Genomic DNA, 56,581 nt, shown 5'->3' with positions numbered 1-56,581 from the left:
GCAATTCGATACCAGCCTGCATAAATGCACCATCGTCGTCGATCGCGCGCTCACGCCGGGGCTTGCCATGAACGCCGCGAGCGTACTGGGGGTTTGTCTTGGAAGACAGGTGGAAGGGCTGGTCGGGCCCGATCTGTTAAGCCTGGACGGCGTCACTTATCCGGGCGTGATCCGCGCGCCGCTGCCGGTACTGCTCGGCGAGGGCAACACGCTGTTAAGCCTGTTTAGCGCCGCGCAGAACGATCCGCAGATTCTGGTATTGCCCTTCAGCGCGCTGGCCCAGTCGTGTAAAACCTGGGAGGAGTATGAGCTGCGCCTGGCGGGCGCCAGTAGCGCGGAGACCGAACTGGCGGCGCTGGGGCTTGTCGGCCCGAAAAAACAGATAGCCCGTCTGACAGGCAATCTGCCGCTTTACCGTTAGCGCAAACTGGCGAGGAATTGATCTCAACAGATGACATCTGCCGCAAGGACGCCCATTATAAAACCAGTAGCTTTTATAAGGGTAACGGCAAATGGAGCAACTGCGTGCGGAACTCAGTCATCTGTTAGGTGAAAAACTCAGTCGGCTTGAATGCATCAGTGAAAAACCGGACACGGCGCTTTGGTCGCTCTACGACAGTCACGGCAATCCGATGCCGTTGCTGGCGCGGAGTTTCACCTCGCCAGGGCTTGCACAGCAGCAGGCCGGAAAAATGTCGATACTGGCGCGTTACGGCACGGTGCGACTGCCGGTGGTGTATGGCGTCATGACCCACGAGGAGCATCCGGGGCCGGATGTACTGCTGATGGAGCGCCTGCGGGGCGTGCCGGTAGAAGCGCCCGCCCGCACGCCGCAGCGCTGGGAGCAGCTTCAGGATCAGATAATCGAAGCGTTGCTGAGCTGGCATCGCGTTGACAGCCACGGCTGCGTGGGCAGCGTCGACAGTACTCAGGAAAACCTCTGGCCGCACTGGTATCGTCAGCGTGTCGAAGTGCTCTGGAGCACGCTCAATCAGTATCAGAATACCGGCCTGACGATGCAGGACAAACGGATGCTGTTTCGCACCCGTGAATGTCTGGAAGAGATGTTCGCCGGGTTTAACGACAACTGCGTGCTGATCCACGGCAACTTTAACCTGCGCAGTATGCTGAAAGATGCGCGCAGCGATCAGCTGCTGGCGATGGTCAATCCGGGGATTGTGCTGTGGGCGCCGCGCGAGTATGAGCTTTTCCGCCTGTTTGATACGCCGCTTGCCGAAAGCCTCTTCTGGCGGTATATCCAGCGTGCGCCGGTGGCGGAATCGTTCCTCTGGCGCCGCTGGCTCTACGTACTGTGGGATGAAGTGGCGCAACTTTTACAAACCGGGAAAATGAACCGCGCCGCGTTTACCACGGCGTCGGACTCACTTCTGCCCTGGGTCGCCTGAGCCCACGCCCTTAACCCACTGCCAGGCGCGACCGAGCAGTTCATAGCCAGCGCGTTCGCTGTGCATCAGCCAGAGCGAGGACGGATATACGCGCTCCCACGGATTCAGCGGCGAGTCGATCGCCATCTGGTTGGCGGGCGCCGGGATGGGGTTCAGCCCCTGGCGTTTAAAGAAAATCATCGCGCGCGGCAGATGCGACGCCGACGTCACCAGTAAAAACGGCTCTTTGCCGAGCGCGCCGGCGACGGCTGTGGCTTCTTCCTCCGTATCTTTCGGCGTATCGAGCGTGATGATATCGCTGCGCGGCACGCCTAAGCTTTCCGCCACGCGGGCGCCCGCCTCCGCGGTGCTGACTGGGTTCGTGGTGGCGCGCGCGCCGGTAAAGACCAGCTTTGCGCCAGGGTTCGCCAGCCACAGACGCACGCCTTCGGTCACGCGCGGCAGGCTGTTATTGACCAGATTTGAGCTCGGCGCCCATTTGTCATTCCACGTATAACCGCCGCCCAGCACCACGATGTAATCCGCTTTCTGACCGTTCCAGGTCGGGTAGTCATCTTCTACTGGTTTTAGCAGACCATCGGCCACCGGTTGCAGGCTTAACAGCAGCAATACCAGCCAGCTGGCAGTCATTAAAACCTTGCCGCTTTTCTTAAATCGCGTGAACCACAGCAGCGCAAGCGCGATGCCCATCATCAGCAGCAGAAACGGCAGCGGCAGCAGCAGCGCGCCGATGAGTTTTTTCAGAATAAAAAGCATCGGTTATGGGTCCTTTTTTAACCATACGGCAGGTAAACGCAGCCTATCTTACGTGAGATGGGTTCATTCTCCCTCCGGCTGTGACAAAATAGCGGTTTTGCCGGATGCGCTTATCACCTGGAGAGTGTGCCCATGCGGGATCGCAATTTTGACGACATCGCCGAAAAGTTTGCGCGCAACATTTACGGTACAACAAAAGGCCAGTTGCGTCAGGCCATCCTCTGGCAGGATCTCGACGCGTTGTTAAGCCGGTTGCCTGACCGCCCGCTGCGCGTGCTGGATGCGGGCGGCGGGGAAGGCCAAACCGCGTGCCGCATCGCGGAGCGGGGTCATCAGGTGATGCTGTGCGATCTCTCCGCGGAAATGATAGCCCGCGCCAGTAAAGCGGCGCAGGAGAAAGGTGTGAGCGGCAACATGCATTTTGTACAATGCGCCGCGCAGGAGGCAGGTCAGCATTTGGAAAGCCCGGTTGATCTGATATTGTTTCACGCTGTGCTGGAATGGGTGGCCGATCCGCAGGCGGCGCTGCGCCATTTATGGCAATGTCTGGCGCCGGGCGGCGCGCTCTCGCTGATGTTCTACAACGCCAATGGCCTTCTGATGCACAACATGGTGGCGGGCAATTTCGCCTATGTGCAACAGGGGATGCCCAAAAAGAAAAAACGCACCCTTTCGCCGGACTACCCGCGCGAGCCGCAGCAGGTCTACCGCTGGCTTGAAGAGATGGGCTGGCAGATCCACAGCAAAACCGGCGTGCGGGTGTTTCATGACTATCTGCGTGAAAAACATCAGCAGCGCGACGAGTATGAGACGCTGCTTGAGCTTGAAACGCGTTATTGCCGACAGGAGCCCTGGGTGAGCCTGGGCCGATATATCCATGTCACTGCGTTTAAGCCGAAGATCCAAGGATAAACTATGAGTACTTTTTCCCAGACAGTCCCTGAACTGGTTGCCTGGGCCAGGAAAAACGATTTTTCGATCCAGCTTTCGGTAGACAGGCTGGCTTTTTTGCTGGCTATCGCCACGCTAAACGGCGAAAGGCTGGATGGCGAAATGAGCGAAGGGGAGCTGGTGGACGCGTTTCGCCACGTCAGCGACGCCTTCGAACAATCCACTGAAACCGTCGCCCAGCGCGCCAACAACGCCATCAACGATATGGTGCGCCAGCGTCTGATTAACCGTTTTACCAGCGAACAGGCGGAAGGCAACGCGATTTACCGCCTGACGCCGCTGGGTATCGGCATCACCGATTACTATATCCGTCAGCGCGAGTTCTCCACGCTGCGCCTGTCGATGCAGTTGTCCATCGTGGCAAGCGAGCTTAAGCGCGCCGCGGATGCCGCGCAGGAAGGGGGCGACGAATTCCACTGGCACCGCAACGTTTACGCGCCGCTGAAATACTCTGTTGCGGAAATTTTCGACAGCATCGATCTCACCCAGCGCATCATGGACGAGCAGCAACAGCTGGTGAAAGACGATATCGCTCAGTTGCTGAATAAAGACTGGCGCGCGGCGATCTCCAGCTGCGAACTGTTGCTTTCAGAGACCTCCGGCACGCTGCGTGAGCTCCAGGATACGCTGGAGGCGGCGGGCGATAAGCTGCAGGCCAACCTGCTGCAAATTCAGGAAGCGACGCTGGGCCGCGACGATCTCCATTTCGTCGACCGCCTGACGTATGACCTGCAAAGCAAGCTGGACCGTATTATCAGCTGGGGCCAGCAGGCGATTGACCTGTGGATTGGCTACGACCGCCACGTCCATAAATTTATCCGTACCGCTATCGATATGGATAAAAACCGCGTCTTCGCCCAGCGTCTGCGCCAGTCGGTGCAGAACTATTTCGATGCGCCCTGGGCGCTCACCTACGCCAGCGCCGATCGCCTGCTCGATATGCGCGATGAAGAGATGACGCTGCGCGATGAAGAAGTGACCGGCGAACTGCCGCCGGATCTGGAGTTTGAAGAGTTTAACGAGATCCGCGAACAACTGGCGGCGATGATTGAGGCCCAACTCAACGTCTACCGGGAGCGTCAGCAGCCGCTCGACCTGAGCGTCGTGATGCGCGATTACCTGGCCCAGTTCCCGCGAGCCCGCCACTTTGACGTGGCGCGCATCGTGGTAGACCAGGCGGTGCGTCTGGGCGTCGCTGAAGCGGACTTTACCGGCCTGCCAGCTAAATGGCAGCCCATTAATGATCATGGAGCCAAGGTACAGGCGAATGTCATCGACAAATATTGAACACGTGATGCCCGTCAAGCTGGCGCTGGCGCTCGCGAATCCGCTGTTTCCGGCGCTCGACAGCCAGCTGCGCGCCGGGCGTCACATTGGCCTGGACGAGCTGGATAATCACGCTTTTCTGATGGATTACCAGGGCGAACTGGAAGAGTTTTACAGCCGCTATAACGTGGAGCTTATCCGCGCGCCGGAAGGTTTTTTCTATCTGCGCCCACGCTCCACCACGCTTATCCCGCGCTCGGTGCTGTCTGAGCTGGATATGATGGTGGGCAAAATCCTCTGTTATCTCTACCTGAGCCCGGAGCGGCTGGCGAACGAAGGGATCTTCACCCAGCAGGAGCTCTATGACGAGCTGATGGCGCTGGCGGACGAAACCAAACTGCTCAAGCTTGTGAATAACCGCTCAACCGGCTCCGATCTCGATCGTCAGAAGCTGCAGGAAAAAGTGCGCGCTTCGTTAAGCCGCCTGCGCCGTCTGGGCATGGTCTGGTTTATGGGCCATGACAGCAGCAAATTCCGCATCACTGAGTCGGTGTTTCGCTTCGGCGCTGACGTGCGCGCCGGCGACGATCCGCGCGACGCGCAGCTGCGCATGATCCGCGACGGCGAAGCGATGCCGGTGGAAAGCCACCTGCAGCTCAATGATGAGAACGACGATACCCAGCAGGATAATGCGGAGGATGACAATGATTGAACGCGGTAAGTTTCGCTCGCTAACGCTTATCAACTGGAACGGCTTTTTTGCCCGCACGTTTGATCTCGACGAGCTGGTCACCACGCTTTCCGGCGGTAACGGCGCCGGTAAATCGACCACGATGGCGGCGTTCGTCACGGCGCTTATTCCTGACCTGACGCTGCTGCATTTCCGTAACACCACCGAGGCGGGCGCCACCAGCGGCTCGCGTGATAAAGGCCTGCACGGCAAGCTGAAAGCGGGCGTCTGTTATTCGGTGCTGGATGTCGTCAATTCGCGCCATCAGCGCGTGCTGGTGGGCGTACGTCTGCAGCAGGTCGCCGGGCGCGACCGTAAAGTGGACATCAAACCGTTCGCCATTCAGGGCCTGCCAAGCGCGATTCTGCCCACACAACTGCTGACGGAAACCCTGAACGATCGGCAGGCGCGCGTGCTGAGCCTCAACGAGCTGAAAGATAAAATCGACGCGATGGAAGGGGTGCAGCTTAAACAGTTCAACTCCATCACCGATTACCACTCATTAATGTTCGATCTGGGCGTGGTGGCGCGTCGTCTGCGTTCGGCGTCCGATCGCAGCAAATATTATCGCCTGATTGAAGCCTCGCTCTACGGCGGGATCTCCAGCGCCATCACCCGCTCGCTGCGCGACTATCTGCTGCCGGAAAACGGCGGCGTGCGTAAAGCGTTCCAGGATATGGAAGCGGCGCTGCGCGAAAACCGCATGACCCTTGAGGCGATCCGCGTGACCCAGTCGGACCGCGATCTCTTCAAACACCTGATTTCCGAAGCCACCAACTATGTGGCGGCGGATTATATGCGCCACGCCAATGAGCGTCGTATTCATCTCGACCAGGCGCTTGAGCTGCGCCGCGAGCTGTTCAGCAGTCGCAAACAGCTGGCCGCCGAGCAATATAAGCATGTCGATATGGCGCGCGAGCTCTCCGAGCACGTTGGTGCGGAAGGCGATCTCGAAACCGATTATCAGGCGGCGAGCGATCACCTGAATCTGGTCCAGACCGCGCTGCGCCAGCAGGAGAAAATCGAACGTTACGAGGCGGACCTTGAAGAGCTGCAGATTCGCCTTGAAGAACAGAGCGAAGTCGTCGCGGAAGCGGCTGAGCAGCAGGAAGAGAACGAAGCCCGCGCCGAAGCCGCCGAGCTTGAAGTGGACGAGCTGAAAAACCAGCTTGCCGACTATCAGCAGGCGCTCGATGTACAGCAGACTCGCGCCATTCAGTATCAGCAGGCGCTCACCGCGCTGGAGCGCGCCCGCGAGCTGTGCCATCTGCCGGATCTGAGCGCGGAAAGCGCCGACGAATGGCTGGATACCTTCCAGGCGAAAGAGCAGGAAGCCACCGAACGGTTGCTGTCGCTTGAGCAGAAAATGAGCGTCGCGCAGACTGCGCACAGCCAGTTTGAACAGGCTTATCAGCTGGTCGCCAGCATTAACGGCCCGGTGAGCCGCGCAGAGGCGTGGGACGTGGCGCGCGAACTGCTGCGCGACGCCAGCCAGCAGCGCCATCTGGCCGAACAGGTGCAGCCGCTGCGTATGCGTCTGTCTGAGCTGGAACAGCGCCTGCGCGAACAGCAGGACGCCGAACGTTTGCTGGCCGAATTCTGTAAGCGTCAGGGTAAAGAGTACGATCCGGAAGAACTCGAAGCGCTGAACGACGAACTGGAAGCGCGCATCGCGGCGCTCTCCGACAGCGTCTCGCAGGCGGGCGAACAGCGCATGACGCTGCGCCAGGAGCTGGAGCAGATCCAGAGCCGCGTTAAAACACTCACCAGTCATGCGCCAGCCTGGCTTGCGGCGCAAAACAGCCTCAACCAGATTAGCGAGCAGAGCGGCGAGACGTTTGAGTCCGGCCAGCAGGTCACCGAATATCTCCAGCAGTTGCTGGAGCGCGAGCGCGAGGCCATCGTTGAACGTGACGAAGTGGGCGCGCGCAAGCGTACGGTCGATGAAGAGATTGAACGCTTAAGCCAGCCGGGCGGCGCTGAAGATGCGCGCCTGAATGCGCTGGCGGAGCGTTTTGGCGGCGTGCTGCTCTCTGAAATTTATGACGATGTGTCGTTCGACGACGCGCCGTACTTCTCCGCGCTCTACGGCCCGTCGCGTCACGCGATTGTGGTGCCGGATTTGTCCCGCGTGCGCGATCTGCTCGACGGCCTCGAAGAGTGTCCGGAAGATCTCTATCTGATCGAAGGGGATCCGCAGTCCTTCGATGACAGCGTCTTCAGCGTCGAAGAGCTGGAAAAAGCGGTGGTGGTGAAAGTGGCCGAGCGTCAGTGGCGCTACTCCCGCTTCCCGTCGGTGCCGCTGTTTGGCCGCGCCGCGCGCGAAAGCCGCATCGAGAGCCTGCACGCCGAGCGCGAAGCGCTGTCTGAGCGCTACGCGACGCTCTCATTCGACGTACAGAAAACGCAGCGTTTGCATCAGGCGTTCAGCCGCTTTGTCGGCCAGCATCTCGCCGTTGCGTTTGAGGCGGATCCGGAAGCGGAAATCCGTAAGCTCAATACGCGCCGCAGCGAAATCGAACGCGCGATTAGCCAGCACGAAAACGACAACCAGCAGCAGCGCGTGCAGTTTGAACAGGCGAAAGAGGGCGTGGCCCAGCTTAACCGCCTGCTGCCGCGCCTGAGCCTGCTGGCCGATGACAGCCTGGCCGACCGCGTGGATGAGATTCAGGAACGTCTGGCGGAAGCCCAGGACGCCGCGCGTTTCTTCTCCCAGCACGGCAATGCGCTGGCGAAACTTGAGCTGGTGGCATCTGTATTACAGAGCGATCCTGAGCAGTTCGATCAGCTGAAACAGGATTACGAACAGGCGCGCCAGACCCAGCGCGACGCCCGTCAGCAGGCCTTTGCGCTCAGCGAAGTGGTGCAGCGTCGCGCGCACTTCAGCTACAGCGATTCGGCGCAGATGCTTAACGGCAACACCGATCTCAATGAGAAGCTGCGCCAGCGTCTGGAGCAGGCGGAAGGCGAGCGTACCCGCGCCCGCGAAGCGCTGCGCACCCATGCCGCGAAGCTCAGCCAGTATCATCAGGTGCAGGCGTCGCTGAAAAGTTCCTTCGACACCAAGAAAGAGCTGCTGGGCGATCTGCAACGTGAACTGCAGGATATCGGCGTGCGCGCCGATGCCGGGGCCGAAGAGCGCGCGCGTCAGCGTCGCGACGAACTGCATACGCGCCTCAGCAATAACCGTTCGCGCCGCAATCAGCTGGAGAAACAGCTGACGCTGTGCGAAGCGGAGATGGATAACCTGACCCGCAGCCTGAAGCGTCTTGAGCGTAACTATCACGAGATGCGCGAGCAGGTCGTCAGCGCGAAAGCGGGCTGGTGCGCGGTGATGCGTATGGTGAAAGACAACGGCGTGGAGCGCCGTCTGCACCGCCGCGAGCTGGCGTATCATTCCGGCGACGATCTGCGTTCGATGTCGGATAAAGCCCTCGGCGCGCTGCGTCTGGCCGTGGCGGATAACGAGCACCTGCGCGACGTGCTGCGCCTGTCTGAAGATCCGAAACGTCCGGAGCGTAAAATCCAGTTCTTCGTGGCGGTTTATCAGCATCTGCGCGAGCGTATCCGCCAGGATATTATCCGCACCGACGATCCGGTCGAGGCGATTGAACAGATGGAAATTGAGCTTGGCCGTCTGACGGAAGAGCTCACCTCACGCGAACAGAAGCTTGCCATTAGCTCCCGCAGCGTGGCGAACATTATTCGCAAGACGATCCAGCGCGAGCAGAACCGTATCCGTATGCTCAACCAGGGCCTGCAAAGCGTGTCGTTCGGGCAGGTCAACAGCGTGCGCCTCAACGTCAACGTGCGTGAAAGCCATGCGACCCTGCTGGAAGTGCTCGCCGAGCAGCATGAGCAGCATCAGGACTTGTTTAACAGCAACCGCCTGACGTTCTCGGAAGCGCTGGCGAAACTCTGGCAACGCCTGAATCCGCAGATCGACATGGGCCAGCGCACCGCGCAGACCATCGGCGAAGAGCTGCTCGACTACCGTAACTATCTGGAGATGGAAGTTGAGGTCAACCGTGGCTCAGACGGCTGGTTGCGCGCGGAAAGCGGCGCGCTCTCGACCGGTGAGGCGATCGGTACCGGGATGTCGATCCTGGTGATGGTGGTGCAGAGCTGGGAAGATGAGTCGAGCCGTCTGCGCGGTAAAGATATTTCGCCATGCCGTCTGCTGTTCCTCGACGAAGCGGCGCGTCTTGACGCCCGTTCCATCGCCACGCTGTTTGAGCTCTGCGAACGTTTGCAGATGCAGCTCATCATCGCGGCGCCGGAAAACATCAGCCCGGAAAAAGGCACGACCTACAAGCTGGTGCGTAAAGTCTTCCAGAACCATGAGCACGTGCATGTGGTTGGCCTGCGCGGCTTTGCCGCTCCGCCGGTTGAAGCCTTGCCGGGCGCGGCGGAAGTGTCGTAACGTCATCACCTAAAAGAGCGGGCTTCGGCCCGCTTTCTTTTTGGCCGGTAAATCTTTAAACTTCTTTACATTCGGTCAGGCAAATGGTTTTTTCTCTTTATATACTCACAATAAGCCTGAGTGCCGAACTATTCTGAAAAACAGGGGGCAAGGGATGGTGCTTAATATGCATGGTTTTCGACGGTCAGCGCTGAGTTTGTGCCTGGCTCTCAGTATCGCTCCACTGTTTAACGCGTATGCCGACGAACCGGAACTGATCACAACTGACAGCGTCACGACGCTCAGCGCGCAGCCGTTGGCGCTGTCGCCGGGCATGGTGTTCCTCGCAGCGAATGCGGCGCCCGATGCCGCAAGTCGCCTCGCGAGCGCGCGTACGCAGTTACAGGCGGCGCTGCCGGCGGGCTTTACGCCTGTGTATATGAACGCGCTGGTAGGGCTTTACGCCGCGCGCGATCTTAAACCGATGTGGGAGAACCGCGACGCGGTACAGGCGTTCCAGCAGCAGCTGGCGGAAGTGGCGCTGGCCGGTTTCCAGCCGCAGTTTACCGCCTGGGTGGAACAGCTTACTGATCCTGCCGTCACCGGGCTCGCGCGCGATATCGTGCTGAGCGACGCGATGGTTGGGTATCTGCAGTTTATTTCCGGTATTCCAAGCCAGGGCAACCGCTGGCTCTACAGCGAAAAACCGTACAAACCGGAAATGCCCGCGCTGAACGTGCTTAACCAGTGGCAGGTCGCGCTGGATAATGGCTCGGTACCGGCGTTCGTACGTTCGCTTGCGCCTGTGCATCCGCACTATGCCGCGATGCACGCCTCGCTGTTGCAACTGGTGGCGGATACCCGCCCGTGGCCGCAGATGACCGGCAAAGAAAAATTGCGCCCTGGCCAGTGGAGCAGTGACGTTCCGGCCCTGAAAGAGATTTTACAGCGCACCGGGATGCTGGACGGCGGCCCGGATATTGTGCTGCCGGGCGATAACAACGGCGTCGTCAGCCCGTCTGCGGCCTCGCAACCCGCAAGCCAGACCAGCACGCCGAAACCGGCACGCGCTGTCTATGATAAAGACCTCGTCGCGGCGGTGAAACGTTTTCAGAAATGGCAGGGGCTGGGCGCTGATGGCGTGATTGGTCAGTCGACGCGCGACTGGCTGAATGTGACGCCCGCGCAGCGCGCCGCGCTGCTGGCGCTCAATATCCAGCGTCTGCGCCTGCTGCCTGGCAAACTCAGCACCGGCATTATGGTGAATATTCCCGAGTACTCGCTGGTTTATTACCAGAACGGGAGTCCGGTGCTGGCGTCGCGCGTGATTGTCGGCAGGCCGGATCGTAAAACGCCGCTGATGAGCAGCGCGCTCAATAACGTGGTGGTTAACCCGCCGTGGAATGTTCCGCCGACGCTGGCGCGCAAGGATATTCTGCCGAAAGTCTGGAATGACCCGGGGTATCTGGAAAGCCACGGCTATACGGTCCTGAACGGCTGGGGAAGCAACGCTGACGTGGTGGATCCATGGATGGTGGACTGGGCGACGATCACGCCGTCTAACCTGCCTTTCCGTTTCCAGCAGGCGCCTGGCGCGCATAACTCGCTGGGGCGCTATAAGTTCAATATGCCAAGCTCTGACGCTATCTATCTGCACGATACGCCGAACCACAATCTCTTCCAGCGTGATTCCCGGGCGCTCAGCTCCGGCTGCGTGCGTGTGAATAAGGCCTCTGAACTGGCTAATATGCTGCTGCAGGATGCAGGCTGGAACGATTCGCGTATTTCGCAGACGCTGAAAGAGGGGAATACGCGTTATGTGAATATTCCGCAGACCATTCCGGTGAACCTCTATTATCTGACCGCATTTATCGGTGAAGACGGGCGTCCGCAATATCGTACAGATATTTACAATTACGATCACACCGCGCGATCGGGCGCACAAATCCTCCCAAAAGTGGAACAACTCATCCGCTAACAGGTTTAATTCCGCGGACTTAACCTGCTCTATGTGAAGCGAAAACGGGCCAAACGTGAAAAAAGGCCCGTTATTCGCGGCTTTGACCTGTATTGACTCCCCCCCGGCTGGCGGTTAAGGTGCCACTCGTGCGCCAGAAGTGCATAGTTATTGTTCATTTGATTGTAGACCTGAATATCATGGATAAAATTGACGCTCATCGCCGCAAACTGCTGGCGTTCGGCGGCGCCGCTTTAGGCGCTGCGATACTGCCCACGCCTGCATTTGCAACCCTGTCGACGCCACGACCGCGTATTCTTACGCTGAATAATTTACATACTGGCGAATCCATTAAGGCCGAGTTTTTTGATGGCCGGGGCTATATTCAGGATGAATTAGCAAAGCTAAACCATTTCTTTCGTGATTACCGGGCAAATAAGGTAAAAGCGATTGACCCCCGATTATTCGACCAGCTTTTCCGTTTGCAGGGGCTGCTCGGCACCCGTAAACCGGTACAGTTGATTTCCGGCTATCGCTCCGTTGATACCAATAACGAATTGCGATCCAAAAGCCGCGGCGTGGCGAAGCACAGCTACCACACCAAAGGCCAGGCCATGGATTTTCATATCGAAGGCATTTTGTTAAGCAATATTCGCAAAGCGGCGTTATCTCTGCGCGCCGGTGGTGTAGGATACTACCCCAGCAGTAACTTTGTGCATATTGATACCGGGCCGCTAAGGCACTGGTAATTAACGACCCCGGCAGCGTGCCGGGTAAAAGGAGCGGTATGAACTATCATATTATTCCGGTAACGGCGTTCGCCCAGAACTGCTCGTTAATCTGGTGTGAGGAGACGCGACAGGCGGCGCTGGTAGATCCCGGCGGCGATGCGCAGCGTATCAAGGAAGAAGTCGCCCGGATGGGCGTGACGCTGCAGCAGATCCTGTTGACGCATGGTCATCTCGACCACGTCGGCGCGGCGGCGGAGCTTGCGGCGCACTACGGCATCCCCATTATCGGCCCGGAAAAAGAAGATGAGTTCTGGCTGCAGGGCCTGCCTGCGCAAAGCCGCATGTTTGGCCTCGATGAGTGCCAGCCGCTCACGCCTGATCGCTGGCTTAATGAAGGCGATACGGTGAACGTCGGCAATATTTCGCTGGCCGTGCTGCACTGTCCGGGCCATACGCCGGGCCATATCGTCTTTTTCGACGCGCAGTCTCGTCTGCTGGTCTCCGGCGACGTGATATTTAAAGGCGGGGTGGGGCGCAGCGATTTCCCACGCGGCGATCACAGCCAGCTTATCGATGCCATCAAGCGTAAGCTGCTGCCGCTCGGCGATGACGTTACCTTTATTCCCGGCCACGGCCCGATGTCAACGCTCGGTCACGAGCGCCTGCACAATCCTTTCCTGCAGGATGAAATGCCGGTCTGGTAATGTCTTGCCAATAAAAAAGGGCCGCACTGTGCGGCCCTTTTGTTTTTTACACCGTCATTACAGCACAGCGACGATAGCTTCGCACAGCGGCGCCATGTTATCCGGCGTCATGCCCGCCACGTTCACACGTCCGGACGCCACCGCATACACGCCAAACTCTTCACGCAGACGCAGCACCTGCTCTTTGGTCAGGCCGCTGAACGAGAACATGCCGTTCTGTTTGGTGATAAAGCTGAAATCGCGGTTTGCGCCTTTCTCCGCCAGCGTATTCACAAACAGCTGACGCATACGCTGGATGCGCTGGCGCATGTCGGTCAGCTCCTGCTCCCACATGGTACGCAGGGCCTCGTTGCTGAGAATAGTCGCCACGACCGACGCGCCGTGTGCCGGCGGGTTGGAGTAGTTGGCGCGAATGCAGGATTTCATCTGGCTGAATGCGCGGTCTGCGGCGTCGGCTTCTGCCGCCACCAGCGTACAGGCGCCGACGCGCTCGTTGTACAGACCGAAGTTTTTGGAGTAAGAGCTCGCGACGATAAGTTCTTTATGCAGAGCAGCGAACGCACGCAGGCCTTCAGCATCTTCTTCCAGACCGCGGGCAAAGCCCTGGTAGGCGAAGTCAAACAGCGGCAGCCAGCCTTTTTCGACAGACAGCTTCGCCAGCTGTTCCCACTGATCCAGCGTCGGGTCAATGCCGGTCGGGTTGTGGCAGCAGCCGTGGAACAGCACCACGTCACCCGCCTGCGCTTCCTGCAGGCTGCTTAACAGGCCGTCGAAATCGAGCGTATGGTTCGCGGCGTCATAGTAAGCGTATTCACGCACTTCCAGCCCGGCGGAATTGAACACGCCTTTATGGTTCGGCCAGCTCGGGTTAGAGACCCAGACGCGTTTGACGTCGGTATTTTTGGCGAGGAAATCCGCCGCGACACGCAGCGCGCCGGTGCCGCCTGGGGTCTGCGCCGTGCGGGCGCGTTTATCGCTAATAATATGGCTGCCTTTACCGAACAGCAGTTCCTGCGTGCAGCGGCCGAATTCGGGAATACCGTCAATGCCGAGGTAGTTTTTGGTGGTTTCATTTTCCAGCAGATATTGTTCTGCTTTTTTAACGCTGGTCAGAACCGGGGTCTTACCGGTTTCATCCTTGTAAACACCAATGCCTAAGTTAATTTTGGTTGGGCGATCGTCGGCACGAAACAGATCGGCCAGGCCAAGGATCGGGTCGGCTGGGGCGGCGGTAATGTTCTCAAACATGACGAGGTTCCATTGTGATTTCAGAAGGGAAATTCGCTATCAGGTTAACGGGAGATTTACAAAATGCCAACCGTTTGCCCGGAAAAGTTACGTGGATCGCAAAAGTTGGCAGAATTTTCTTTTACGCATAAAAAAACAGGGCCGAAGCCCTGTTTTTTCGCTATCAGACAACAAGGTTGTGCTGATTAGAACTGGTAGGTCGCAGCCAGTGCAACCTGGTCGTCACGACCGTTAACGATACCCACGTTACGAGCGTAAGCGTCGTTATCGATCAGGTTGATCTGGTAGTCAACGTATACGTTGAAGTTTTTGTTGAAGTAGTAGTAAGCACCAACTTCAACATATTTCTGCAGGTCAGCATCGCCGCCATCGAAGGTGCCACGAGCAGTCAGGTTTTTACCTTTAGACTGTACGTAAGACAGGGACGGACGCAGACCGAAATCGAACTGGTACTGAGCGATCGCTTCAAAGTTCTGAGTTTTGTTCGCAAAGGTGTTATCAGCTTCGCGAGTCATGTTGCGAGTCTCAGCATACACGGTCGCCAGGTACAGGTTGTTAGCATCGTACTTGGCACCAACTGCCCATGCTTCAGCGCGATCGCCTTTATCATCCAGTTTCTGCTGAAGAGTACGGTTAGAGTTGCTGTACGCACCAATCAGGCTGAAGCCTTCGCCAAAATCGTAACCCAGTGAGTAACCAACGCCATCGCCGTTAGAAGTAGCAACGTTATCACGGTCGTTTTTACCCTGATACTGGATACCAAAGTTCAGACCGTCAGCCAGGCCGAAGAAGCCGGTGTTACGGTAAGTCAGAACACCAGTGGTACGGCCGGTCATGAAGTTATCAGAATAGTTAGCCCAGGTCATACCGGAGTAAGACGGTGCCATATCGGTGTAGGATTCAACATCGTATACGATACCGTAATTACGGCCGTAATCGATGGAGCCCGCGTCCGCAATTTTCAGACCAGCAAAGGCCAGACGGGTACGGTTAGAGTTGTTAGCGCCCTGCTCAGATTCAGCGCTGGTCGCATACGCACGGTATTCCCACTGACCATAACCGGTCAGCTGATCGTTAATCTGAGTTTCGCCTTTGAAGCCCAGCTGAGCGTAAGTCGCATCACCATTGCTGGTGTTGTCGCCTGATGTCACGAAATCGTGTTCAGCAGTAACTTTGCCGTAAAGATCCAGTTTGTTGCCGTTTTTGTTATAGATTTCTGCAGCGTTTGCTGCACCGGCTACCAGCAGGGCAGGGATAACCACTGCCAGGATATTGCGCTTCATCATTATTTATTACCCTCATTGGTTTTTTTGAACACCTGCCACTGCCGTCAATAATTCATTACGGAACTATTGATGAGAGTTTGGTGTCTTTCTGTGTCTGTCTGGCATCTTTCCATTCATATAATCGTTTCGCTACCCGGAAAGTGCTACAAATGTCTAAATCGAGTAACAAAAAGAAATATTGTGTAAGAATTTATTAATGAAAGGGAACTTTGTGAGAGACCTCAAATTTATTACTTAGGTGAATGAATTTTGCTCATTCCTTTCTTATATATATGAAAAACTTATCATTAATTTAGATAAGGTGCATTTTTATACAATTGTAAGCAGCAGATGTTTTTTTCAGGATGGGATGGATGGAAGTCCAGAAGTCTGTGGAAGTTGTGTACAAATATGCTATAGCGAAGCGGCGTCAAAAAAAGCCATTAGATAATTGATGAATTTTTATACACGGCAAAAGTCATCGAAACCGTAATAAAAAATGAACAATAAGAGGCTGGCAGAAAAAAGGGCCAGCAAGCTGGCCCCTCTGAGGATTAGAAGTTCGCGTTGCGCGGGGTACGCGGGAAGGGGATAACGTCGCGCACGTTCTGAACGCCGGTTACGTAGGCGATCAGACGTTCAAAGCCGAGACCAAAACCGGCGTGCGGCACGGTGCCGTAACGGCGCAGGTCGCGATACCACCAGTAGTCTTCTTTATTAAGGCCCATTTCTTCCATGCGCGCATCCAGCACGTCGAGACGCTCTTCACGCTGGGAGCCGCCGATGATTTCACCGATGCCCGGCGCGAGGACGTCCATCGCCGCCACGGTTTTGCCATCTTCGTTAAGGCGCATATAGAACGCCTTGATGTCTTTCGGGTAGTTTTTCACTACCACCGGCGCTTTGAAGTGTTTCTCGGCGAGATAGCGTTCATGCTCGGATGCCAGATCTACGCCCCAGTAAACCGGGTTCTCGAATTTCTCGCCGCTTTTCTCCAGAATGGCGACCGCGTCGGTGTAGTCCACCTGCGCGAAGTCTGCGGAGATGAAACGCTCCAGACGGTCGATGGCTTCTTTATCCACGCGCTCGGCGAAGAACTTCATGTCGTCCATGCGTTCATCCAGCACCGCTTTGAAGACATATTTCAGCATCGCTTCCGCGAGGCCCGCCACGTCGTTCAGGTTAGCGAACGCCACTTCCGGCTCCAGCATCCAGAACTCCGCGAGGTGGCGGCTGGTGTTGGAGTTTTCAGCGCGGAAGGTCGGGCCGAAGGTATAGACTTTCGACAGCGCGCAGGCGTAGGTTTCGCCGTTCAACTGACCGGAAACGGTCAGGAACGCTTCTTTGCCGAAAAAGTCTTTGTCGAAATCGATTTTACCCTGATCGTCGCGCGGCAGGTTTTCCAGATCCAGCGTCGACACGCGGAACATTTCACCCGCGCCTTCGGTATCAGACGCGGTGATAAGCGGCGTGGAGACCCAGAAGAAGCCCTGCTCGTGGAAGAAACGGTGCAGCGCCTGCGCCAGCGTGTGGCGTACGCGTGCCACGGCGCCAATCAGGTTGGTGCGCGGACGCAGATGCGCCACTTCACGCAGATACTCGATGCTGTGGCGCTTGGCCGCCATCGGGTAGGTATCCGGATCGTCCACCCAGCCGGTCACTTCAACCTGCGTGGCCTGCAGTTCGAAGCTCTGGCCTTCGCCCGGGGATTCAACCACTTTGCCGGTGACGATAACTGAGCAGCCCGTCGTGAGGTGCAAAACCTCTTCATTATAATTGGGCAGAGAATTATTAATGACAGCCTGTATCGGATCAAAGCAGGAACCGTCATAAACGGCGAGGAAGGAGATGCCAGCTTTTGAATCTCTTCGGGTACGCACCCACCCGCGCACGGTGACTTCACTGTCAACGGCAACGCGGCCCTGGAGTACGTCGGCTACAGGCACAACGCTCATAATTTTCTCTCTGGTTAATGGTCAAAAATAACATTTTCCACCCCGACGGGGGATATCTATGTTACCTGGCATACGCCATCAGACAAGCAGAATTCGCGGTGCGGGAAAAAGAAATCGGAAAGGGCAGGAAAAAGCAGGGAGCGCGCGGCTCCCTCTGGGAAAACATCAGCTTGCTTTACGCACCAGCGGAAGGTCGAACGCTTTACGCAGCGCGCGCACAAACGCCTTATCGTGACAAATCGTTTTGCCGGGGCTGTCGGAGAGCTTCGCCACCGGGCGGCCATTACATTCAACGAGCTTAATCACGATATTGAGCGGCTTCACGTGCGGGATATCGCAGGTCAGACGGGTGCCGATGCCAAAGCCCAGCTTCACGCGGTCGGCGAAGTGGCGATAAAGCTCAATCGCTTTCGCGAAATCGAGGTTATCGGAAAAAATCAGCGTCTTACTGAGCGGATCGATGCCGAGCTGCTGATAGTGCGCGATGGCTTTCTCGCCCCACTGCACCGGGTCGCCGGAGTCGTGGCGCAGGCCCTGATAACGGCCCGCGAATTCCGGGCCGAAATCGCGCAGGAAGGCGTCCATCGTAATGCAGTCGGTCAGCGCAATGCCGAGCATATCCGGATATTCGTCAAGCCATGCCTGCAATGCCGCAATCTGGCTGTTCGCGAGATCGGGGCTGATTTGCTGATGCGCCTGGAACCATTCATGCGCCTGCGTGCCCATCGGCGTCAGGGAGAGACGGCGGGCGAGATCGTAGTTGCTGGTGCCAATAAACCACGGTTCCAGCTTAAGGCGTTCAACAATCGCCTGCTGGACATCGCGCGAGAAGCGACGGCGGGTGCCGAAATCCATCAGACGGAAAGCGCTTAAATCCAGCCCGTCGGTCATGGCGTGGAAATCATCGAGTTTAACTTCAAGATGCGCCAGCGCCTGATCGACGCTCGCCTCCGGGGTGCGGTAGCGGTGCACCAGCTCGCTGATCACGGCCAGCAGCGGCACTTCCCACATGATCACTTCGCGCCACGGACCGCTTAAGCGGATGTCCAGTTTGCCGCCGTCGTTGCGGATCTGCACCTGCGTCGGATCATAACGGAACGTTTTCAGCCACTGCAGATAGTCGGCCCGGAAAAACGGCAGGCCGGAGAGCCACTGATACTCCGCGTCAGAGAGCGCCAGATGCTGCATGGCATCGACCTGTTCGCGAATCGCGTCAGCATAGATGCCCAGCAGATCGTCACCCCGGCAGCGAAATTCCGCTGCGACATGCACGTCATAATAGTGATGAAAAACCGCCTGCTGCATATGCAGCTTATAGGCGTCCGTATCCAGCAGCGTTTGCAATAGGGGGGAAGCGTATTGTGTCATGGTGCGAACTGGCATCCTCTCACAGGCGCGTATCTATCAGTGGCATAAGCAGATAAAGACGCAGGAGTATACCCTGATTATCGGTTTATTGAAGCAGGATCACAACACAACCGACGAGGCGGGTCGAGGGCAATTTGTGCCGCATGTTACTTAAATGTAGCAAACGGCATGCTGACCCCTTCAGGGAACGGCTTGTTTCAGGCCGGGTCGCCAGTGCCAGCAAAGACGCTAACTCAGTTTCGGAGAGAGCGCTTTGCGCACATTGCCCGCTTCAGGCGGATTAAGCGGTGTGACCATGGCATAGTTATAGTGTTCATCGCTCCAGTACTGCGCCATCACATCGTCGGCTTTACGTTCCCCCTGCGATATTTTCACCGGGCTAAGCGGTCGGATATACCAGGCGACACGGATACCGCGAGGATCCTGGTACATCACCACGGCGGCAGGCCCTTGAGCCGTCGCCATGAGTCGGGCGCCGAGCGGCTTAAAGCCATAGCGTTCAAGATTGGGCGGCAGCGCGCCGTGAATAAAGTTACGCGTCACCCAGCCTGCCAGCTCTGCATGTTGACTGGCGTTCATGTCGAGCGGGAGGGTTGCCTCATCGCCAAATAGCTTATAGGCCTGTACGGCGTCTTCCATGGGCAATGGCGCTGACAGTTGCGCCTCCTTCAGTTGCCATCCGGTAATGCCGCCGACGCTAAGCGACAGCACCAACAGACAGACCCGCGCCAGCTTTCTTTGCCGCTGCTCGCGCACGCGGCGATGAAAAGAGTGCGGTTCGATGCTGGTCATATGCAGCGGCTGCCGGTTCATGGCATGGCGTAAATGCTGCGTTTCATCACGGAACGCGGCCATTTTCCCGGCGACCTGCGGGTTTTCCGCCAGATAGCGTTCAACCTGCTGCGCCGTCGCCTCATCAAGCTCGCCATCCATCCAGGCGTGCAACTGCGCTTCATCGGGGGTCATTTCAGCCTCCTGAGTGACATCTGACTCACTTTACCTTCCGATTTCTCATGTAACATTTTACGCGCCCGGGAAAGACGGGACATAACGGTGCCGGGCGGAATATTCAGTGCCACAGCAGCCTCTTTATAGGTAAGGGCTTCCACACTCACCAGTAACAATACCGCGCGGTACTCCGTCGGCAGCGTGGCAAACAACGCCAGCGTATCGTCGGCGATGGCCATCGCTTCGACAGAAGGCCCCGGTAGCTCCTCGCCCGTGAAAAACGCCAGAATCGCGTGGTAGCGTTTGCGGCGGCGCTCCCCGTCAATAAACTGTCGATACAGCACAGAAAACAACCAGGCGCGCAAACTCTGCTCACGGTCACGCGGCGCCCGGTGGGTCAGGGCTTTCATCAGACAGCTCTGCACCAGGTCGTCGGCACTGTGCGGGTTGCGGGTCAGCCACAGTGCGAATCGCTGCAAATGCGGCATCATCTCCCGGATTTCATCATCAGTCAGATTTGACACGGCCGCCTCTCAGGGTTTGCGCTGTCCGCTCATACTCTCAAACACACCGTCACGCAGTATCAGCGCATGCAGTAACGCTGCCGCCAGATGGCCCATGATAGTCACCAACAGCAGCAGGGCGACGAGGGAATGCAGCGGGCGTAACAATGCATAGAGATCATTATTCACCGATACCAGTGGCGGTAAAACGATGCCGGCGCCCAGGGTAACCGGGTAGCCTGCCGCCGACAGCATTGCCCAGCCAATCAGCGGTTGAGCCAGCATCAGCGCATATAACACCCCGTGCGAGAGATGCGCGAGCGCGCGCTGCCAGCCGGGAATCGATCGCGGCAACCGGGGTGTGGCGGTAAAGAAGCGTAACCATAAACGCACCAGTACCAGCAGCAGAATCATCAGCCCCAGCGGTTTATGCAAAGCGACCAGCAGCGCATGCAGTGACGATACCGTGGACACCATCGCCACGCCAGTAAACAGCATAGCCAGTATGGCGACAGCCATCAGCCAGTGCAGCGCCCGCAGCGCGGGATGAAAATGCCTAACCTGTTTCATAATGAGTGCCCTGACGGTTCAGACTGCTCGCGGGTGCGCAGATTGTAAGATTTGGCATAGGCCGCGGAACGCGCATTGAGGAGCGGATCGTCGGATGCGGCTATGCCATCCGGCAGGATCAAGGGATCGTAATTAATGTCATTACAGGCTCCCGGCAGTTGCGGTACGGCGCGATCGACCGTCAGCGTTCCGGCATTTATCGTCTTCCGGTCCACGGGCCAGGCGCGGGAGGCGTCGTCCTGCGGATCGCCCGCACTGGCTACTGTGATAATCAAATCCCACTTTAGCGGCGCGCGGGCAAGACGTTGCTGTAAATCTTCCTGCAGAAACTGTTTATCCGTTTTCTGCGCCCCGGTTATCGGTTGGCGCGGCATCTGCGGCACCATACTCCAGCGAACCAGATGTCGGGTATCCGCTTTATCGACAAAGAAAAAGGCGTTAAGGCTATTAAACCGGTCGCTGCCCCAGCTGGAAGAGGGAACATAGTGCTTCGCCCAGCTCATGAAGGGCGCAATTTCAGGATGGTGCTGAATCAGCGCTTTGATCCTGGCCGGATCGGGTTTTCCGGTCGACGGGTCGGGGCGCGATGCGACCTGCTGGTCATAAAAGCCCTGCGCCGTCGCGACCGGGAAAAACGGAATCGCATTCATCCCTGTGCGCCACTGTTCCCCATCGGCGAGCTGGAACTGTAGCGCCATACTGCGCACAGGCACGGCATAGTCGGGCGCCTGCGGGTTACCGCCGGCAATCGCGAATCGTCCCGTCACCGGCGTCGTCACTCCCGGCGCAAAAAGCGCGGCGCGGGAAATCACGCTGGCGTCGCCGCTGGAAGTAAACGTGCCCACCACACAGACCCCTTTGGCATGGTTGCGGCGAAAGCCAGGATGTTTTCCGCCGGATTGCTCCAGCGCGCCAATAAGCTTATCGGCGGAGAGACGCTGCGGCGACAGCCAGCCTCCTGCCCATAAAAACAGTAGTATTAGCGCCAGCGGAACGGCGCCAATCAGGGCGAGGCGCGCCAGCATTTGCCGGCGTGAAAGCGTGGAGTGCGACATGTTACAGGCTCATGTGTGTGTTAAGAGCCCATAAGACGAACACGTCGACGGTTTATTCCCGTCGCCGGAAAATTTTTATGCGTGGTGCGCGCAACCTGACTGATAGCACTATTCCACCCGGCATTCTCCCTGTTCGAAAAAGGTAACAATCTGCGCGGTAGCCGCTGAAAAGTGAAAGATTCTGCGTGGCAACATTAACGCAACAGGAATAGACTGGAGTCGTAACCATACGGACCCTGGATAAGGTTTTTTATGACTCAACAGCCACAAGCAAAATACCGCCACGATTACCGTGCGCCGGATTACCTGATTACCGACATTGATCTGACCTTCGACCTCGACGCCGCCAGAACGCGGGTCACCGCTGTCAGTCAGATCAACCGCCGCGTGGCGGAAAACGCGCCGCTGCGTCTGGATGGCGAAGACCTTACCCTGATTTCGGTCGAGGTGGATGGACAACCCTGGACGCATCACCGCCTGGAAGAGGGCGCGCTGGTGCTGGAAAACCTGCCGGAGCGCTTCACGCTTAAAATCGTCAACGACATCAACCCGGCGGCGAACACCGCGCTGGAAGGCCTGTATCAGTCAGGCGAGGCGCTCTGCACCCAGTGCGAAGCCGAAGGGTTCCGCCATATCACCTGGTATCTGGACCGTCCGGACGTGCTGGCGCGCTTCACCACCAAAATCGTCGCCGATAAAGCGAAATACCCCTATTTGCTCTCCAATGGCAACCGCATGGCGCAGGGCGAGCTGGACGATGGCCGCCACTGGATGCAGTGGGAAGATCCGTTCCCGAAACCGTGCTACCTGTTTGCGCTGGTGGCGGGCGATTTCGACGTGCTGCGCGATACTTTCACCACCCGTTCCGGCCGCGATGTGGCGCTGGAGCTCTATGTGGACCGCGGCAATCTGGACCGCGCCGGCTGGGCGATGACCTCGCTGAAAAATTCCATGAAGTGGGACGAAGAGCGCTTCGGTCTGGAGTACGATCTCGACATCTATATGATTGTCGCGGTGGATTTCTTCAACATGGGCGCGATGGAGAACAAAGGGCTTAACGTCTTTAACTCCAAATTCGTGCTGGCGCGCGCTGAAACCGCGACGGATAAAGACTATCTCAACATTGAGCGCGTTATCGGCCACGAATATTTCCACAACTGGACCGGCAACCGCGTCACCTGCCGCGACTGGTTCCAGTTGAGCCTGAAAGAAGGGCTGACGGTCTTTCGCGATCAGGAGTTCAGCTCCGATCTCGGCTCCCGCGCGGTCAACCGCATCAGCAACGTGCGTACCATGCGCGCGATGCAGTTCGCCGAAGACGCAAGCCCGATGGCGCACCCGATTCGCCCGGACATGGTCATCGAGATGAACAACTTCTACACCCTGACCGTGTATGAGAAGGGCTCCGAAGTGATCCGCATGCTGCATACGCTGCTAGGCGAAGCGAATTTCCAGAAAGGGATGCAGCTCTATTTCGAGCGTCACGACGGTAGCGCCGCGACCTGCGACGATTTCGTACAGGCGATGGAAGACGCGTCGAATGTCGACCTCTCGCATTTCCGCCGCTGGTACAGCCAGTCCGGCACGCCGATTGTCACCGTGCAGGATGATTACAACCCGCAGACCGAGCAGTACACGCTGACATTAAGCCAGCGCACGCCGCCGACGGCGGACCAGCCGGAAAAACTGCCGTTGCATATTCCGTTCGATATCGAGCTGTATGACAACGAAGGCAAGGTGATTCCGCTGCAAAAAGACGGTCATCCGGTGCACCATGTGCTGAATCTGACGCAGGCGGAGCAGACGTTCGTCTTTGATAATGTTTACTTCCAGCCGGTGCCGTCGCTGCTGCGCGAATTCTCCGCGCCGGTGAAGCTGGAATATAAATGGAGCGACCAGCAGTTAACGTTCCTGATGCGCCATGCGCGTAACGATTTCTCGCGCTGGGATGCGGCGCAGAGCCTGCTGGCCACGCATATCAAGCTCAACGTCGCGCGCTATCAGCAGCAACAGCCGCTGTCGCTGCCGCTGCACGTGGCGGACGCCTTCCGCGCGATCCTGCTTGACGAGACCATCGATCCGGCGCTGGCGGCGGAGATCCTGACGCTGCCGTCGCAAAACGAAATCGCCGAGCTGTTCCAGACCATCGATCCGCAGGCCATCGCGGCGGTGCACGACGCGTTGACCCGCACGCTGGCGACCGAGCTTGCCGATGAACTGCTGGCGGTCTACAACGCGCATAAACTCACGGGCTACCGTATCGATCACGCCGATATCGGCAAGCGCGCGCTGCGTAACACCTGCCTGCATTATCTGGCGTTTGGCGATACGCAGCTGGCGGACAAGCTGGTCTCAAACCAGTATCACGACGCGGACAACATGACCGACGCGCTGGCCGCGCTGGCGGCCGCCGTGGCGGCGCAACTGCCGTGCCGCGATACGTTGCTTACCGAGTATGACGACAAGTGGCACCACGACGGTCTGGTAATGGATAAGTGGTTTATGTTGCAGGCGATGAGTCCGGCGAAAGCGGTGGTCAGCAAGGTCCGCGCGCTGCTGGAGCACCGTGCTTTCACGCTGGGCAACCCGAACCGCGTGCGTGCGCTGGTGGGGGCGTTCGCCACCAACAACCCGGCGGCGTTCCATGCCGAAGATGGCAGCGGCTACCGTTTCCTGGTGGATATGCTTATTGAGCTCAACACCCGCAACCCGCAGGTGGCGTCGCGCTTGATTGAGCCGCTGATCCGCCTGAAGCGTTATGACGAAAAACGTCAGGCGCTGATGCGCGCGGCGCTGGAGGAGTTGAAAGCGCTGCCGAAGCTGTCCGGCGATCTGTACGAGAAAGTGAGCAAGGCGCTGGCGTGATGTGCTGATGTGGGGTGGTGGGTGCGCTGCGCTTACCCACCCTACATAACACCCTGTCAGCGTTTGTAGGGCGGGTAAGCGCAGCGCGCCCGCCTTTCTTTTATTGATAACGAATCACCCCACCTTTACCGCCCGCACCGGCGCTGGCGCTTTACGCATCACCCGGTTCAACACTCGCGCTTCCAGCTCCGCCAGCCGCGGCGTGCCGTGATGACGCGGATGCGGCAACTCCACGGCCATATCGAGCCCGATCTTCCCGTCTTCGATTAACAACACCCGTTCCGCCATCGCCACCGACTCACTCACGTCATGCGTCACCAGCAACACCGTAAACCCGTGCTCGCGCCACAGCGACACAATCATTTCCTGCATCTCAAGACGCGTGAGGGCATCCAGCGCGCCCAGCGGCTCATCAAGCAGCAGCAGGCCGGGACGGTGAATCAACGCCCGCGCCAGCGCCACGCGCTGCTTCTGCCCGCCGGAAAGCGCGGCGGGCCAGTCGTTCGCGCGGTCGGCCAGGCCCACTTCTTCCAGCGCCCGGCGCGCCGCAGGCTGCCAGTCGCCTGTAAGCCCCAGCGCGACATTATCCAGCACCTTTTTCCACGGCAGCAGTCGCGCATCCTGAAACATCATCCGGGTATCTTCGCGCGCGTCGGCAAGCGGCGCGTTTCCGGCGCGCAGTTCGCCGCCGTCTGGCGTTTCCAGCCCGGCGAGCAGGCGCAGCAACGTGCTCTTGCCGCCGCCGCTGCGCCCGACCACCGCTACAAACTGCCCGGCGGGAACATGCAGATCCAGCGCGTTAAGAATAGTCTTTTCGCCGTAGCGCTTGGTCACGCCTTCCAGCAGCAGCGGCGTTCCCTGGTTGAGTCGTGATGTCGTCATGCGTTCGCCTCTTTAGTCTGGTAAGCGGGGTGCCAGCGCAGCCAGACGCGCTCAAGCAGGCGGGCGCTGAGATCCGCGAGTTTGCCGAGCAGGGCGTAGAGAATAATCGCCACCACCACCACGTCGGTTTGCAAAAATTCGCGCGCGTTCATCGCGAGATAGCCAATGCCGGAGTTCGCCGAAATCGTCTCCGCCACGATAAGCGTCAGCCACATCAGCCCGAGCGCGAAGCGCACGCCGACCATAATCGAGGGCAGGGCGCCTGGTAAAATCACCTGCCGGAACAGACTGAAGCCCGAAAGCCCGTAGCTGCGCGCCATCTCCAGCAGACCGCTGTCGATATTGCGGATGCCGTGCCAGGTGTTGATATAAATCGGGAACAGCGTGCCGAGCGCTACCAGAAAAATTTTGGCGCTCTCGTCGATGCCGAACCACAAAATCACCAGCGGGATCAGCGCCAGATGCGGCACGTTGCGCAGCATCTGAATGGAGCTGTCGAGCAGACGCTCGCCCCAGCGCGACAGCCCGCTGATAAGCCCGAGCGCCAGCCCAATCAAACCGCCGATGGAAAAGCCCACCATCGCGCGCCAGCTACTGATCGCCAGATGCTGCCAGAGCTCGCCGCTCGCCGTCAGCCGCCAGAACGTTTCCACCACGCTTTCCGGCGACGGCAGAATGCGCGTCGACAGCCAGCCTGCCTGGGAGGCGAGCTGCCAGACGGCGATAATTCCCACCGGCACCACCCACGGGGCGGCGCGCTGCAGCCATTTTTGCGAAGCGCTTGTCATGCGGCCTCCTTAACTCTGCGCCACCCGGCGCGGTATAAATTCATTGGCCACCGCTTCACCCTGCGCCGTGAGCGGGCGAGGCTGCGGCACATCGGGAATGGCGACATCGAGATGCGGGAACAAAAGCTCGCCTACGCGGTACGCCTCTTCCAGATGCGGATAACCGGAGAGAATAAAGCTGTCGATGCCAAGCGACGCGTACTCATTAATGCGCGCCGCCACCGTCGGGCCATCGCCCACCAGGGCCGTGCCCGCGCCGCCGCGCACCAGGCCCACGCCCGCCCAGAGATTAGGGCTTATCTCAAGCTGGTCGCGGCGCCCGCCGTGCAGCGCCGCCATGCGCTGCTGGCCGACCGAATCCTGACGCGCGAACGCCGCCTGCGCTTTGGCGATCGTGTCATCGTCGAGATGAGCGATCAGTCGGTCGGCGGCCTGCCAGGCTTCTTCGCTGGTTTCACGAACAATCACATGCAGGCGAATGCCGAAGCGTACCGTGCGCCCGTGGGCAGCCGCTTTGGCGCGCACCTGGGTTATTTTCTCTTTCACCTGCTCCGGCGGCTCGCCCCAGGTCAGATAGAGATCGACCTGCTCGGCGGCCAGATCCTGCGCCACATCGGACGAGCCGCCGAAGTAGAGCGGCGGACGCGGCTGTTGAACCGGGGGGAACAAGAGTTGCGCGCCGCGCACCTTAATATGCTTCCCTTCAAAATCGACCTTTTCGCCTTCAAGCAGACGGCGCCAGACGCGGGTGAACTCCGCCGACGCCTCATAACGCGCGGTGTGATCGAGGAACACGCCATCACCAGCGAGCTCCTGCGGATCGCTGCCGGTCACCAGGTTAAAGAGCGCGCGGCCGTTGGAAAGCCTGTCCAGCGTCGCCGCCTGACGCGCCGCCACGGTTGGCGACACCACTGACGGGCGCAACGCGACCAGGAACTTCAGCCGCTGGGTTACCGGGATCATTGAGGCTGCCACCAGCCACGCGTCCTCGCAGGAGCGACCGGTCGGGATCAGCACGCCCGTAAATCCAAGACGGTCGGCGGCCTGCGCGATTTGCTGCAGGTAACCGTGATCTACCGGGCGGGCGCCCGCGTCGCTACCGAGATAGTGGCCATCGCCGTGGGTCGGTAAAAACCAGAACAGATTCAGACTCATGATTTCGCTCCTTCAGTAGCGCCGGACCAGATGCGGCTGCGGATATCAACTTTCTCTGGAACCAGATGGTTGTCATAAAACAGATCGGCGGTGTGCTGCTGGCGCACGGCCGTCTCTTCATTTACGGGCGTGATGCGCGTCGGCGGACGGTGATCGAAATAGAGCTCGATCACCGGCTCCGGCAGCCCGATGCTCTGCGCGAACAGCGCCACGCTCGCTTTGCGCTGGCTGCGGGTCAGGGCGTCCGCTTCGCTGAAGCTCTCCAGCACGCCGGTCAGGAATTCGCCATATTTCTGCGCGTAGGGGCGAGAGGCGAGATAGAACGATCCGGTGAGATCGAGATCGGTGCCGTCGGTCAGCACCCGCACGCCACCCTGAATGAGCGCGGCGGAGTAGTAAGGATCCCAGATAGCCCAGGCGTCGACATTACCCTGCGTAAACGCGGCGCGCGCATCGGCGGGCGTCAGGTACACCGGCTGAATATCGGTAAATTTCAGCCCGGCTTTTTGCAGCGCGCGCAGCAGCAGGTTGTGCGAGCTGGAGCCTTTCTGGAACGCAACTTTATGGCCTTTCAGTTCGGCGACGCTTTTAATCGGGCTGTTTTCAGCAACCAGCAGCACCTCGGCTTTCGGCTTCGGCGGCTCGCTGCCGATATAGACCAGGTCTGCGCCCGCCGCCTGGGCGAAGATCGGCGGAATGTCGCCGGTACTGCCGAGATCGATACTGCCGACATTCAACGCCTCAAGCAGCTGCGGGCCCGCCGGGAATTCCACCCAGGTGATTGTGGTATGCGGATAACGTTGCTCAAGCAGATGATGGCTTTTCGCCAGCACCATGCTCACGGACCCTTTCTGATAACCGATGCGCAGCGCTTCCGGCTGCGGCGCAGCGGCGTTGACGCCTGCGGCGAAAAGCGTGAGGCTGGCTGCCAGCAGCGGCGCGGCGCGGCGGCGCAAAAGATTAAGCATGTAACGTTCTCCTTGTGGATTGCGGCGCAGGGGTCGCGAGATGGCGGCGTGTCAGCGCTTGCCAGAAAGTCTCCAGCGCGTCGTCAAGACGCGTTTGTAACAGGGGTGAAAAGCGCGGCTGATGGTGATAATCCAGCACCTGGCTGTCGTCGGCGAAGACGCCATGCAGGATCTCCTGCGCCTTCAGCGCGTTGAGCACGGGTTTGAGCGCGTAATCCAGCGCCAGCAGATGGCCCACCGAGCCGCCGGTGGCGATGGGCAGTACGACTTTTTTCTCCAGCGCCCGCTCGGGCAGCAGATCGAGCAGCGTTTTCAGCGCGCCGGAAAACGAAGCCTTATAGATGGGGGTGGCGATGATGACGCCGTCGGCCTGCTGAAGCTGTTCAATAAGCGTCAGCAGTGCCGGGCTGTCGAAGCGCGCGTAGAGCAGATCCTCTGCCGCGAAATTCTGGATATGCCAGTGACAGACGTCGACACCCAGCCGGGTGAGTTCACCCGCCAGCCAGGAGAGCAGGGCGCTGGAGCGCGAAGGAAAGCGTGGGCTTCCCGCCAGAGAAATAACCCGCATACCACCTCCTTATAACCAAAATACGGTTTTTAATTAACATTAATAACAATATGAGAGGATAGTGGCAGAGGGGCTGGTCGTGAGAAACTAAAAATATCGGCGATGCTTTGCCGAAAAACGCATATTCGGGCAGAAAAAGGAAAACGTTTGCTTTCTCAGGGGCTTTTTTGCCGCAGGTCAATTCCCTTTGTGAAGCGGATCGCAGATAATAGCGCCCCGGTTTGCATACCGGGAATCCAGGAGAGTTCATGTACTACCCCTTCGTTCGAAAAGCCCTGTTTCAGCTCGACCCCGAGCGCGCTCACGAATTTACCTTCCAGCAGATGCGCCGAATCATCGGCACGCCACTTGAAGCGCTGCTGCGCCAGAAAGTGCCGTCAAAACCGGTTACCTGCATGGGACTGACGTTTAAGAACCCGCTGGGGCTCGCCGCTGGCCTTGATAAAAACGGCGAGTGCATCGACGCGCTTGGCGCGATGGGGTTTGGCGCCGTTGAAGTCGGCACCGTGACGCCGCGTCCGCAGCCGGGCAACGACAAGCCGCGGCTGTTCCGTCTGGTCGAGGCGGAGGGGCTGATTAACCGCATGGGCTTTAATAATCTCGGCGTGGACAACCTGGTGGAGAACGTTAAAAAAGCGCATTTTGACGGCGTGCTCGGCATTAATATCGGGAAAAATAAAGATACGCCCGTAGAGCAGGGAAAAGATGACTACCTGATCTGTATGGAAAAGGTGTTTCCCTATGCCGGGTATATCGCAATCAATATCTCGTCACCGAATACTCCCGGTCTGCGTTCTCTGCAATATGGCGATGCGCTGGACGATCTTCTCGCCGCCATTAAAAATCAGCAGCAAGTGCTTTCGCAAAAGCACCATAAATATGTGCCGGTAGCTGTGAAGATCGCGCCGGATCTTTCTGTTGAAGAATTGATCCAAGTGGCTGACAGCCTGGTGCGCCATAATATTGATGGGGTTATTGCGACCAATACCACGCTGGATCGCAGTCTGGTGCAGGGCATGAAATATTGCGATGAAACGGGCGGATTAAGCGGTCGTCCTCTGCAATTAAAAAGTACGGAAATCATTCGCCTGTTAAATCAGGAGCTGCAAGGGCGTCTGCCGATTATCGGCGTCGGCGGTATTGATTCCGTCATCGCCGCGCGCGAAAAAATGGCGGCTGGCGCTTCGCTTATTCAGATCTATTCCGGCTTTATTTTCAAAGGCCCGCCGCTCGTTAAAGACATTGTGACCCACCTTTAAGCATTTCCCTATATGAGACCGCCAGGGCTTTATTTTCAGCCCTGGTTGTTTTATATTCCGCGGTTGTTGCTAATTTAAACGTCATTGTCTTAGCGTAATGAGGGAATAAACGAAGCGGCAAAATAAGGGAAATAATTTTGAGTTTCATCGCACCAGGGGGTAATGATGCGCATAAAGCCGGACGATAACTGGCGATGGTATTACGATGATGAGCACGACCGGATGATGCTGGATTTGGCCAACGGCATGCTGTTTCGCTCGCGTTTTGCCCGCAAAATGTTGACCCCCGACGCGTTCGATCCTGCTGGATTCTGCGTGGATGACGCCGCGCTCTGGTTCTCCTTCGATGAAAAATGCCGTGACCTTCCTCTTGCTGCTGAACAGCGCGCCGAACTGGTACTGAACGCCCTCGTCGCTATCCGTTTTCTTAAACCCCAGATGCCGAAAAGCTGGCACTTCTTAGCCCATGACGACGCTGAATGGTCGCCTGGCTGCGGCGATGCCGCGTGCGTGTGGCTGAGCGACAGCGGAGAAGCCGTGAATCTGCTGGTGGTTGAACCTGGCGATAACGCCACGCTCTGCCTTCTGGCGCAGCCTGTGTTGACGCTCGCGGGCCGCGCAATGCAGTTAGGGGACGCGATTAAAGTGATGAACGACAGGCTCAAACCGCTGGCGAGCGCGCCATCGTTGAGCCTCGATCAGGCCGTTTAACGCGCGAGCCGTACCGGGCCTGCCGGCACGCAGCTACAGCTTAAGAAAGTGCCGTCGTCACTCAGCGCGCTTTTCTTAAGCGGCGTCACTTCCCCTTCCAGCAGCGTCACGCGGCAGCTGCCGCAAATCCCGGCGCGGCAGGAGTAGGGCACCCGAATGCCTTGCTGTTCAAGCTGCTCCAGCACCACCTGCTGATTATTCCCATTAAAGCGCTTGCCTTCCCATTCGACAGACACCTGCGCCGCCGCGCTTGTTGCCGGCATGACGTTCTCTTCCACGTCGCCTGCGCCATAAAGCCGTGCCGGGCCGGTCAAAAGGACTTCAACGCGATCGCCTGCGCGGATCACGCCGCTGTTACGGGCAATCAGATTCTGGCCGAAGTCGACATCGCCGTTATCCAGCGCCGTGCGGAATTTTTGCAGCGTCGCCAGCGGTTCGCCGCTCGGGTGTTTGCGCCCGCGCTCGGGGCTGACGGTGGTAAAGACGCAGCGGCTGCACGGTTTGGCGACGTCAAACACGACTTCGCCGATGCGGATCACTTTCCAGGTATCCTCCGCCCATGCCTCAACGCCAGAAACGACCAGATTCGGGCGAAACTGATTCATCGCCACGCCCGCCGGGCAGCGCTTTTGCAGATCGCGCAGCGAGGCCTCGCTAGCGAGCAGATACGGGAAGCCATCGGCGAAACCGAGTGGAACGCCGGGATGGAGTTTCACGCGGCGCGTGAGCGACGGGCCGACCCAGCGCAACTGCACGTCGCGGCCGAAAAAGCCGCTCAGCCACTGGTTGATGCTCGCAGGCGCGATAAGCGCGGTGAAATGGTTGCCCCAGACTTCCGTCGGCGCGGGGGCGGCTTCAAAATCATTGAAGCGAACCGCGGCGCTGCTGCCATCCGGTGCCGTGAGGTGCAGCCCGTCCGGCAGCAGTGCGGGCGTGAAGAGCACCATTTGCGGATACTGGCGCGCGGTAATAAAGGTGCCATCGGTTTCCGTCACCATAAACGCGCGGTCAAATGCCAGGCCGCTCACGTCCGCCAGCGCGTGGGAGACCTGCAACCCACGCATCGATTTCACCGGATGAATAAAAAGCTGCGATAAAACCATGGCGTATGCCCTCCCGGCATAAGAAATAGAAGGGCAACTTTATGACATGCGTGCGGGATTGGCTATAATGCGCCACTATTTTCTTTTTACTGAAGTGACGATATGAATGCTTTGTTTGCCAGTACGGCGCGTGGGCTCGAAGAGCTGTTAAAAACTGAACTGGAAAACCTGGGCGCGCAAGAGTGCCAGGTGGTTCAGGGAGGCGTGCATTTTCAGGGCGATGCGGCTCTGGTTTATCAAAGCCTGATGTGGAGTCGCCTGGCGTCGCGTATCCTGCTGCCGCTTGGCGAATGCGCGGTGTACAGCGATCTGGATCTTTATCTGGGCGTTCAGGCTATCGACTGGACGAGCATTTTCGCGCCCGACGCCACGTTTGCCGTTCATTTCAGCGGTCTTAACGACACCATTCGCAACAGCCAGTATGGCGCCATGAAGGTCAAAGACGCGATTGTCGACGCCTTTACCCGTAAAAATCTGCCGCGCCCGAGCGTGGATCGCGAGCTGCCGGATCTGCGTATTAATGTCTGGCTGAATAAAGACACCGCCAGCATTGCTATCGATCTTAGCGGCGAAGGCCTGCACCAGCGCGGCTATCGCGATCGCACCGGCCAGGCGCCCATCAAAGAGAACCTGGCGGCGGCGATTGTGATGCGCTCCGGCTGGGAGCCTGGCACCCCGCTGCTCGACCCGATGTGCGGCTCCGGCACGCTGCTGATTGAAGCGGCGATGATAGCCACCGATCGCGCGCCAGGACTGCACCGTACCCACTGGGGTTTTAACGGTTGGGCGCAGCATGACGAGAGCGTATGGAAAGAAGTGAAAACCGAGGCGCAGGTGCGCGCGCGTCGCGGCCTCAGCGAGTACGCTTCGCGATTCTATGGCTCCGATAACGATCCGCGCGTGATTGAGCGCGCCCGCACCAACGCCCGTCGCGCCGGGCTTGCCGACATCATTGCGTTCTCAGCCCAGGATGTGGCGAATCTGACCAATCCGCTGCCGGAAGGGCCGACCGGCACCGTTATCAGCAACCCGCCTTACGGCGAGCGTCTGGAGAGCGAACCGGCGCTGATTGCGCTGCACAGCCTGCTGGGTCGCATTATGAAAAACCAGTTCGGCGGCTGGAACCTGTCGCTGTTTAGCGCCTCGCCGGAGCTATTGAGCTGCCTGCAACTGCGCGCTGACCGCCAGTTCAAAGCGAAAAACGGCCCGCTTGATTGCGTACAGAAAAACTATCGTCTGGCGCCGACGCAGCCGGGCGCAATGCCAGCCCAGGTGGCTGAGGATTACGCCAATCGCCTGCGTAAAAATCTGAAGAAGCTGGATAAGTGGGCGAAACAGGAAGGCATCGAATGTTATCGCCTGTATGATGCCGACCTGCCGGACTACAACGTGGCGGTAGACCGCTACGCGGACTGGGTGGTGATTCAGGAATATGCGCCCCCTAAAACCATTGAGCCCGAAAAAGCGCGTCAGCGTCTGTTCGACGTGATTGCCGCCACGCTTTCGGTGCTTGGCCTGGCGCCGAATAAGCTAGTGCTGAAAACCCGCGAACGCCAGAAAGGCAAAAATCAGTATGAGAAACTGGCCCAGAAGGGCGAGTTTATGGAAGTGCATGAGTTTAACGCGCGCCTGCTGGTCAACCTGACCGACTATCTTGATACCGGCTTGTTCCTCGATCACCGCATCGCGCGCCGGATGCTCGGCCAGATGAGCAAAGGCAAAGATTTCCTGAATCTCTTCTCCTACACCGGCAGCGCCAGCGTCCATGCGGGTCTCGGCGGCGCGCGCTCCACCACCACGGTGGATATGTCGCGCACTTATCTGGAGTGGGCGGAGCGCAACTTACGCCTTAACGGGCTGAGCGGCCGCGCGCATCGCCTGATTCAGGCCGACTGCCTGAGCTGGCTTGCCGAGAGCGATGAGCAGTTCGATCTGATCTTTATCGATCCGCCGACGTTCTCTAACTCCAAACGTATGGAAGAGACGTTCGACGTGCAGCGCGATCATCTGCGTCTGATGAAAGATCTCAAGCGTCTGCTGCGTCGCGACGGGACGATTATGTTTTCCAATAACAAGCGTGGGTTCAAGATGGATCACGAAGGGCTTGCGGCCCTGGGCCTGAAAGCGCAAGACATCACACAAAAAACGCTCTCTCAGGACTTCGCGCGCAACCGCCAGATCCACAACTGCTGGCTTGTCACTCACCAGACCAAGGACTAAGAATTATGTCGTTAATCAGTATGCATGGCGCCTGGCTCTCTTTCAGCGATGCGCCGCTGCTCGATAATGCCGAACTGCATATCGAAGAAAATGAGCGTGTCTGCCTGGTGGGGCGCAACGGGGCCGGTAAGTCGACCCTGATGAAAATCCTCAACCATGAGTTGCCGCTGGATGATGGCCGCCTGATCTATGAACAGGATCTGGTCGTTGCGCGTTTGCAACAGGATCCGCCGCGTAACGTTGCGGGCACCGTTTATGATTTCGTCGCGGAAGGCGTGGCGGAGCAGGCCGAATACCTGAAGCGTTATCACCAGATTTCGCATCTGGTCATGAGCGATCCAAGCGATAAAAACCTGTCAGAGCTTGCAAAAGTGCAGGAGATGCTGGAGCACCACGATTTGTGGCAGCTTGAAAACCGCATTACCGAAGTCCTCGCGCAGCTGGAGCTGGATGCCGATACGCCGCTGGCGTCGCTCTCCGGCGGCTGGCTGCGTAAAGCGGCGCTGGGCCGGGCGCTGGTCAGCGCGCCGCGTGTGCTGCTGCTCGACGAGCCGACTAACCATCTGGACATCGAGACTATCGACTGGCTGGAGAACTTCCTGAAATCGTTCTCCGGCAGCATCGTGTTTATTTCGCATGACCGTTCATTTATCCGCAACATGGCGACGCGCATCGTCGATCTCGACCGCGGCAAACTGGTTTCTTATCCGGGCGACTACGATAAGTATCTGGTGGCGAAGGAAGAAGCGCTGCGCGTCGAAGATCTGCAAAACGCGGAGTTCGACCGCAAGCTGGCGCAGGAAGAAGTGTGGATCCGCCAGGGCATCAAAGCGCGTCGTACCCGTAACGAGGGCCGCGTGCGTGCGCTGAAGGCGATGCGTCGCGAACGCGGCGAGCGCCGTGAAGTGATGGGCAGCGCGAAGATGCAGGTGGAAGAGGCGACCCGCTCCGGCAAAATCGTCTTTGAGATGGAGAACGTCAACTACCGTGTCGGCGAGAAAGTGCTCGTGAGCGATTTCTCCGCCCAGGTGCAGCGCGGCGATAAAATCGCGCTGGTGGGGCCGAACGGCTGTGGTAAAACTACGCTGCTCAAACTGATGCTAGGCCAGCTTAAGGCCGACAGCGGCCGGGTGCATTGCGGCACCAAGCTGGAAGTCGCGTACTTCGATCAGCACCGCGCTGAGCTGGATCCGGAACGGACGGTGATGGACAACCTCGCCGAAGGCAAACAGGAAGTGATGGTGAACGGCAAGCCGCGCCACGTGCTTGGTTATCTGCAGGACTTCCTGTTCCATCCGAAGCGCGCCATGACGCCGGTGCGTGCGCTCTCCGGCGGTGAACGTAACCGCCTGCTGCTGGCGCGTCTGTTCCTCAAGCCAAGCAACCTGCTGATCCTCGATGAACCGACCAACGACCTCGACGTGGAAACGCTGGAGCTGCTGGAAGAGCTTATCGACAGCTATCAGGGCACCGTACTGCTGGTGAGCCATGACCGTCAGTTTGTGGACAACACCGTGACCGAATGCTGGATTTTCGAAGGCGAAGGTCGCATCGGTCAGTATGTGGGCGGCTATCACGACGCCCGTGGTCAGCAGGCCTCATCGCGCACGATGCAGCAGTCGACAGCGAAAAAAGCGGAGCCCGCTGCGGAGTCGAAGGCAGAAACTGTTAAACGAGGCAGCAACAAACTAAGCTATAACTTGCAGCGCGAACTGGAACAGCTGCCCGCCCGTCTGGAGACGCTGGAGGCAGAGCTTGAGGCGCTGCAGGCGAAAGTCAGCGATGCGGCGTTCTTTAACCAGCCTCATGATGTTACGCAGGATGTGCTGGCGCAGCTGAGCGCCGCCGAAGCCGCGCTGGAAGAAGCGTTCGAGCGCTGGGAATATCTTGAATCACTTAAAAACAGCTGATTATTCAGGAACCCGCATGCGTGAACGTCATCATGCGGGCGAGCATATGCTCTGCCCGCAATGCGATCTTCTGGTAAAGCTCCCGGCGCTGGCGCCGGGGCAAAAGGCGCATTGCCCCCGCTGCGACACGACGCTGGTCGTCGAGTGGGCCGCGCCGCGCCAGCGCCCAACGGCGTATGCGCTGGCGGCGCTGTTCATGCTGTTGCTCTCTAACCTTTTTCCCTTCGTCAATATGGAAGCGGCGGGCGTCAGCAGCGAAGTGACGCTGCTGGAAATCCCTCGCGTCCTGTTTAATGAAGACTATGCGAGCCTTGGCTCGCTTTTCATGCTGTTTGTCCAGCTCGTGCCCGCGTTCTGTCTGGTCACGATCCTTTTGCTGGTCAACCGCGTCACGCTGCCGCCGCGGCTTAAAATCGCCATGGCCCGCGTGCTGTTTCAGCTACGCAGCTGGGGCATGGCTGAAATCTTCCTCGCGGGCGTGCTGGTGAGCTTTGTGAAGCTGATTGCCTATGGCGATATCGGCATTGGCAGCAGCTTTATCCCCTGGTGTTTGTTCTGCATATTACAGCTGCGCGCTTTCCAGTGCGTGGATCGCCGCTGGCTCTGGGATGACATCGCGCCGATGCCGCCGGTGGCTCAGCCGCTAAAAGTGGGCGTCGCCGGTATCCGTCAGGGACTGCGGGCCTGTCCGTGTTGCACCGCCATCCTTCCCGGCGAAGAGGGCCGCTGCCCGCGCTGCCATACCCACGCCCATGTACGCCGTAAACACAGCCTGCAGTGGACCGTCTCGCTGCTCATCTGCTCCATCATGCTTTATCTGCCCGCGAATCTGCTGCCCATCATGATTACCGATCTGCTGGGCGACAGAATGCCTTCCACCATTATCGCGGGCGTGATCCTCATCTGGAATGAAGGCTCTTACCCGGTAGCGCTGGTGATTTTCATCGCCAGTATTATGGTGCCGACGCTTAAGATGATCGCCCTCGGCTGGCTGTGCCTTGACGCCAAAGGTTATGGGCGTCAGGAGCGCGAGCGAATGCATCTGATGTATGAAGTGGTGGAGTTCGTCGGCCGCTGGTCGATGATCGACGTCTTTGTGATTGCCGTGCTCTCCGCGCTGGTGCGCATGGGCGCGCTGATGAATATTTACCCGGCCTGGGGAGCAGTTATGTTTGCGATGGTGGTGATTATCACCATGTTCGCCGCCATGACCTTCGACCCGCGTCTCTCCTGGGACCGTGTGCCTGATTCAAGTTATGAGGAGTTACCCGAACATGGAAAATAATCGCGGGGAAGCGAAGATTAAGAAGGTGAAAAACTGGTCGCCGGTCTGGATCTTCCCAATAATTACCGCGCTTATCGGCGCCTGGATCCTGTTTTATCACTACAGCCATCAGGGGCCGGTGGTGACGCTGATGACCACCAACGCAGAAGGCATCGAAGGCGGGAAAACCACCATCAAGAGCCGCAGCGTGGATGTCGGCGTGGTGGAAAGCGCCGTACTGACCGACGATTTACATCACGTCGAAATCAAAGCGCGTATGAACCCTGGCATGGAAAAACTCCTGTACGGCGATACTGCCTTCTGGGTGGTCAAGCCGCAGATCGGTCGTGAAGGCGTTACCGGGCTGAACACGCTTTTGTCCGGCGCCTACATTGAACTTCAGCCGGGCTCGAAAGGCAGCGCGCCGGAGTCCTACAAACTGCTGGATGCCCCGCCGCTGGCGCCGCCGGATGCTAAAGGCATTCGGGTTATCCTCGACAGCAGCAAAGCCGGACAACTTAATCCGGGCGATCCGGTGCTGTTTCGCGGCTATCGCGTCGGCTCGGTAGAAACCAGCACGTTCGACCCGCAAAAACGCTCCATCAGTTATCAGCTCTTTATCAATGCGCCGAACGACCGTCTGGTGACCAGCAACGTGCGTTTCTGGAAGGACAGCGGGATCGCGGTCGATCTCAGTTCTTCCGGTATGCGCGTGGAGATGGGCTCGCTCAGCACGTTGTTTAGCGGCGGCGTCAGCTTTGACGTGCCGGATGGCTGGGAACTCGGGCAGCCGGTGGCCGAGAAAACCGCCTTTACGCTCTATGACGACCAGCGCAGCATTCAGGAATCGCTCTATACCGAACATATCGATTATCTGATGTTCTTTAAAGACACCATTCGCGGCCTGCAGCCCGGCGCGCCAGTGGAATTCCGCGGCATTCGTCTCGGGACTGTCGCGCAGGTGCCGTTCTTTGTGCCTGGCCTGCATCAGGCGGTGACGACCGATTACCGTATTCCGGTACTGGTACGCATCGAGCCGGAACGGCTGGCGAATCAGATTGGCGAAGACCCGAATATCGCCAGCCATATGCACGATCTGCTGAAGAAAGGTCTTCGCGCGACGCTCAAAACCGGCAATCTGGTGACCGGGCAACTTTTTGTCGACCTGGATTTCTACCCGAAAGCGCCGCCGGTGACTGAGATGGCGAAATTCAATGGCTACCCGGTGATCCCGACGGTAAGTAGCGGACTGGCGCAGATCCAGCAGCGTCTGATGGATACGCTGGATAAGATTAACAATCTGCCGCTCAACCCGATGATTGAACAGGCCACAAATACGCTCTCGGAAAGCCAGCGCACCATGCGCCGTTTGCAGACGACGCTCGATAACCTGAACCAACTGACGTCGAGCCAGTCGGCGCAGGATTTGCCAGCGGACATGCAGAAAACGCTGCGCGAGCTTAATCGCAGCATGCAGGGCTTCCAGCCGGGCTCTGCCGCTTATAACAAAATGGTGGCGGATATGCAGCGTCTGGATCAGGTGTTGCGTGAGCTTCAGCCAGTACTGCGTACGCTTAATGAGAAGAGCAACGCGCTGGTATTCGAATCGAAAGAGAAAAAGGACCCGCAGCCGAAGAGGGCGAAAGAATGAAAAAATGGCTCCCGCTTGTCGCCGTTGCGCTACTGAGCGCCTGTAGCAGCACAGAGGAAACCACCTGGTATCAGCTCCCGGCGTCTACCGCGCCGGTGGCGCACAGTGCCTCGATGAACAGCCAGCACCTGCTGTGGGTGGAACAGGTATCGGTGCCCGATTATCTGGCAGGTAACGGCGTGGTCTATCAGACCACCGATGTACAGTATGTGATTGCCAGTCAGAACTTGTGGGCGAGCCCGCTGGATCAGCAACTGCGCAATACGCTGGTGACCAACCTGAGCGCCACGCTGCCGGGCTGGGTGGTTTCCGCTCAGCCGCTGGGGGCGGAGCAGGATACGCTGAACGTCAACGTGACCGGCTTTCATGGCCGTTATGACGGACGGGTGATCGTGAGCGGGGAATGGTTGCTGAAGCATAAGGGGCAGCTCATTAAGCGGCCTTTCTATACCGAGCTTAAGCAGCAAGAGGATGGTTATGACGCGATGGTGAAAACCCTCGCACAAGCCTGGCAGCAGCAGGCGAAAACTATTGCCGATGAGGTCGCGCGTCAGCCATAAAAAATTTGAATGATGTTAAAAGCCGTCGTCTTCTTCTTAAAGAGGGCGGCGGCTTTTTGTTTTATGCCAGTCAGATATGCTCATCGCGCCCTCATTTTTTGTATAAATGTTATCCAAAGTAGCTCACAAATATGACATTGGCGTGAATTTTGCGCATTGACGTTCCCGGACTTTGAAGGTATTCGTAAAGGGTGATTGCGCAAAATGTAATCACTGTTTTCTTTTCCACCAGACCTGAAATGAGGGAAACGAGGCATGAAGAGACAAAAAAGAGATCGCCTGGAACGGGCACATCATCGTGGTTATCAGGCCGGTATCACCGGACGCTCCAAAGAAATGTGTCCTTACCAGACCCTGAATCAGAGGTCTTATTGGCTGGGAGGCTGGCGAGAAGCCATGGAGGACAGGGCTCAGATTGCGTGAGCTTGTCTCTTTAAAAAGAAACCTCCGCACTGCGGAGGTTTCGCCTTTCTGAGGAGCCGTGAGAGGCTATCAGAATGCAGAAGTGTCCTGGAACAGGCCCACTTTCAGGTCAGTCGCGGTGTAAATCTGCTTGCCGTCCACCAGCACTTCGCCATCGGCAATGCCCATTACCAGACGACGGTTTACGATGCGTTTGAAGTGGATACGGTAGGTCACTTTTTTCGCTGTCGGCAGTATCTGGCCGGTAAATTTCACTTCGCCCACGCCCAGCGCACGGCCTTTACCTTCGCCGCCCAGCCAGCCTAAATAGAAGCCGACCAGCTGCCACATGGCATCGAGACCGAGGCAGCCCGGCATCACCGGATCGCCGATAAAATGGCAGCCAAAGAACCACATATCAGGATTGATATCCAGTTCCGCTTCCACGTAACCCTTATCAAAGTTACCGCCGGCTTCGGTCATTTTCACCACGCGGTCCATCATCAACATGTTGGGTGCCGGCAGTTGCGGGCCGTTCGCGCCGAACAGTTCGCCGCGCCCGGAGGCAAGAAGGTCTTCTTTCGTATAGGATTCGCGTTTGTCTACCATGTTCTCAGTATGCCTTATTTTAGTGAAGCCCGCAGGTTAGCTAACACGTGTACGCTGAACAAGTCCGATCAGTTGTGGTTAAACCAGTTCATCCAGCGTAACGGCCACGGACGCTGGCGGATATCCTGCTGCGTCGCCTGAGCGATTCGCTCGCCGATAACCCCAAGCAGCGTCGTCTGGCCTTCGCCATCCCACGGGAGAGTGGTTAATAAGGGTAGCGCATCTGTGACATCATCAATGGCCCAGATGGAAAATTGCCCTTCATCTACTGCGTCCAGAATCGCCTGACATAACGATAAATGACGCACGTTGGCAGAAGGAATAATCACGCCCTGTTTGCCTGTTAAACCGCGGGCCTGACAGACGGTAAAGAATCCTTCGATTTTCTCATTAAGTCCGCCGACCGGCTGCGCGCGGCCAAACTGATCCACCGAGCCGGTAATGGCAATCTGCTGGTTAAGCGGCGCATTGGCCAGCGCGCTGATAAGCGCGCACAGCTCTGCCATCGACGCGCTGTCGCCGTCCACTTCGCTGTAGGACTGCTCGAACGTCAGTGAGGCGGAGAAGGGCATCTGCTGCTCCAGATCCAGCTCCGCCATCAGAAAGGCCTGCATGATCATCATGCCCTTGGCGTGAATATTCCCGCCAAGTTCCGCTTTGCGCTCGATATCGGTAAATTCGCCATCGCCGATATGCACTACGCAACTGATACGCGACGGCTCGCCGAACGCGCGCGGATGCCCCGGAAATTCAACCACCGAGAGTGCGTTAATCTGACCGATGCGTTCGCCTTCGGTTTCGACCAGCAGTTGTCCAAGCAGAATTTCATCCTGCATACGCTCTGCAAGATATCCCTCACGCCAGGCGCGGCGCGCCAGCATGTCGGAAAATTGCGCCGCGCTGAACGTCGCCTCGTCGCAGAAGGCGGCGACTTCCGTTAACTGACGCGCCATCCAGAGCGGATCGATAGGCAGCGTTTCCTGGTCGCCGGTGTAGCGCACGGCTTCGCGGATGAGCAGCGGCCAGGCGTCGCTTGCCGGCGCGGGCAACTGCTGCTCCGCTGCCTGCGCGCAGACCCAGTTACACCAGAGCGCGATATCTTCTTCGTCACTGATTTGCAGATCGTCTTCATATTCGCTGTAGATGGCCTGCTGCGCGAGAACGGGCTCCATCTCCTGGAAATCCGCCAGCGATTCGCGATCGCCTACCAGCACGACGCGAAGATTAAGAGGCAGGGGAGGGACAGACACCGGCAGCGGGCGCGTCTCGTCGGGCGCAACCCAGTCGAAGCGTTTAGTGATGACCATCTGCTTCAGGCGCAGCCACAGAAGCGGTTGCAGCAGCAGCGTTTTCAACGACACGACCAGAATGCCGCCGTTCGCTTTATGCACGAGACCGGGCTCAAGTGAAATCTGGCCAGCAAACTGTCTGACGCAACCGAACAGCTCGCCGGCTTCAGCCCAGGTGGCGACAACCACGTCGCGAAGCACTGCGAAATCACCCGGCGTTCCCGTGGGCGGCGTCAGGGTGATATTTTGGTTTTCAATAAGATAGTGACCGCCGACCAGCTCTGGCTGGGGCGGCAGCAGCGCTTTCGCGGTGCTGGCGATAAGCTCCAGCAAAGGCTTTTCTTCGTCAGCCTTTACCAGCATGAAATCATTTAAAGGACGCGGCGCGCACAGCTGGCTCAGTCCGTCGTGAAGGCGAGGCTGAAGCGCCTCAAAATCAAGCGCGGCCGCAAAACCGGCATCCATTTCAACGAACCGGGACTGGAAGGTCTCCGTATCGGGTACAAGCGCTTGTGATGTAAGTCTGTTAATGGTCAATGTCGAGGTTTTTTAGTCAGATGTAAAAGGCGAGATTATAGCGTAATGGGCGGGGCAACACACCGGAAATGCCAATATTGCCCTGCAGAATCTCCCCATGCGTCACAGACGATTATTTCCCCTCAGCGAAACGAAAAAAAACTGTTATCCTGAAATGAGTTACACGGTCATCCTGAGATCGCAATGAAATACCAACAACTCGAAAACCTCGAAAGCGGCTGGAAGTGGAAATATCTGGTGAAGAAGCATCGTGAAGGCGAGCTGATTACCCGTTATGTCGAAGCCAGCGCGGCGAAAGAGGCGGTGGATCTCTTGCTGGGTATGGAAAACGAACCGGTAAGAGTGCTGGGCTGGATTGAGCAGCATATGAACCCGGCGCTGCAAAACCGCCTGAAGCAGACGATTCGCGCCCGTCGTAAGCGGCATTTTAATGCTGAGCATCAGCATACCCGTAAAAAGTCCATCGACCTGGAGTTTATTGTCTGGCAGCGGCTCGCGGGCCTCGCGCAGCGTCGCGGCGTCACGCTTTCAGAAACGATTGTTCAGCTGATAGAAGACGCCGAGCGCAAAGAGAAATATGAAAACCACATGTCGACGTTGAAGCAGGATTTACAGGCACTGCTGGGGAAGAAAGAGTAACCCGGGCGGAAGGTTTGAAAGGTGTAATGCAGTTATTCGTTTTGCTGCTCGTTGTGAATGCTCTGCTGGCTGAACCGCACGGTCAGGCCAAAGGTAACAAAGATTGCACGCGCTTCTTATTAAACCCATCGCTGCCATAACGCTTCCAGAAAACAAAAAACCCCGCCGTGGCGGGGTTTTTCTTAACGTTTAACTTAAGCCTGCGGCTGAGTTACAACGTCTTTAACGCCTTTAACTTCGATCTCTACGCGACGATCCGGACCCAGGCACTCGATCAGAGCTGCACGAGGTTTCACGTTGTCACAGGTGTTGCCAGTGACCGGATTGGATTCGCCCATACCACGTGCGGAGATCTTGTTGGACGGGATGCCTTTGGAGATCAGGTAGTCAACAACAGACTGAGCACGTTTCTCGGACAGACCCTGGTTGTAAGAGTCAGAACCGATACGGTCGGTGAAGCCCAGAACCACGACGGAACCGTCTTTCGGATCCAGGTTGCTCAGCTGAGAGTACATCTGATCCAGCGCCTGCTGACCTTCCGGTTTCAGGGTCGCTTTGTTGAAGTTGAACAGAACGTCAGACTTCAGAGTGAAGTGCTTGGTCTGTACTTCCGGAGCCGGAGCCGGAGCCGGAGCTACAACCGGAGCTGCATCTTCCTGCTGACCGAAACGGTAGGAAACACCTACGCTCAGCATGCCGTTGTCCGGACGAGCGCCAACAGTCTGCGCGTCACCGATGTTGTTAACCCACTGGTATTCCAGACGGGTAGCGATGTCGCGGGTCATTGCCCACTCAACGCCGCCAGCGAATACCGGAGAAACGCCAGTGTCGTGGTCGTCGCCGCCGATGTTAGAAGAGGAGTCAGCACGCCATACCATGCCGCCCAGACGGGTGTAAACGTCCAGATCGTCGGTTACCGGGTAACCCAGTTTAGCGGTCAGCTGTACGCCCTGTGCTTTGAAAGCGCCGTTTACAGTGTCGCCTTTATACGGCATGCGGCCGAGCCAGTCGTAGCCCATTTCGAAACCAACGTACGGGTTAACCTGGTAACCACCGAACGCGCCTGCGCCCAGCTGGCTTTCGTGAGTCGGACCGTCGTTAGGGATAAAGCCGGTATCATGGAACTGGGACCAACCCAGTTTGCCACCTGCATACCAGGTGTTATCTTTCGGTGCGGCCTGCGCTACGGTAGCGAAGCCAGCCAGTGCCACTGCAATCGCGATAGCTGTCTTTTTCATTTTTTGCGCCTCGTTATCATCCAAAAAGGCCATGCGCTTTTCCTGAGGAAAAGTTCACGGTTAAATCCTTCACCGGGGTATAGCTCAATGGTTACTCTACCGATATTGTCGGTTTATTGATGAGCACCCTGGCGAGGTAAAGTCTACAACGTAGTTGAAAACTTACAAGTGTGAAGTCCGTCAGGCATATGAAAAAAAACAACTTGCGAAAGCAAAATTTAACATTTTTGCGTCAATTTTAAACACTCGTAAAGTGCAGAACCGGACATTAGCGCCCGTCTGGCCGTTCATTCGCCTCTATCGCTTCTGCTAAAGAGACACGCACAAATTTTTGCCAGGATTTATCCTAAAAAGGATTAATGCACCATTCTTGAGTGAATTCTTAAGCCAGAACGTGGTCGGTCACCGGGAAGCGAGGGCTGAACGGGGCGCATTAAGAAACCCATCGCGTTGCCTTTCTCCGCCGCTTCCGTCAGACGACGATGCTCATCGTCCGTTAAATCATCATGCAGCCAGGCGATCACCACGCTGTAGTTACCGGTCTCCAGCGCACGGATCATGGAATCCAGCGTCACCTGCGGGTTCATTTGACTGACCTGCATCACTTTCGTCAGTGGCAGGCCCGCGGATTCGACCCACTCGCGGCTCAGACGCTGTTGCGGGGTAAGCCACAGCTGCCAGCGGGACTGCAATCCGAGCTGCTGCAGGAGCGGCAGCAACACCATTTGCGTCATCCTCGGCTGGTCTTCGTTGTACATCACTTCACTGATCAGGCCTCTTGTTTCAGCCTGAGCCAAAGCATCAGCCGTTTCTTTTGCCAGACGACGTGAGCCATGCGCGCGATTTTGATGAGAAAAGTACATAAAGGTCCAGCCTCGCTAGTTACTGTATGCATATACAGTAATGCTGGCGCGACCAAAGATCAATCGAAATTTCGGAAAGCATCTCGCAAATTTCGCATCTCGATCGGCGGAAAACGAAATTCGGATTGCTCATGGGGCGCAACTTTCATATGTTCCTGTTAAGGGAAAAGCTAATGGAATTTTTTATCCGTTACTTGTTGATATAAAAGGAATAATCATGGATAAATCCTCGTCTGACACTCTTGTTCGGGTGCAGAATACTCTTTCATCTTTGGGAAATGTCACCCATCGTTCACTGTTTGGCGGCTACAGCCTCGCCATTAATGACGCCGTGTTCGCTATGCTCGTCGAAGGGCGGTTTTACCTGCGCGCCAGCAACCAGAGTCGCGACTATCAGCTCGCCCATAACCCGCCGATGCTGGTCTGTACCCGGCGCGGGCGTCACATCAGCCTCAATTATTATCTGGTGGATGAAGCGTTATGGAATTCGCCGCCCTTGCTGCGTGAACACGCCCGAACGGCGCTGGCCTGCGCGCAGGCGGAGAAAACCGAGCGCGCCCGCGAGCGGCGGGTTAAAGATATGCCCAATCTTAATGTTCAGCTTGAGGTGTCGTTGTGGGAAGCCGGGATCCGCGATGTGGAGACGCTCTGCGCATACGGTGCGAAAGAGTGCTGGCTGAAGCTGCGAAAAGCACGGAAAAACCTCAGCCTGCAAGTGCTCTATGCGCTACAGGGCGCCATTATCGGCACCCATGAAGCGGCATTACCCGTACACATCCGCGAAGAGCTGCTGGAGTGGTTTATGCAGCTCTCTGTACAGAATCACTCCTGAGCGAGCTGACGCTGGAGACGGCTGATTTCCGGTAAAAGGGAAATCAACAGACCGATTTGCTGAAGCACCAGCGGCTCTTTGCTCTCCTGGCGCGGCTCAATCTGTTCGATGCGCTGCGCCAGCTCCGTCAATGATTTCTCCACGCGCGCTTCATCTGCGGGCTGATGATGCAGCGCGTCGTCGACATAACAGACGGCGTCGTCGAGCAGAGAAAGGATCTCCTGACGCGTCAGTTTTTCACGGTGCGCGCCAAGCGCCGAAATATAGCTGGTCAGCGTATGGTTCAGGCACAGAAACCGGAAGGCGATATCGCGCATCTGCGCGCTCACCCGCGGCTCGCTGGACATATTGGATACCACTGACGCCAGCTCCGCATCGCTGTTATGCGCATCGCGACGGGCGATACGATACGCCAGACGGTTATCGCGGCCCTGGTGATACTGCTCAAGGATCGCATCGAGATAACGGCAGTTGGCGTTCAGCGCGCGCTCCAGCACCACGGGCAACCGGCGGAACTGCCAGTCAGGCCAGATAAAGCTCACCGCGCACCAGGCGATAGCGCAGCCGATTATCGTATCCACCACGCGCGGCAGCGCCACCTCGAACCCTTCGCCCAGCAGGTTAAAGCACAGCAATACCAGCAGCGTGATAAACAGCGTGGCGTGCGCATATTGCACGGTCCGGAAGACAAAGAAGAGCACGCCGGTGATAACGATCAGCACCAGTTGCCCCTCAAGCGAAGGCACGAAGTAGAGCACCGGAATACCGACCGCGACGCCCGCCAGCGTGCCGATAATGCGCAGCGTCAGACGATGGCGCGTGGCGTTATAGTTCGGCTGGCACACAAACAGGCTGGTCAGCAATATCCAGTAGCCGTGATTCATCCCGGTGAACTGGATAAAGGCGTAGCCTACGCACAGCACCACGGACATGCGCACTGCATGGCGAAAGAGCGCGGACTGCGGCGTCAGGTTGCGGGTCAGGCGAAACCAGACATCGCTGAAGCCGTTCAGACCGTCATCCGACAGGCTGTGTTCGCTCTCGCTGGCGACGGGCTGCGTAAACGGCTGTTCTGATTCAATGGTGGCGAGCTGGGCGTCGATCGCTTTCAGGTTTGCGACCAGAAAGCGCACAGCTTTGATTTCCGATGCAGAACCGCCCGCCGCAGCGGTGCGATCGAGCGCCGCGTCGAGATGCGTAAAAGCGCGCTCGAAACGCGGATCGTGCTGGTAGGGCGCACGCAGCAGGACAGAGCGCGCCAGTTGCTGACACGCCTGCGATTGCATCGAAAGCAGCCGCTGGAAGCGAAACATCACGTCACTGTAGCGGAAGGTATCGCGCAGCGTCTGGTACTGGATATGGGACGAGCTGGCGCGTTCGTGAATATCCTGCGCGACGAAATAATAGTGCAGGGTACGCCGCGTGCTGCGCTGACCGCGATCCCCGCGCAGACGGGTCAGCAATGAAGCTTTGGTCTGATTCAGCGTCGCGACCAGTTGGCTGTTCGCCATCGCCAGCTCCATCATCGGCACCTGGCTTTCATCTTCAATATCCGGGTCGAAAAAGCGTGATTTGATTTCCAGATAATGCGCCAGCTGTTCATAGCAGCGGGCGAGGTTTTCCTGGAGCGGGCGCACAGGAAAGAGCAGATGGCCCGTAAGCGTCAGAAGGTTGTACCAGACTGCGCCTGCGAGCAGCAGTAGCGGTTGCTGATACCAGTGCTCATACAATGAAACCCCGAGCATGGTGTAAATCGCGATCAGCAGCGCGCCGAAGGCGATCGTGGCGTAGCGCTGGCCGAGACCGCCCAGCAAAATAAAACCGATGGTCGAGACCGTCAGCCCGATAGCAAACAGCCATGGCCACGGAAAGAGGAGCTCCACCGAGGCGGAGGCGATAAAAAAGCTGACCAGCGTTATGAGCAGATTGCGCAGGCGGCCCGTCAGGCGGTCGTCGAGATCGGTGAGCGCCGCAGCCACAACGCCAAGCGTCAGCGGGATAGTCAGCTTCGCCTCGCCAAGCCACCAGGGCAGCGCCGCCGTCCCGCATAGCGCGATAAAAATGCGCACGTTGGTCAGCCACGCGCTGTTCCAGGCGTGGCGGTGAAGCAAAGGGTTGAGCATCATGAGCGCATCCGGAATTACTGGAAACGGCGGCGCGCGTTAGCTTCGCGGGCGGCCCTGGCCGTTTCGACGGAGACAACGCGACGGCCCACCGGCCACAGCGCAATCGCGGCGATTTTAAAATTCGCGATGCCGACCGGAATGCCGATAATGGTCAGACACTGCGCAATACCTGCGGCGATGTGCAGCAGGCACAGCCACCAGCCGAAAAACACCAGCCAGAAAATATTCAGCAGCGTGCCGCCCGTGTTCAGCAGCGCGTTTTTCCCTGCCGGATCGAGCTCGTCGACATGCACCGCTTCATTACCGTACGGCAGCAGCGAAAGCTTTGTGATTTCCCAGCAGGAGCGTGTCAGCGGCAGCGTCACCACCAGAAGGATGCTAATAAGCGTCGCCACAAGCCAGGAGAACGTCGTGGCGAAGCCGCCCAGAACGAAATTCAGAATATTTAAAACAGTACGCATAAAACCTCAAAAGCATCGGCAAAGCGCCGGAATGATAACCACAACAATTGTAACGCGTTTTGGGTCTGGAGCGTGATATCGCAGGCGGGTAAACTTAGCGCCATAACACCATTTACTGGCAGCCTCATGGAACTGAAAGCAACCTCTCTGGGTAAACGTCTGGCGCAGCACCCCTATGATCGTGCGGAAATCCTCACCGCCGGGGTGAAAGTCTCCGGCGATAAGCATGAATATCTGATCCCGTTTAATCAGCTGCTGGGCATCGAATGTCGCCGTGGGCTGGTCTGGGGGGAGCTGGAATTTACGCTCCCGGATAACAAAGTGGTGCGCCTGCACGGCACCGAGTGGGCTGAAACCCAGCGCTTTTATCACCATCTGACGACCCTCTGGCAGGCGTGGAGCCTGGAGATGAGCGAGGTGGCGGCAGGCGTGCTTAACGCCTGGCAGGAGAAGCTCCGCAGTAGCGAATCCCAGGAGAAATGGCTTAAGCGTGACGAGAGCGAGGCGCTGTGTCACGCGTTGCGCCGGGCGTTGCAGGCGCTGCCGGTGCCGACATCGCGCCTTGAGGCGTTCGATAACTGCCGCGACGCCTGGCGTGAATGTCAGGCCTGGCTTGCCGACAGCGAGGCGAAGCGTCTGGTGCATAATCAGGCCTTTACCGACGCTATGCTGACGCGCTACGCCGATTTCTTCTCGCATATTGAAAGCTCGCCGCTCAATCCCTCGCAGGCGCGGGCGGTCGTCAACGGCGAACACTCGCTGCTGGTGCTCGCGGGCGCGGGGAGCGGCAAAACCTCGGTGCTGGTGGCGCGCGCAGGCTGGCTTATCGAGCGCGGCGAGGCGACGGCGGAGCAGATCCTGCTGCTGGCCTTCGGGCGTCAGGCCGCCAGAGAGATGGAAGAACGTCTGCTGAAGCGGCTGCATACGGACGCCATTACCGCGCGTACGTTTCATGCGCTGGCGTTGCAGATTATCGGCCAGGGCGGGCGGAAAACGCCGCGCGTCAGCGATCTGGAAAACGATACGACGGCGCGCCATGAACTTTTACTGAACGCCTGGCGGGAACAGTGCCGCGAGAAAAAAGCGCAGGCGAAGGGGTGGCGTCAGTGGCTTAACGACGAGCTGGAATGGGACGTCGATGATGGTGATTTCTGGGAAGACGAGGCGCTGGGCAAACGGCTGGCGAGCCGACTCGATCGCTGGCTTGGGCTAATGCGTATGCATGGCGGCTCGCAGGCCGAGATGATAGCTGCCGCGCCCGAAGAGGTGCGCGAGCTGTTCCAGAAACGCGTTAAGCTGATGGCGCCGCTGCTGAAAGCCTGGAAAGCCGCGCTGAAAGCCGAAGAGGCGGTCGATTTCTCCGGGCTTATCCATCAGGCCATCAATGTGCTGGAAAAAGGCCGGTTCGTCAGCCCGTGGAAGCATATTCTGGTAGACGAATTCCAGGATATCTCACCGCAGCGTGCGGCTCTGCTGGCGGCGCTGCGTCGTCAGAACTCCGCCACCAGCCTGTTTGCGGTGGGCGACGACTGGCAGGCTATCTACCGCTTTAGCGGCGCGCAGCTTTCACTGACGACGGCGTTTGAGGCGCATTTTGGCGAGGGCGATCAATGCGCGCTGGATACCACCTACCGCTTTAACGGGCGTATCGGCGATATCGCGAATCGCTTTATCCAGCAAAACCCGCACCAGCGTGAAAAACCGCTTAACAGCCTGCGCGCGGGCGACAACAAAGCCGTGACGCTGCTCGCGCAGGAACACCTGGAGGCGCTGCTCGACAAAATGAGCGGCTACGTGCGCCCTGACGAGCGCATCCTGGTGCTGGCGCGTTACCATCATCTGCGCCCGGCGGCGCTGGAGATGGCCGCGACGCGCTGGCCGAAACTGCAACTGGAGTTTATGACGATCCACGCCAGCAAAGGGCAGCAGGCGGATTATGTGATTATTCTTGGGCTCAACGAGGGTCGGGAAGGGTTTCCGGCCCCGGCGCGGGAATCCATCATGGAACAGGCGTTGCTGCCGCAGCCGGAGGATTTCCCGGATGCCGAAGAGCGTCGCCTGCTCTATGTGGCGCTGACCCGCGCGCGGCACCGCGTCTGGCTGCTGTATGACAAAGCGGCGCCGTCGGCGTTTGTCGAGGCGCTGACGCGTCTCGGCGTGCCGACGGCCCGTAAGCCCTGATTTATTTCAGGCGATCGGCGAGATAGCGCGGGTAGTCGGGGATTAACACATCCAGCGTGTCGCTAAACGTCGGCGACTGGATAATAAAATCCGCGGTCGAGAGGTTGGTCGCCACCGGGATATTCCAGACGGTGGCAAGACGCAGCAGCGCTTTGACGTCGGGATCGTGCGGCACGGCGTTCAGCGGATCCCAGAAGAAAATCAGCACGTCGATTTTGCCTTCGGCGATCATCGCGCCCACCTGCTGATCGCCGCCCATCGGGCCGCTCAACATAGCGTTGACCTCAAGGCCCGTCGCGCGCTGTACCAGGTTGCCGGTAGTGCCGGTCGCATACAGCGTATGGTTCGCCAGCAGCGCTTTATGGCGCTCTACCCATTTCATCAGCATCGATTTGCAGTGGTCATGCGCCACGAGGGCGATTTTCTTTTGGGCTGGTAGAGTTCGGGTTGTCAGTTCCATATCATTTTCCGGATTAAATAACTGCCTACAGATTACTGGAAGTGATGGCGGCTGCAAGCGAAGCCGGTCAAAACTGCGTGCTCGCATTGCACAACTGCGCAGGCGGGCTTCGCATGGTGCGCCCGACGCCTTTGGCATACACTTGAAGGACTGAGTTAACGGGGAGGTAAAATGAAAGAATCTGATATCGCAGAGATTTTACAGAGCACCAAAACCATCGCGCTGGTGGGCGCGAGCGACAAACCAGACCGCCCGAGCTATCGCGTGATGGCGTATCTGCTGGATAAAGGCTACCACGTGATCCCCGTCTCGCCGAAAGTGGCGGGCAAAACGCTGCTCGGCCAGCAGGGATACGCCACGCTTGCCGACGTACCGGAAAAAGTCGATATGGTGGATGTATTCCGCAACTCTGAAGCCGCGTGGGGTGTTGCGCAGGAAGCGATTGCCATCGGCGCGAAAACGCTCTGGATGCAGCTTGGCGTCATCAACGAAGAAGCTGCCGTACTGGCGCGCGATGCGGGGCTGAAAGTTGTCATGGACCGTTGCCCGGCGATAGAAATTCCGCGCCTCGGTCTTTTTCAGTAATAAAAAACCCGGCGTTGCCGGGTTTTTTTAGTTGCGCAGACGGGGTGCCTGGAGCTGCTGGCGAATGGATCGCGCCAGTTCATCCATAGAGGGTTGCTCCGGATGTTCCTCCTGCCTTTCGCCGCTCAGCTGGACTTCTGCAAGGTAGGTGTGCACGGGCTGGCCGTCGTCGTCTTCCATCACGACGTGATACCACGGCGCGGCGCGCAGCTCGGCGTTAACCGCCATTTCATCGACTTCAGGTTCTTCAAGCGAGTATTCAGGGTCGATATCCACCACAACCCCTAAATACCCTAAAAGAGAATGACGAACCTGCTGGCCGATACCGAATTTGCTGGCAATCATTGTCACCTCCGGGGAAACATTCATACCCTGTATATAAGGGCGGAGTATTCCTTTTCAAGTTACATGACGCGACAGGCAAACCCTTTCAGATAAAGACCTTCCGGGTAGCTCGCGATCACCGGGTGATCGGCGGCCTGACGGAACTGCTCTATAAATTGTACATCACGACCCGCATCTGTTGCGGCGTCGGCGACAATTTTCTGGAATAAATCGGTGGTCATCAGCCCCGAGCAGGAAAACGTCAGCAAAATGCCGCCTGGGTTAAGCAGCTGGATCGCCAGCATATTGATATCTTTATAGCCGCGGCACGCGCCATGAAGCTGGCTCTTGTTCTCCACGAATTTCGGCGGGTCCATCACGATGACGTCAAACGTCTCGCCCTGGTCGCGGTATTTGCGCAGCAGCTTAAAGACATCGTCGCGCACAAACTCCGCTTTGCTTAAATCCAGCTGGTTAAGTTCGACGTTTTGCTTCGCGACATCGAGCGCATCCTGCGAGGTATCGACGCTGATGACCTGGCGGCAGCCGCCCATCAGCGCAGAAACGGCAAAACCGCCGGTGTAGGAGAAGCAGTTCAGCACGCGTTTGTCTTCCACGTAACGGCGGGTGGCGAAACGGCTGTCGCGCTGATCGAGGTAATAACCGGTTTTATGGCCGCCTTTAATATCTACCAGCAGCTTCATGCCGTGCTCTTCAATCGCCAGCAGATCCGGCGGCAGTTCGCCGCTAACCGGGCCCTGCGCGAGTTCCATGCCTTCTTTCTTACGCACCGCGACGTCGGAGCGGTCATAGATAGAGCACTCCGGATAGCGCGCCTGCAATGCCGACACCAGCGCCGGGCGCTGATATTCCGCGCCCGCCGAGAGCAGTTGCAGCACCAGGAAGTTGCCGAAGCGGTCAATCGTCACGCCCGGCAGGCCGTCGGATTCTCCGGCGATAAGACGGTAGCTGTCGAGCCCGTCTTTTTTCGCCAACCAGTCGCGCCACTGCTGCGCCTGGGTCAGGCGGCGAGTGAAAAAGGCGATATCGATGGTTTCATTCGGATCGAATGTCCAGACGCGCGCGCGGATCTGCGAGGCGGGGGAGAGGGCGGCGCGTGCTAACCATTTTCCCTGATGGTCGACGATGTCGATGGTTTCACCCGGCGCGGCTTTACCTTCCATGCGCGCGACGGCGCCGGAAAAGACCCAGGGATGGCGGCGCAGGAGAGATTTCTCGCGCCCTTTGGCTAACACTAAACGTACGCTCATAATTTGCTATTCTGTGAATCAAAGAAAATGGGCGCCATTCTCCCGACTTCAGCCGGGAAATGCAACGCTACCGCAAAGGAGAACAGCTATGGCTCAACAATGCACGATGGCCTGGGTACACGGCCGGGTACAGGGCGTCGGGTTTCGCTACACCACGCAGCATGAAGCAACGCGGCTGGGGCTGACCGGCTATGCGCGTAATCTGGACGACGGCAGCGTGGAGGTGCTGGCCTGCGGCGAGCCTGAACAGGTCGAGAAACTTATCGCCTGGCTGAAAGCGGGCGGGCCGCGCAGCGCCCATGTGGAAAAGGTGCTGACGGAGCCGCATTCGCCCGCTGAAGATCACCGGGAGTTCCGCATCCGCTATTAAATGCACTTCACCGGTTTCGGCAAACCGGCGATTTTGGTGGCCTGTTTCGCCGGGCCTTTCGGGAAGAGGCGATAGAGATAACGGCTGTTGCCTTTCTCTTCGCCAAATTTCGTCGCCATGGCTTTGACCAGCATGCGGATCGCCGGCGAGGTATTAAATTCGATGTAAAACTCGCGCACGAAGCGCACCACTTCCCAGTGCTCCGGCGTCAGCGCAATGCCTTCTTTTTCGGCGATGGCTTCCGCCAGGCCTTCGCTCCAGGCGTCGAAGACTTTCAGATAGCCTTCGGCGTCGGTTTCAAACTCTTTACCTTCAAACGTTAACATACGCAGTCTTGCCCTGATTAAAACAGCGCGCAGTGTAGCAAATTCCGGCCGCCAGAAAAAACAAAGCCCCGCACGGGGCGGGGCTTAAAGGCAGTTTCGGCTAACCGTTAGTCGCGGCTCGCAAAGCCCAGAATGCTCAACAGGCTCACGAAGATGTTGTAGAGCGACACATACAGGCTGACGGTGGCGCGAATGTAGTTGGTTTCGCCGCCGTGGATGATATTGCTGGTTTCAAACAGGATGGCGCCTGAAGACAGCAGAATAAACACGGCGCTAATCGCCAGGTGCAGCGCAGGGAGCTGCAGGAAGATGTTCGCCACCATGCCGATCAGCACGACCACCACGCCCGCCATCAGCATACCGCCCAGGAAGGACATATCCTTGCGGGTGGTCAGCACGTAGGCGGAGCAGCAGAAGAACACCAGCGCGGTGCCGCCAAGCGCCAGCGCGATGACATCGCCCATACCGGCGGAGAGATACGCATTCAGCATCGGCCCCAGGATATAGCCCAGGAAACCGGTAAAGGCGAACGCCGCCAGGATGCCGCTCGGCTTATCCGCCAGACGGTAGGTCAGGAACATCAGGCCGTACATGCCGACCAGCGTCAGAATCAAACCTGGCGATGGCAGCGCGAGTACGGTGCTGGCGGTCGCGGTGATCGCGGAAAACGCCAGCGTCAGGCTCAGCATAAAATAGGTATTACGCAGAACCTTATGGGTGCTAAGCAGCGACTGTCTGTCGCGCGCAGAGGTAATTAAGCGATCCATGAGTAGTCTCTCATTACAGGTGTTTAGTTTCCGAGCATAGAAGGTTGCACGCAACGGGAAAAGGGCTTTTACCCATCTTTACGCTGCTTTATTTCTCTAAAAACAAGGACTCAGAAAAGGCGTTTATATCATAAAAAGCGGGTTACGCTGGCGTGCTTTCAGATCCCCCTCTTATATATGACGTAAAACCGTTGCGTGAAACCCGTCGCGCGTCTATCTGTGTTAACGACTATCACAACAACACACAAGGCGTGGACAATGAAAGTGAATCATAAGGCTCTGGCTTTTTCTCTTCTCGCTGCCGTCATTTCCGGCGCATGCGCGACGGCGTATGCGGCGCAAGTGCCGGCAGGCGTTGAGCTGGCGGCAAAACAGGAACTGGTGCGCAACAACGGCAGCGAGCCTGCCTCGCTCGACCCGCATAAAGTGGAGAGCGACGTCGAATTCAACATCATCAGCGACGTTTTTGAAGGGCTGGTGGCGGTGCGTAAAGATGGCACTATCGAGCCGCGTCTCGCCGAAAGCTGGGAGAACAAAGACAACACCGTCTGGACGTTTCATCTGCGCAAGGGCGTAACCTGGTCTGACGGCGAGCCAATCACGGCGGAAGATGTGGTCTGGAGCTGGCGACGCCTGGTCGATCCGAAAACCGTCTCTCCGTACGCCACTTTTCCGGGCAACATGAACATTGAAAACGCCGCCGACATCGCTAACGGCAAAAAGCCGACGGACACCCTGGGCGTGAAAGCGCTGGATGACAACACTATTCAAGTGACGCTGACGCAGCCCACCGCAGCGTTCCTGTCGATGCTGGCGCACCCGTCGCTGGTGCCTGTCGATAAAACCGCGGTCGAGCGTTTCGGCGATAAATGGGCGCGTCCGGAGCATTTCGTGTGCAGCGGCGCGTATAAAGTCACCGACTGGGTGGTGAATGAAAAGATCGTGGCCGAGCGTAATCAACGCTACTGGAACGATAAAGAGACGGTCATTAATAAGGTCACTTACCTGCCGATCGCTGCCGAAACGGCGGATCTGAATCGCTATAAAGCGGGCGAAATCGACATCACCAGCACCGTGCCGCTCAACCAGTTCACCCAGCTGAAAAAAACGGTGCCCGACCAGGTTGACGTCTCGCCGCTGCTTTCCACCTATTACTATGAATTTAATACCAGCAAACCGCCGTTTAACGATCCGCGCGTGCGCCGCGCGCTCAACATGGCGCTCGATAAAGACATCATCGCGCAAAAAGTGCTGGCGCAAGGGCAGCGTCCGGCGTGGGTGGACAGCCAGCCGGAAATCGGCGGCGTGAAAATCGCGCCGCCGGATTATGCGAGCTGGCCGCTGGAAAAACGCGTCGGCGAGGCGAAAAAACTGCTGGAGGCGGCAGGTTTCAACGCTCAGCATCCGCTCACGTTTAATCTGCTCTATAACACGATGGAATCGCACCAGCGTATCGCTATCGCGGCAAGCTCCATGTGGCAGAAAAATCTCGGCGTAGTGGTAAAACTCCAGAACCAGGAGTGGAAAACCATGCTGGATAACAAACACACCGGCAATTTCGACGTGGTGCGCTACGCGTGGA

At 57.9% G+C, this 56,581-nt stretch carries 50 protein-coding genes (2 of these 50 running past the window's edge); 24 read left to right on the top strand and 26 right to left on the bottom strand.

Features of this window, described 5'->3' with window-relative positions; genetic code table 11:
* Both AB8W27_RS13165 and AB8W27_RS13160 read left to right on the top strand, forming a co-directional pair.
* A protein-coding gene (locus AB8W27_RS13165) for a DUF2000 domain-containing protein (RefSeq protein ID WP_041923389.1) crosses the window boundary here: on the top strand, positions 1–421 show its 3' portion. Its footprint begins 2 nt before the window's first position; the window shows 421 of its 423 coding nt (coding positions 3–423); only part of the start codon is in view: it crosses the left edge, with 1 base visible at position 1; its stop codon occupies positions 419–421.
* A gap of 91 nt (positions 422–512) precedes the next feature.
* Entirely contained in the window at positions 513–1,406 is an 894-nt protein-coding gene (locus AB8W27_RS13160) for a YcbJ family phosphotransferase (protein WP_015740724.1), read from the top strand.
* On the opposite strand, the gene elyC is transcribed toward AB8W27_RS13160, so the two are convergent.
* Positions 1,383–2,162, bottom strand: a complete 780-nt coding sequence (elyC, locus tag AB8W27_RS13155) for an envelope biogenesis factor ElyC (protein ID WP_041923390.1) — start codon at positions 2,160–2,162, stop codon at positions 1,383–1,385. The genes AB8W27_RS13160 and elyC overlap by 24 nt on opposite strands.
* A 132-nt stretch (positions 2,163–2,294) precedes the next feature.
* Between elyC and cmoM the strand changes: the two genes are divergently transcribed.
* From cmoM to AB8W27_RS13120, 7 genes are all read left to right on the top strand, one after another.
* The gene (cmoM, locus tag AB8W27_RS13150) at positions 2,295–3,074 is read left to right on the top strand and encodes a tRNA uridine 5-oxyacetic acid(34) methyltransferase CmoM (RefSeq protein ID WP_041923391.1); all 780 of its coding nucleotides are present in this window, start codon (positions 2,295–2,297) and stop codon (positions 3,072–3,074) included.
* Between the two features lie 3 nt (positions 3,075–3,077).
* A complete protein-coding gene (gene mukF / locus AB8W27_RS13145) occupies positions 3,078–4,400 on the top strand; it encodes a chromosome partition protein MukF (protein WP_015740727.1) in 1,323 nt (440 codons plus the stop codon).
* Positions 4,381–5,091 carry a chromosome partition protein MukE gene (gene mukE, locus AB8W27_RS13140; protein ID WP_071820281.1) on the top strand — a complete coding sequence of 237 codons (711 nt, stop codon included), beginning with the start codon at positions 4,381–4,383 and terminating at the stop codon, positions 5,089–5,091. The genes mukF and mukE overlap by 20 nt, the downstream gene beginning before the upstream one ends.
* The gene (gene mukB, locus AB8W27_RS13135; protein WP_041923393.1) at positions 5,084–9,532 is read left to right on the top strand and encodes a chromosome partition protein MukB; all 4,449 of its coding nucleotides are present in this window, start codon (positions 5,084–5,086) and stop codon (positions 9,530–9,532) included. Before mukE ends, mukB begins: the two co-directional genes overlap by 8 nt.
* Positions 9,533–9,686: 154 nt before the next feature.
* Positions 9,687–11,489, top strand: a complete 1,803-nt coding sequence (gene ldtD, locus AB8W27_RS13130; protein ID WP_041923394.1) for a L,D-transpeptidase — start codon at positions 9,687–9,689, stop codon at positions 11,487–11,489.
* A 179-nt stretch (positions 11,490–11,668) separates the two neighbouring features.
* Positions 11,669–12,217, top strand: a complete 549-nt coding sequence (locus AB8W27_RS13125; RefSeq protein WP_041923395.1) for a YcbK family protein — start codon at positions 11,669–11,671, stop codon at positions 12,215–12,217.
* Between the two features lie 38 nt (positions 12,218–12,255).
* Complete coding sequence (locus tag AB8W27_RS13120) at positions 12,256–12,903, top strand: MBL fold metallo-hydrolase (RefSeq protein ID WP_041923396.1); 648 nt, start codon at positions 12,256–12,258, stop codon at positions 12,901–12,903.
* A 57-nt stretch (positions 12,904–12,960) separates the two neighbouring features.
* Here AB8W27_RS13120 and AB8W27_RS13115 read toward each other — a convergent pair whose 3' ends face one another.
* From AB8W27_RS13115 to AB8W27_RS13080, 8 genes are all read right to left on the bottom strand, one after another.
* The gene (locus AB8W27_RS13115) at positions 12,961–14,151 is read right to left on the bottom strand and encodes an amino acid aminotransferase (protein WP_041923397.1); all 1,191 of its coding nucleotides are present in this window, start codon (positions 14,149–14,151) and stop codon (positions 12,961–12,963) included.
* 185 nt (positions 14,152–14,336) lie between these two features.
* Entirely contained in the window at positions 14,337–15,437 is a 1,101-nt protein-coding gene (locus AB8W27_RS13110) for a porin (RefSeq protein ID WP_041923398.1), read from the bottom strand.
* A gap of 533 nt (positions 15,438–15,970) precedes the next feature.
* Entirely contained in the window at positions 15,971–17,371 is a 1,401-nt protein-coding gene (gene asnS, locus AB8W27_RS13105) for an asparagine--tRNA ligase (RefSeq protein WP_041923399.1), read from the bottom strand.
* 165 nt (positions 17,372–17,536) lie between these two features.
* Entirely contained in the window at positions 17,537–18,739 is a 1,203-nt protein-coding gene (pncB, locus tag AB8W27_RS13100) for a nicotinate phosphoribosyltransferase (RefSeq protein ID WP_015740736.1), read from the bottom strand.
* 228 nt (positions 18,740–18,967) lie between these two features.
* Positions 18,968–19,705, bottom strand: a complete 738-nt coding sequence (locus tag AB8W27_RS13095) for an anti-sigma factor (RefSeq protein WP_015740738.1) — start codon at positions 19,703–19,705, stop codon at positions 18,968–18,970.
* Positions 19,702–20,211: a sigma-70 family RNA polymerase sigma factor gene (locus AB8W27_RS13090; protein ID WP_015740739.1), complete on the bottom strand. Its 510-nt coding sequence runs from the start codon at positions 20,209–20,211 to the stop codon at positions 19,702–19,704. The genes AB8W27_RS13095 and AB8W27_RS13090 overlap by 4 nt, the downstream gene beginning before the upstream one ends.
* A 9-nt stretch (positions 20,212–20,220) precedes the next feature.
* Positions 20,221–20,760 (bottom strand): cytochrome b, encoded by a 540-nt coding sequence (locus AB8W27_RS13085; protein ID WP_015740740.1) that lies wholly within the window; start codon positions 20,758–20,760, stop codon positions 20,221–20,223.
* A complete protein-coding gene (locus AB8W27_RS13080) occupies positions 20,757–21,815 on the bottom strand; it encodes a catalase family peroxidase (RefSeq protein ID WP_015740741.1) in 1,059 nt (352 codons plus the stop codon). Before AB8W27_RS13080 ends, AB8W27_RS13085 begins: the two co-directional genes overlap by 4 nt.
* Before the next feature lie 252 nt (positions 21,816–22,067).
* On the opposite strand from AB8W27_RS13080, the gene pepN reads away from it, so the two are divergent.
* Positions 22,068–24,680 (top strand): aminopeptidase N, encoded by a 2,613-nt coding sequence (gene pepN / locus AB8W27_RS13075; protein WP_041923401.1) that lies wholly within the window; start codon positions 22,068–22,070, stop codon positions 24,678–24,680.
* A 114-nt stretch (positions 24,681–24,794) separates the two neighbouring features.
* On the opposite strand, the gene ssuB is transcribed toward pepN, so the two are convergent.
* Genes ssuB through ssuE form a run of 5 tightly spaced genes read right to left on the bottom strand, consistent with a single transcriptional unit; the run spans position 24,795 to position 29,041 of the window.
* On the bottom strand, positions 24,795–25,562 hold the full coding sequence (gene ssuB, locus AB8W27_RS13070; protein WP_015740743.1) for an aliphatic sulfonates ABC transporter ATP-binding protein: 768 nt from the start codon (positions 25,560–25,562) through the stop codon (positions 24,795–24,797).
* Entirely contained in the window at positions 25,559–26,350 is a 792-nt protein-coding gene (gene ssuC / locus AB8W27_RS13065; protein WP_015740744.1) for an aliphatic sulfonate ABC transporter permease SsuC, read from the bottom strand. Before ssuC ends, ssuB begins: the two co-directional genes overlap by 4 nt.
* A gap of 9 nt (positions 26,351–26,359) precedes the next feature.
* On the bottom strand, positions 26,360–27,505 hold the full coding sequence (gene ssuD, locus AB8W27_RS13060) for an FMNH2-dependent alkanesulfonate monooxygenase (RefSeq protein WP_015740745.1): 1,146 nt from the start codon (positions 27,503–27,505) through the stop codon (positions 26,360–26,362).
* Positions 27,502–28,473 (bottom strand): sulfonate ABC transporter substrate-binding protein, encoded by a 972-nt coding sequence (locus AB8W27_RS13055; RefSeq protein WP_041923402.1) that lies wholly within the window; start codon positions 28,471–28,473, stop codon positions 27,502–27,504. The genes ssuD and AB8W27_RS13055 overlap by 4 nt, the downstream gene beginning before the upstream one ends.
* Positions 28,466–29,041, bottom strand: coding sequence for an NADPH-dependent FMN reductase (gene ssuE, locus AB8W27_RS13050; RefSeq protein WP_015740747.1), 576 nt, complete (start codon positions 29,039–29,041; stop codon positions 28,466–28,468). The genes AB8W27_RS13055 and ssuE overlap by 8 nt, the downstream gene beginning before the upstream one ends.
* A 248-nt stretch (positions 29,042–29,289) precedes the next feature.
* On the opposite strand from ssuE, the gene pyrD reads away from it, so the two are divergent.
* Together pyrD and AB8W27_RS13040 are read left to right on the top strand one after the other, a co-directional pair.
* Positions 29,290–30,300: a quinone-dependent dihydroorotate dehydrogenase gene (gene pyrD / locus AB8W27_RS13045; protein WP_015740748.1), complete on the top strand. Its 1,011-nt coding sequence runs from the start codon at positions 29,290–29,292 to the stop codon at positions 30,298–30,300.
* A 165-nt stretch (positions 30,301–30,465) separates the two neighbouring features.
* Positions 30,466–31,011: a cell division protein ZapC gene (locus AB8W27_RS13040; protein WP_015740749.1), complete on the top strand. Its 546-nt coding sequence runs from the start codon at positions 30,466–30,468 to the stop codon at positions 31,009–31,011.
* Here the strand turns inward: AB8W27_RS13040 and AB8W27_RS13035 are convergent.
* Entirely contained in the window at positions 31,008–32,114 is a 1,107-nt protein-coding gene (locus AB8W27_RS13035; RefSeq protein WP_015740750.1) for a YcbX family protein, read from the bottom strand. The two genes, AB8W27_RS13040 and AB8W27_RS13035, sit on opposite strands and share 4 nt — an antisense overlap.
* A 102-nt stretch (positions 32,115–32,216) precedes the next feature.
* Here AB8W27_RS13035 and rlmKL point away from each other — a divergent pair, with 102 nt between their 5' ends.
* From rlmKL to rmf, 6 genes are all read left to right on the top strand, one after another.
* Positions 32,217–34,334 carry a bifunctional 23S rRNA (guanine(2069)-N(7))-methyltransferase RlmK/23S rRNA (guanine(2445)-N(2))-methyltransferase RlmL gene (rlmKL, locus tag AB8W27_RS13030; protein WP_015740751.1) on the top strand — a complete coding sequence of 706 codons (2,118 nt, stop codon included), beginning with the start codon at positions 32,217–32,219 and terminating at the stop codon, positions 34,332–34,334.
* Between the two features lie 5 nt (positions 34,335–34,339).
* The gene (locus AB8W27_RS13025; protein ID WP_007768892.1) at positions 34,340–36,244 is read left to right on the top strand and encodes an ABC transporter ATP-binding protein; all 1,905 of its coding nucleotides are present in this window, start codon (positions 34,340–34,342) and stop codon (positions 36,242–36,244) included.
* Between the two features lie 16 nt (positions 36,245–36,260).
* Positions 36,261–37,529, top strand: coding sequence for a membrane integrity-associated transporter subunit PqiA (pqiA, locus tag AB8W27_RS13020; RefSeq protein ID WP_015740752.1), 1,269 nt, complete (start codon positions 36,261–36,263; stop codon positions 37,527–37,529).
* Entirely contained in the window at positions 37,519–39,159 is a 1,641-nt protein-coding gene (pqiB, locus tag AB8W27_RS13015; RefSeq protein WP_041923403.1) for an intermembrane transport protein PqiB, read from the top strand. The genes pqiA and pqiB overlap by 11 nt, the downstream gene beginning before the upstream one ends.
* Positions 39,156–39,719, top strand: coding sequence for a membrane integrity-associated transporter subunit PqiC (gene pqiC, locus AB8W27_RS13010; protein WP_015740754.1), 564 nt, complete (start codon positions 39,156–39,158; stop codon positions 39,717–39,719). Before pqiB ends, pqiC begins: the two co-directional genes overlap by 4 nt.
* Before the next feature lie 255 nt (positions 39,720–39,974).
* On the top strand, positions 39,975–40,142 hold the full coding sequence (gene rmf, locus AB8W27_RS13005; RefSeq protein WP_004385424.1) for a ribosome modulation factor: 168 nt from the start codon (positions 39,975–39,977) through the stop codon (positions 40,140–40,142).
* Positions 40,143–40,211: 69 nt separating this feature from the next.
* Here rmf and fabA read toward each other — a convergent pair whose 3' ends face one another.
* Positions 40,212–40,730 carry a bifunctional 3-hydroxydecanoyl-ACP dehydratase/trans-2-decenoyl-ACP isomerase gene (gene fabA, locus AB8W27_RS13000; RefSeq protein WP_007768901.1) on the bottom strand — a complete coding sequence of 173 codons (519 nt, stop codon included), beginning with the start codon at positions 40,728–40,730 and terminating at the stop codon, positions 40,212–40,214.
* A 68-nt stretch (positions 40,731–40,798) separates the two neighbouring features.
* Positions 40,799–42,556: a Lon protease family protein gene (locus AB8W27_RS12995; RefSeq protein WP_015740755.1), complete on the bottom strand. Its 1,758-nt coding sequence runs from the start codon at positions 42,554–42,556 to the stop codon at positions 40,799–40,801.
* A gap of 183 nt (positions 42,557–42,739) precedes the next feature.
* Between AB8W27_RS12995 and matP the strand changes: the two genes are divergently transcribed.
* Entirely contained in the window at positions 42,740–43,195 is a 456-nt protein-coding gene (matP, locus tag AB8W27_RS12990; RefSeq protein WP_015740756.1) for a macrodomain Ter protein MatP, read from the top strand.
* 194 nt (positions 43,196–43,389) lie between these two features.
* Here the strand turns inward: matP and ompA are convergent, their stop codons facing one another.
* Positions 43,390–44,433 carry a porin OmpA gene (ompA, locus tag AB8W27_RS12985; RefSeq protein ID WP_105538005.1) on the bottom strand — a complete coding sequence of 348 codons (1,044 nt, stop codon included), beginning with the start codon at positions 44,431–44,433 and terminating at the stop codon, positions 43,390–43,392.
* Between the two features lie 356 nt (positions 44,434–44,789).
* Entirely contained in the window at positions 44,790–45,296 is a 507-nt protein-coding gene (sulA, locus tag AB8W27_RS12980; RefSeq protein WP_041923404.1) for an SOS-induced cell division inhibitor SulA, read from the bottom strand.
* Between the two features lie 217 nt (positions 45,297–45,513).
* Here sulA and AB8W27_RS12975 point away from each other — a divergent pair, with 217 nt between their 5' ends.
* Entirely contained in the window at positions 45,514–46,128 is a 615-nt protein-coding gene (locus AB8W27_RS12975; protein WP_041923405.1) for a TfoX/Sxy family DNA transformation protein, read from the top strand.
* Here the strand turns inward: AB8W27_RS12975 and yccS are convergent.
* Entirely contained in the window at positions 46,119–48,251 is a 2,133-nt protein-coding gene (yccS, locus tag AB8W27_RS12970) for a YccS family putative transporter (RefSeq protein WP_161577236.1), read from the bottom strand. The genes AB8W27_RS12975 and yccS overlap by 10 nt on opposite strands.
* A 17-nt stretch (positions 48,252–48,268) precedes the next feature.
* Positions 48,269–48,715, bottom strand: coding sequence for a YccF domain-containing protein (locus AB8W27_RS12965; protein ID WP_015740763.1), 447 nt, complete (start codon positions 48,713–48,715; stop codon positions 48,269–48,271).
* Between the two features lie 126 nt (positions 48,716–48,841).
* Between AB8W27_RS12965 and helD the strand changes: the two genes are divergently transcribed.
* Positions 48,842–50,896 (top strand): DNA helicase IV, encoded by a 2,055-nt coding sequence (gene helD, locus AB8W27_RS12960; RefSeq protein WP_015740765.1) that lies wholly within the window; start codon positions 48,842–48,844, stop codon positions 50,894–50,896.
* A gap of 1 nt (position 50,897) precedes the next feature.
* On the opposite strand, the gene mgsA is transcribed toward helD, so the two are convergent.
* Entirely contained in the window at positions 50,898–51,356 is a 459-nt protein-coding gene (gene mgsA / locus AB8W27_RS12955) for a methylglyoxal synthase (RefSeq protein ID WP_015740766.1), read from the bottom strand.
* Between the two features lie 171 nt (positions 51,357–51,527).
* Here mgsA and AB8W27_RS12950 point away from each other — a divergent pair, with 171 nt between their 5' ends.
* Positions 51,528–51,941: a CoA-binding protein gene (locus tag AB8W27_RS12950; RefSeq protein WP_015740767.1), complete on the top strand. Its 414-nt coding sequence runs from the start codon at positions 51,528–51,530 to the stop codon at positions 51,939–51,941.
* Positions 51,942–51,968: 27 nt separating this feature from the next.
* On the opposite strand, the gene hspQ is transcribed toward AB8W27_RS12950, so the two are convergent.
* Both hspQ and rlmI read right to left on the bottom strand, forming a co-directional pair.
* A complete protein-coding gene (hspQ, locus tag AB8W27_RS12945) occupies positions 51,969–52,286 on the bottom strand; it encodes a heat shock protein HspQ (protein ID WP_015740768.1) in 318 nt (105 codons plus the stop codon).
* A 59-nt stretch (positions 52,287–52,345) separates the two neighbouring features.
* Positions 52,346–53,536: a 23S rRNA (cytosine(1962)-C(5))-methyltransferase RlmI gene (gene rlmI, locus AB8W27_RS12940; protein ID WP_015740769.1), complete on the bottom strand. Its 1,191-nt coding sequence runs from the start codon at positions 53,534–53,536 to the stop codon at positions 52,346–52,348.
* A gap of 88 nt (positions 53,537–53,624) precedes the next feature.
* Here rlmI and yccX point away from each other — a divergent pair, with 88 nt between their 5' ends.
* Positions 53,625–53,906 carry an acylphosphatase gene (yccX, locus tag AB8W27_RS12935; protein WP_007768442.1) on the top strand — a complete coding sequence of 94 codons (282 nt, stop codon included), beginning with the start codon at positions 53,625–53,627 and terminating at the stop codon, positions 53,904–53,906.
* Here yccX and tusE read toward each other — a convergent pair.
* Complete coding sequence (gene tusE / locus AB8W27_RS12930; RefSeq protein WP_041923406.1) at positions 53,903–54,232, bottom strand: sulfurtransferase TusE; 330 nt, start codon at positions 54,230–54,232, stop codon at positions 53,903–53,905. The genes yccX and tusE overlap by 4 nt on opposite strands.
* A 107-nt stretch (positions 54,233–54,339) precedes the next feature.
* On the bottom strand, positions 54,340–54,999 hold the full coding sequence (gene yccA / locus AB8W27_RS12925; RefSeq protein ID WP_007768438.1) for an FtsH protease modulator YccA: 660 nt from the start codon (positions 54,997–54,999) through the stop codon (positions 54,340–54,342).
* Positions 55,000–55,257: 258 nt separating this feature from the next.
* Here yccA and AB8W27_RS12920 point away from each other — a divergent pair, with 258 nt between their 5' ends.
* On the top strand, positions 55,258–56,581 hold the 5' portion of the coding sequence (locus AB8W27_RS12920; RefSeq protein WP_041923407.1) for an ABC transporter substrate-binding protein. Its footprint extends 302 nt past the window's final position; only the first 1,324 of its 1,626 coding nucleotides appear in the window; it begins with the start codon at positions 55,258–55,260; the stop codon falls past the right edge of the window.

The sequence above is a fragment of the Cronobacter turicensis genome, from assembly GCF_041222865.1.
GTDB lineage: Bacteria > Pseudomonadota > Gammaproteobacteria > Enterobacterales > Enterobacteriaceae > Cronobacter > Cronobacter turicensis.
This window is presented reverse-complemented; position numbering and strand designations above follow the sequence as displayed.

What these genes read in the sequence shown, in the direction of transcription:
- AB8W27_RS13160 (WP_015740724.1), top strand. Translation starts at nt 513, where the DNA reads ATGGAGCAACTGCGTGCGGAACTCAGTCATCTGTTAGGTGAAAAACTC.
- elyC (WP_041923390.1), bottom strand. Translation starts at nt 2,162, where the DNA reads ATGCTTTTTATTCTGAAAAAACTCATCGGCGCGCTGCTGCTGCCGCTG.
- cmoM (WP_041923391.1), top strand. Translation starts at nt 2,295, where the DNA reads ATGCGGGATCGCAATTTTGACGACATCGCCGAAAAGTTTGCGCGCAAC.
- mukF (WP_015740727.1), top strand. Translation starts at nt 3,078, where the DNA reads ATGAGTACTTTTTCCCAGACAGTCCCTGAACTGGTTGCCTGGGCCAGG.
- mukE (WP_071820281.1), top strand. Translation starts at nt 4,381, where the DNA reads ATGTCATCGACAAATATTGAACACGTGATGCCCGTCAAGCTGGCGCTG.
- mukB (WP_041923393.1), top strand. Translation starts at nt 5,084, where the DNA reads ATGATTGAACGCGGTAAGTTTCGCTCGCTAACGCTTATCAACTGGAAC.
- ldtD (WP_041923394.1), top strand. Translation starts at nt 9,687, where the DNA reads ATGGTGCTTAATATGCATGGTTTTCGACGGTCAGCGCTGAGTTTGTGC.
- AB8W27_RS13125 (WP_041923395.1), top strand. Translation starts at nt 11,669, where the DNA reads ATGGATAAAATTGACGCTCATCGCCGCAAACTGCTGGCGTTCGGCGGC.
- AB8W27_RS13120 (WP_041923396.1), top strand. Translation starts at nt 12,256, where the DNA reads ATGAACTATCATATTATTCCGGTAACGGCGTTCGCCCAGAACTGCTCG.
- AB8W27_RS13115 (WP_041923397.1), bottom strand. Translation starts at nt 14,151, where the DNA reads ATGTTTGAGAACATTACCGCCGCCCCAGCCGACCCGATCCTTGGCCTG.
- AB8W27_RS13110 (WP_041923398.1), bottom strand. Translation starts at nt 15,437, where the DNA reads ATGATGAAGCGCAATATCCTGGCAGTGGTTATCCCTGCCCTGCTGGTA.
- asnS (WP_041923399.1), bottom strand. Translation starts at nt 17,371, where the DNA reads ATGAGCGTTGTGCCTGTAGCCGACGTACTCCAGGGCCGCGTTGCCGTT.
- pncB (WP_015740736.1), bottom strand. Translation starts at nt 18,739, where the DNA reads ATGACACAATACGCTTCCCCCCTATTGCAAACGCTGCTGGATACGGAC.
- AB8W27_RS13095 (WP_015740738.1), bottom strand. Translation starts at nt 19,705, where the DNA reads ATGACCCCCGATGAAGCGCAGTTGCACGCCTGGATGGATGGCGAGCTT.
- AB8W27_RS13085 (WP_015740740.1), bottom strand. Translation starts at nt 20,760, where the DNA reads ATGAAACAGGTTAGGCATTTTCATCCCGCGCTGCGGGCGCTGCACTGG.
- AB8W27_RS13080 (WP_015740741.1), bottom strand. Translation starts at nt 21,815, where the DNA reads ATGTCGCACTCCACGCTTTCACGCCGGCAAATGCTGGCGCGCCTCGCC.
- pepN (WP_041923401.1), top strand. Translation starts at nt 22,068, where the DNA reads ATGACTCAACAGCCACAAGCAAAATACCGCCACGATTACCGTGCGCCG.
- ssuB (WP_015740743.1), bottom strand. Translation starts at nt 25,562, where the DNA reads ATGACGACATCACGACTCAACCAGGGAACGCCGCTGCTGCTGGAAGGC.
- ssuC (WP_015740744.1), bottom strand. Translation starts at nt 26,350, where the DNA reads ATGACAAGCGCTTCGCAAAAATGGCTGCAGCGCGCCGCCCCGTGGGTG.
- ssuD (WP_015740745.1), bottom strand. Translation starts at nt 27,505, where the DNA reads ATGAGTCTGAATCTGTTCTGGTTTTTACCGACCCACGGCGATGGCCAC.
- AB8W27_RS13055 (WP_041923402.1), bottom strand. Translation starts at nt 28,473, where the DNA reads ATGCTTAATCTTTTGCGCCGCCGCGCCGCGCCGCTGCTGGCAGCCAGC.
- ssuE (WP_015740747.1), bottom strand. Translation starts at nt 29,041, where the DNA reads ATGCGGGTTATTTCTCTGGCGGGAAGCCCACGCTTTCCTTCGCGCTCC.
- pyrD (WP_015740748.1), top strand. Translation starts at nt 29,290, where the DNA reads ATGTACTACCCCTTCGTTCGAAAAGCCCTGTTTCAGCTCGACCCCGAG.
- AB8W27_RS13040 (WP_015740749.1), top strand. Translation starts at nt 30,466, where the DNA reads ATGCGCATAAAGCCGGACGATAACTGGCGATGGTATTACGATGATGAG.
- AB8W27_RS13035 (WP_015740750.1), bottom strand. Translation starts at nt 32,114, where the DNA reads ATGGTTTTATCGCAGCTTTTTATTCATCCGGTGAAATCGATGCGTGGG.
- rlmKL (WP_015740751.1), top strand. Translation starts at nt 32,217, where the DNA reads ATGAATGCTTTGTTTGCCAGTACGGCGCGTGGGCTCGAAGAGCTGTTA.
- AB8W27_RS13025 (WP_007768892.1), top strand. Translation starts at nt 34,340, where the DNA reads ATGTCGTTAATCAGTATGCATGGCGCCTGGCTCTCTTTCAGCGATGCG.
- pqiA (WP_015740752.1), top strand. Translation starts at nt 36,261, where the DNA reads ATGCGTGAACGTCATCATGCGGGCGAGCATATGCTCTGCCCGCAATGC.
- pqiB (WP_041923403.1), top strand. Translation starts at nt 37,519, where the DNA reads ATGGAAAATAATCGCGGGGAAGCGAAGATTAAGAAGGTGAAAAACTGG.
- pqiC (WP_015740754.1), top strand. Translation starts at nt 39,156, where the DNA reads ATGAAAAAATGGCTCCCGCTTGTCGCCGTTGCGCTACTGAGCGCCTGT.
- rmf (WP_004385424.1), top strand. Translation starts at nt 39,975, where the DNA reads ATGAAGAGACAAAAAAGAGATCGCCTGGAACGGGCACATCATCGTGGT.
- fabA (WP_007768901.1), bottom strand. Translation starts at nt 40,730, where the DNA reads ATGGTAGACAAACGCGAATCCTATACGAAAGAAGACCTTCTTGCCTCC.
- matP (WP_015740756.1), top strand. Translation starts at nt 42,740, where the DNA reads ATGAAATACCAACAACTCGAAAACCTCGAAAGCGGCTGGAAGTGGAAA.
- ompA (WP_105538005.1), bottom strand. Translation starts at nt 44,433, where the DNA reads ATGAAAAAGACAGCTATCGCGATTGCAGTGGCACTGGCTGGCTTCGCT.
- sulA (WP_041923404.1), bottom strand. Translation starts at nt 45,296, where the DNA reads ATGTACTTTTCTCATCAAAATCGCGCGCATGGCTCACGTCGTCTGGCA.
- AB8W27_RS12975 (WP_041923405.1), top strand. Translation starts at nt 45,514, where the DNA reads ATGGATAAATCCTCGTCTGACACTCTTGTTCGGGTGCAGAATACTCTT.
- yccS (WP_161577236.1), bottom strand. Translation starts at nt 48,251, where the DNA reads ATGCTCAACCCTTTGCTTCACCGCCACGCCTGGAACAGCGCGTGGCTG.
- AB8W27_RS12965 (WP_015740763.1), bottom strand. Translation starts at nt 48,715, where the DNA reads ATGCGTACTGTTTTAAATATTCTGAATTTCGTTCTGGGCGGCTTCGCC.
- helD (WP_015740765.1), top strand. Translation starts at nt 48,842, where the DNA reads ATGGAACTGAAAGCAACCTCTCTGGGTAAACGTCTGGCGCAGCACCCC.
- mgsA (WP_015740766.1), bottom strand. Translation starts at nt 51,356, where the DNA reads ATGGAACTGACAACCCGAACTCTACCAGCCCAAAAGAAAATCGCCCTC.
- AB8W27_RS12950 (WP_015740767.1), top strand. Translation starts at nt 51,528, where the DNA reads ATGAAAGAATCTGATATCGCAGAGATTTTACAGAGCACCAAAACCATC.
- hspQ (WP_015740768.1), bottom strand. Translation starts at nt 52,286, where the DNA reads ATGATTGCCAGCAAATTCGGTATCGGCCAGCAGGTTCGTCATTCTCTT.
- rlmI (WP_015740769.1), bottom strand. Translation starts at nt 53,536, where the DNA reads ATGAGCGTACGTTTAGTGTTAGCCAAAGGGCGCGAGAAATCTCTCCTG.
- yccX (WP_007768442.1), top strand. Translation starts at nt 53,625, where the DNA reads ATGGCTCAACAATGCACGATGGCCTGGGTACACGGCCGGGTACAGGGC.
- tusE (WP_041923406.1), bottom strand. Translation starts at nt 54,232, where the DNA reads ATGTTAACGTTTGAAGGTAAAGAGTTTGAAACCGACGCCGAAGGCTAT.
- yccA (WP_007768438.1), bottom strand. Translation starts at nt 54,999, where the DNA reads ATGGATCGCTTAATTACCTCTGCGCGCGACAGACAGTCGCTGCTTAGC.